54 protein-coding genes and 2 tRNA genes (2 of these 56 only partly in view) are annotated in these 56,950 nt (G+C 59.1%); 22 read left to right on the top strand and 34 right to left on the bottom strand.

Going from position 1 to position 56,950, the window contains the following annotated elements:
- The 3 genes from F3J36_RS12565 to F3J36_RS12555 form a co-directional block, all read left to right on the top strand.
- Nucleotides 1–789 carry the 3' portion of a peptidase U32 family protein gene (locus F3J36_RS12565; protein ID WP_058759571.1) on the top strand. It extends 207 nt beyond the left edge of the window, so only the last 789 of its 996 coding nucleotides appear in the window; the start codon falls outside the window, past its left edge; its stop codon occupies nt 787–789.
- Between the two features lie 9 nt (nt 790–798).
- Entirely contained in the window at nt 799–1,683 is an 885-nt protein-coding gene (locus tag F3J36_RS12560) for a U32 family peptidase (RefSeq protein ID WP_166719804.1), read from the top strand.
- Nucleotides 1,684–1,799: 116 nt separating this feature from the next.
- The gene (locus F3J36_RS12555) at nt 1,800–2,810 is read left to right on the top strand and encodes an LLM class flavin-dependent oxidoreductase (protein ID WP_021507693.1); all 1,011 of its coding nucleotides are present in this window, start codon (nt 1,800–1,802) and stop codon (nt 2,808–2,810) included.
- A 3-nt stretch (nt 2,811–2,813) separates the two neighbouring features.
- Here F3J36_RS12555 and F3J36_RS12550 read toward each other — a convergent pair whose 3' ends face one another.
- Entirely contained in the window at nt 2,814–3,728 is a 915-nt protein-coding gene (locus tag F3J36_RS12550; protein ID WP_059009545.1) for an AraC family transcriptional regulator, read from the bottom strand.
- A 181-nt stretch (nt 3,729–3,909) separates the two neighbouring features.
- Here F3J36_RS12550 and F3J36_RS12545 point away from each other — a divergent pair, with 181 nt between their 5' ends.
- Entirely contained in the window at nt 3,910–4,656 is a 747-nt protein-coding gene (locus tag F3J36_RS12545) for an SDR family NAD(P)-dependent oxidoreductase (RefSeq protein ID WP_021507695.1), read from the top strand.
- A 65-nt stretch (nt 4,657–4,721) separates the two neighbouring features.
- On the opposite strand, the gene F3J36_RS12540 is transcribed toward F3J36_RS12545, so the two are convergent.
- The 17 genes from F3J36_RS12540 to rlmE form a co-directional block, all read right to left on the bottom strand.
- The gene (locus F3J36_RS12540) at nt 4,722–6,617 is read right to left on the bottom strand and encodes a DEAD/DEAH family ATP-dependent RNA helicase (RefSeq protein ID WP_058759574.1); all 1,896 of its coding nucleotides are present in this window, start codon (nt 6,615–6,617) and stop codon (nt 4,722–4,724) included.
- A gap of 16 nt (nt 6,618–6,633) precedes the next feature.
- Complete coding sequence (yrbN, locus tag F3J36_RS24370) at nt 6,634–6,690, bottom strand: protein YrbN (protein ID WP_098053093.1); 57 nt, start codon at nt 6,688–6,690, stop codon at nt 6,634–6,636.
- A 105-nt stretch (nt 6,691–6,795) separates the two neighbouring features.
- Nucleotides 6,796–7,680: a lipoprotein NlpI gene (gene nlpI / locus F3J36_RS12530; RefSeq protein WP_021507697.1), complete on the bottom strand. Its 885-nt coding sequence runs from the start codon at nt 7,678–7,680 to the stop codon at nt 6,796–6,798.
- Nucleotides 7,681–7,872: 192 nt separating this feature from the next.
- The gene (gene pnp, locus F3J36_RS12525; RefSeq protein ID WP_058770684.1) at nt 7,873–10,005 is read right to left on the bottom strand and encodes a polyribonucleotide nucleotidyltransferase; all 2,133 of its coding nucleotides are present in this window, start codon (nt 10,003–10,005) and stop codon (nt 7,873–7,875) included.
- Nucleotides 10,006–10,313: 308 nt separating this feature from the next.
- Nucleotides 10,314–10,583 carry a 30S ribosomal protein S15 gene (gene rpsO, locus F3J36_RS12520; protein WP_010615981.1) on the bottom strand — a complete coding sequence of 90 codons (270 nt, stop codon included), beginning with the start codon at nt 10,581–10,583 and terminating at the stop codon, nt 10,314–10,316.
- 132 nt (nt 10,584–10,715) lie between these two features.
- A complete protein-coding gene (truB, locus tag F3J36_RS12515) occupies nt 10,716–11,660 on the bottom strand; it encodes a tRNA pseudouridine(55) synthase TruB (RefSeq protein WP_166719803.1) in 945 nt (314 codons plus the stop codon).
- Nucleotides 11,660–12,067, bottom strand: a complete 408-nt coding sequence (rbfA, locus tag F3J36_RS12510; RefSeq protein ID WP_021507701.1) for a 30S ribosome-binding factor RbfA — start codon at nt 12,065–12,067, stop codon at nt 11,660–11,662. The genes truB and rbfA overlap by 1 nt, the downstream gene beginning before the upstream one ends.
- 64 nt (nt 12,068–12,131) lie before the next feature.
- The gene (gene infB / locus F3J36_RS12505) at nt 12,132–14,822 is read right to left on the bottom strand and encodes a translation initiation factor IF-2 (protein WP_021507702.1); all 2,691 of its coding nucleotides are present in this window, start codon (nt 14,820–14,822) and stop codon (nt 12,132–12,134) included.
- A 17-nt stretch (nt 14,823–14,839) separates the two neighbouring features.
- Nucleotides 14,840–16,327 carry a transcription termination factor NusA gene (gene nusA / locus F3J36_RS12500; RefSeq protein ID WP_021507703.1) on the bottom strand — a complete coding sequence of 496 codons (1,488 nt, stop codon included), beginning with the start codon at nt 16,325–16,327 and terminating at the stop codon, nt 14,840–14,842.
- Nucleotides 16,328–16,351: 24 nt separating this feature from the next.
- On the bottom strand, nt 16,352–16,804 hold the full coding sequence (gene rimP / locus F3J36_RS12495; RefSeq protein ID WP_031279732.1) for a ribosome maturation factor RimP: 453 nt from the start codon (nt 16,802–16,804) through the stop codon (nt 16,352–16,354).
- Nucleotides 16,805–17,016: 212 nt separating this feature from the next.
- Nucleotides 17,017–17,093, bottom strand: a tRNA-Met gene (locus tag F3J36_RS12490).
- A 59-nt stretch (nt 17,094–17,152) separates the two neighbouring features.
- A tRNA-Leu gene (locus F3J36_RS12485) sits at nt 17,153–17,239 on the bottom strand.
- A gap of 46 nt (nt 17,240–17,285) precedes the next feature.
- Nucleotides 17,286–17,621 (bottom strand): preprotein translocase subunit SecG, encoded by a 336-nt coding sequence (secG, locus tag F3J36_RS12480; RefSeq protein ID WP_010617340.1) that lies wholly within the window; start codon nt 17,619–17,621, stop codon nt 17,286–17,288.
- Nucleotides 17,622–17,838: 217 nt separating this feature from the next.
- Nucleotides 17,839–19,173: a phosphoglucosamine mutase gene (gene glmM / locus F3J36_RS12475; protein WP_166719802.1), complete on the bottom strand. Its 1,335-nt coding sequence runs from the start codon at nt 19,171–19,173 to the stop codon at nt 17,839–17,841.
- A 4-nt stretch (nt 19,174–19,177) separates the two neighbouring features.
- Complete coding sequence (gene folP / locus F3J36_RS12470; protein WP_088516028.1) at nt 19,178–20,011, bottom strand: dihydropteroate synthase; 834 nt, start codon at nt 20,009–20,011, stop codon at nt 19,178–19,180.
- 85 nt (nt 20,012–20,096) lie between these two features.
- Nucleotides 20,097–22,025 (bottom strand): ATP-dependent zinc metalloprotease FtsH, encoded by a 1,929-nt coding sequence (gene ftsH / locus F3J36_RS12465; RefSeq protein WP_021507707.1) that lies wholly within the window; start codon nt 22,023–22,025, stop codon nt 20,097–20,099.
- A 174-nt stretch (nt 22,026–22,199) separates the two neighbouring features.
- Complete coding sequence (rlmE, locus tag F3J36_RS12460) at nt 22,200–22,829, bottom strand: 23S rRNA (uridine(2552)-2'-O)-methyltransferase RlmE (RefSeq protein ID WP_021507708.1); 630 nt, start codon at nt 22,827–22,829, stop codon at nt 22,200–22,202.
- Nucleotides 22,830–22,955: 126 nt separating this feature from the next.
- Here rlmE and yhbY point away from each other — a divergent pair, with 126 nt between their 5' ends.
- Complete coding sequence (yhbY, locus tag F3J36_RS12455; RefSeq protein WP_010617345.1) at nt 22,956–23,249, top strand: ribosome assembly RNA-binding protein YhbY; 294 nt, start codon at nt 22,956–22,958, stop codon at nt 23,247–23,249.
- 128 nt (nt 23,250–23,377) lie between these two features.
- On the opposite strand, the gene greA is transcribed toward yhbY, so the two are convergent.
- Nucleotides 23,378–23,854, bottom strand: a complete 477-nt coding sequence (gene greA, locus F3J36_RS12450; RefSeq protein WP_021507709.1) for a transcription elongation factor GreA — start codon at nt 23,852–23,854, stop codon at nt 23,378–23,380.
- Nucleotides 23,855–24,102: 248 nt separating this feature from the next.
- On the opposite strand from greA, the gene dacB reads away from it, so the two are divergent.
- From dacB to pmrB, 3 genes are read left to right on the top strand one after another with little or no spacing between them, the layout of a single operon-like run.
- The gene (gene dacB / locus F3J36_RS12445) at nt 24,103–25,536 is read left to right on the top strand and encodes a serine-type D-Ala-D-Ala carboxypeptidase (protein ID WP_031279733.1); all 1,434 of its coding nucleotides are present in this window, start codon (nt 24,103–24,105) and stop codon (nt 25,534–25,536) included.
- On the top strand, nt 25,536–26,198 hold the full coding sequence (gene pmrA / locus F3J36_RS12440; RefSeq protein ID WP_088516027.1) for a two-component system response regulator PmrA: 663 nt from the start codon (nt 25,536–25,538) through the stop codon (nt 26,196–26,198). Before dacB ends, pmrA begins: the two co-directional genes overlap by 1 nt.
- The gene (gene pmrB, locus F3J36_RS12435) at nt 26,195–27,256 is read left to right on the top strand and encodes a two-component system sensor histidine kinase PmrB (protein WP_021507712.1); all 1,062 of its coding nucleotides are present in this window, start codon (nt 26,195–26,197) and stop codon (nt 27,254–27,256) included. Before pmrA ends, pmrB begins: the two co-directional genes overlap by 4 nt.
- A 6-nt stretch (nt 27,257–27,262) precedes the next feature.
- Here the strand turns inward: pmrB and F3J36_RS12430 are convergent, their stop codons facing one another.
- Nucleotides 27,263–29,539, bottom strand: a complete 2,277-nt coding sequence (locus F3J36_RS12430) for a TonB-dependent siderophore receptor (RefSeq protein ID WP_058770686.1) — start codon at nt 29,537–29,539, stop codon at nt 27,263–27,265.
- Between the two features lie 261 nt (nt 29,540–29,800).
- On the opposite strand from F3J36_RS12430, the gene fes reads away from it, so the two are divergent.
- Both fes and F3J36_RS12420 read left to right on the top strand, forming a co-directional pair.
- Nucleotides 29,801–31,075, top strand: a complete 1,275-nt coding sequence (gene fes, locus F3J36_RS12425) for an enterochelin esterase (protein ID WP_166719801.1) — start codon at nt 29,801–29,803, stop codon at nt 31,073–31,075.
- The gene (locus F3J36_RS12420; protein WP_247653177.1) at nt 31,068–34,952 is read left to right on the top strand and encodes an enterobactin synthase subunit F; all 3,885 of its coding nucleotides are present in this window, start codon (nt 31,068–31,070) and stop codon (nt 34,950–34,952) included. The genes fes and F3J36_RS12420 overlap by 8 nt, the downstream gene beginning before the upstream one ends.
- Before the next feature lie 79 nt (nt 34,953–35,031).
- Here F3J36_RS12420 and F3J36_RS12415 read toward each other — a convergent pair whose 3' ends face one another.
- From F3J36_RS12415 to fepD, 3 genes are read right to left on the bottom strand one after another with little or no spacing between them, the layout of a single operon-like run.
- Complete coding sequence (locus F3J36_RS12415; RefSeq protein ID WP_058780378.1) at nt 35,032–35,829, bottom strand: ATP-binding cassette domain-containing protein; 798 nt, start codon at nt 35,827–35,829, stop codon at nt 35,032–35,034.
- Complete coding sequence (gene fepG, locus F3J36_RS12410) at nt 35,826–36,809, bottom strand: iron-enterobactin ABC transporter permease (protein WP_058759584.1); 984 nt, start codon at nt 36,807–36,809, stop codon at nt 35,826–35,828. Before fepG ends, F3J36_RS12415 begins: the two co-directional genes overlap by 4 nt.
- A complete protein-coding gene (fepD, locus tag F3J36_RS12405) occupies nt 36,806–37,795 on the bottom strand; it encodes a Fe(3+)-siderophore ABC transporter permease (protein WP_058759585.1) in 990 nt (329 codons plus the stop codon). Before fepD ends, fepG begins: the two co-directional genes overlap by 4 nt.
- Nucleotides 37,796–37,941: 146 nt before the next feature.
- On the opposite strand from fepD, the gene entS reads away from it, so the two are divergent.
- Nucleotides 37,942–39,192, top strand: coding sequence for an enterobactin transporter EntS (gene entS / locus F3J36_RS12400; RefSeq protein WP_088516022.1), 1,251 nt, complete (start codon nt 37,942–37,944; stop codon nt 39,190–39,192).
- On the opposite strand, the gene fepB is transcribed toward entS, so the two are convergent.
- The gene (fepB, locus tag F3J36_RS12395; RefSeq protein ID WP_166719799.1) at nt 39,187–40,152 is read right to left on the bottom strand and encodes a Fe2+-enterobactin ABC transporter substrate-binding protein; all 966 of its coding nucleotides are present in this window, start codon (nt 40,150–40,152) and stop codon (nt 39,187–39,189) included. The genes entS and fepB overlap by 6 nt on opposite strands.
- A gap of 179 nt (nt 40,153–40,331) precedes the next feature.
- On the opposite strand from fepB, the gene F3J36_RS12390 reads away from it, so the two are divergent.
- Genes F3J36_RS12390 through F3J36_RS12370 form a run of 5 tightly spaced genes read left to right on the top strand, consistent with a single transcriptional unit; the run spans nt 40,332 to nt 45,182 of the window.
- Complete coding sequence (locus F3J36_RS12390; protein WP_370515556.1) at nt 40,332–41,510, top strand: isochorismate synthase; 1,179 nt, start codon at nt 40,332–40,334, stop codon at nt 41,508–41,510.
- Between the two features lie 10 nt (nt 41,511–41,520).
- A complete protein-coding gene (locus F3J36_RS12385) occupies nt 41,521–43,134 on the top strand; it encodes a (2,3-dihydroxybenzoyl)adenylate synthase (RefSeq protein ID WP_166719798.1) in 1,614 nt (537 codons plus the stop codon).
- 18 nt (nt 43,135–43,152) lie between these two features.
- A complete protein-coding gene (locus tag F3J36_RS12380; RefSeq protein WP_088516019.1) occupies nt 43,153–44,004 on the top strand; it encodes an isochorismatase family protein in 852 nt (283 codons plus the stop codon).
- The gene (dhbA, locus tag F3J36_RS12375; protein ID WP_088516018.1) at nt 44,004–44,762 is read left to right on the top strand and encodes a 2,3-dihydro-2,3-dihydroxybenzoate dehydrogenase; all 759 of its coding nucleotides are present in this window, start codon (nt 44,004–44,006) and stop codon (nt 44,760–44,762) included. The genes F3J36_RS12380 and dhbA overlap by 1 nt, the downstream gene beginning before the upstream one ends.
- A gap of 3 nt (nt 44,763–44,765) precedes the next feature.
- Nucleotides 44,766–45,182, top strand: a complete 417-nt coding sequence (locus tag F3J36_RS12370) for a hotdog fold thioesterase (protein WP_088516017.1) — start codon at nt 44,766–44,768, stop codon at nt 45,180–45,182.
- A gap of 132 nt (nt 45,183–45,314) precedes the next feature.
- Here the strand turns inward: F3J36_RS12370 and cgtA are convergent, their stop codons facing one another.
- The 3 genes from cgtA to rplU all read right to left on the bottom strand — a co-directional run bounded on the left by cgtA (nt 45,315) and on the right by rplU (nt 47,324).
- Nucleotides 45,315–46,490 (bottom strand): Obg family GTPase CgtA, encoded by a 1,176-nt coding sequence (gene cgtA / locus F3J36_RS12365; RefSeq protein WP_058759590.1) that lies wholly within the window; start codon nt 46,488–46,490, stop codon nt 45,315–45,317.
- 249 nt (nt 46,491–46,739) lie between these two features.
- Complete coding sequence (gene rpmA, locus F3J36_RS12360) at nt 46,740–46,997, bottom strand: 50S ribosomal protein L27 (RefSeq protein WP_006121751.1); 258 nt, start codon at nt 46,995–46,997, stop codon at nt 46,740–46,742.
- Between the two features lie 15 nt (nt 46,998–47,012).
- Entirely contained in the window at nt 47,013–47,324 is a 312-nt protein-coding gene (rplU, locus tag F3J36_RS12355; protein WP_021507728.1) for a 50S ribosomal protein L21, read from the bottom strand.
- A gap of 254 nt (nt 47,325–47,578) precedes the next feature.
- Here rplU and ispB point away from each other — a divergent pair, with 254 nt between their 5' ends.
- Both ispB and F3J36_RS12345 read left to right on the top strand, forming a co-directional pair.
- A complete protein-coding gene (ispB, locus tag F3J36_RS12350; protein WP_021507729.1) occupies nt 47,579–48,550 on the top strand; it encodes an octaprenyl diphosphate synthase in 972 nt (323 codons plus the stop codon).
- A 238-nt stretch (nt 48,551–48,788) separates the two neighbouring features.
- A complete protein-coding gene (locus tag F3J36_RS12345; protein ID WP_021507730.1) occupies nt 48,789–49,082 on the top strand; it encodes a helix-turn-helix transcriptional regulator in 294 nt (97 codons plus the stop codon).
- 63 nt (nt 49,083–49,145) lie between these two features.
- On the opposite strand, the gene murA is transcribed toward F3J36_RS12345, so the two are convergent.
- The 7 genes from murA to mlaF form a co-directional block, all read right to left on the bottom strand.
- Nucleotides 49,146–50,405, bottom strand: a complete 1,260-nt coding sequence (gene murA / locus F3J36_RS12340; RefSeq protein ID WP_021507731.1) for a UDP-N-acetylglucosamine 1-carboxyvinyltransferase — start codon at nt 50,403–50,405, stop codon at nt 49,146–49,148.
- A gap of 46 nt (nt 50,406–50,451) precedes the next feature.
- Nucleotides 50,452–50,709: a BolA family iron metabolism protein IbaG gene (ibaG, locus tag F3J36_RS12335; RefSeq protein ID WP_007886637.1), complete on the bottom strand. Its 258-nt coding sequence runs from the start codon at nt 50,707–50,709 to the stop codon at nt 50,452–50,454.
- 114 nt (nt 50,710–50,823) lie between these two features.
- Nucleotides 50,824–51,129, bottom strand: a complete 306-nt coding sequence (mlaB, locus tag F3J36_RS12330) for a lipid asymmetry maintenance protein MlaB (RefSeq protein WP_021507732.1) — start codon at nt 51,127–51,129, stop codon at nt 50,824–50,826.
- Nucleotides 51,129–51,767, bottom strand: coding sequence for a phospholipid-binding protein MlaC (gene mlaC, locus F3J36_RS12325; RefSeq protein ID WP_021507733.1), 639 nt, complete (start codon nt 51,765–51,767; stop codon nt 51,129–51,131). Before mlaC ends, mlaB begins: the two co-directional genes overlap by 1 nt.
- Nucleotides 51,768–51,786: 19 nt before the next feature.
- Nucleotides 51,787–52,329, bottom strand: a complete 543-nt coding sequence (gene mlaD / locus F3J36_RS12320; protein WP_021507734.1) for an outer membrane lipid asymmetry maintenance protein MlaD — start codon at nt 52,327–52,329, stop codon at nt 51,787–51,789.
- 4 nt (nt 52,330–52,333) lie between these two features.
- Entirely contained in the window at nt 52,334–53,116 is a 783-nt protein-coding gene (gene mlaE, locus F3J36_RS12315) for a lipid asymmetry maintenance ABC transporter permease subunit MlaE (RefSeq protein ID WP_021507735.1), read from the bottom strand.
- A 4-nt stretch (nt 53,117–53,120) separates the two neighbouring features.
- Entirely contained in the window at nt 53,121–53,936 is an 816-nt protein-coding gene (mlaF, locus tag F3J36_RS12310) for a phospholipid ABC transporter ATP-binding protein MlaF (RefSeq protein WP_021507736.1), read from the bottom strand.
- Between the two features lie 227 nt (nt 53,937–54,163).
- Between mlaF and F3J36_RS12305 the strand changes: the two genes are divergently transcribed.
- The 4 genes in view from F3J36_RS12305 to lptC are tightly spaced (at most 13 nt apart) and all read left to right on the top strand, a layout consistent with a single transcriptional unit that may run on beyond the window.
- Nucleotides 54,164–55,147: a calcium/sodium antiporter gene (locus F3J36_RS12305; RefSeq protein WP_166719797.1), complete on the top strand. Its 984-nt coding sequence runs from the start codon at nt 54,164–54,166 to the stop codon at nt 55,145–55,147.
- A 12-nt stretch (nt 55,148–55,159) separates the two neighbouring features.
- Nucleotides 55,160–56,140, top strand: a complete 981-nt coding sequence (gene kdsD / locus F3J36_RS12300; protein WP_021507738.1) for an arabinose-5-phosphate isomerase KdsD — start codon at nt 55,160–55,162, stop codon at nt 56,138–56,140.
- A gap of 13 nt (nt 56,141–56,153) precedes the next feature.
- Entirely contained in the window at nt 56,154–56,720 is a 567-nt protein-coding gene (gene kdsC, locus F3J36_RS12295) for a 3-deoxy-manno-octulosonate-8-phosphatase KdsC (RefSeq protein WP_021507739.1), read from the top strand.
- Nucleotides 56,717–56,950, top strand: the 5' portion of a protein-coding gene (lptC, locus tag F3J36_RS12290) for an LPS export ABC transporter periplasmic protein LptC (protein WP_021507740.1). Its footprint extends 339 nt past the window's final position; 234 of the gene's 573 nt are visible here — the first part of the coding sequence; the start codon lies at nt 56,717–56,719; its stop codon lies beyond the right edge, outside the window. The genes kdsC and lptC overlap by 4 nt, the downstream gene beginning before the upstream one ends.

Genomic DNA, 56,950 nt, shown 5'->3' with positions numbered 1-56,950 from the left:
CATCCCGACGGCCTTAACCGCTGGCAAAGCGCCATTGACGTCGCCGCACAGAACGGTGCCGATGCGCTGATTCTGGCCGATATCGCCACGCTGGAGTACGCCGCCAGCCGCTATCCGCAGGTTGAACGTCACCTGTCAGTGCAGGCGTCCGCTACCAATCTGCAGGCCATTCAGTTTTATCACCGCCACTTTGCGCTGAGCCGCGTGGTGCTGCCGCGCGTGCTGTCGATGCACCAGGTGAAGCAGCTGGCACGCGAAACGCCGGTGCCGCTCGAAGTATTCGCCTTTGGCAGCCTGTGCATCATGGCCGAAGGCCGCTGCTATCTCTCGTCGTGGCTGACCGGCGAGTCGCCGAACAGCGCGGGTGCCTGTTCACCGGCCAAATTTGTGCGCTGGCAACAGACGGCCCAGGGCATGGAGTCGCGCCTGAACGAAGTGCTGATTGACCGTTACGCCGCCGATGAGAGTGCGGGCTATCCGACGCTGTGTAAAGGGCGCTATGAGGTGGATAACCAGCGCTATCACGTGCTGGAAGAGCCCACCAGCCTCAATACCCTGGCGCTGCTGCCGGAGCTGCTGCGCGCCAATATCGCCTCGGTGAAAATTGAAGGACGCCAGCGCAGCCCGGCCTATGTGGCACAGGTGGCGAAAGTGTGGCGTCAGGCGATCGATCGCTGCATGGCCGATCCGCAGCAGTTCACGGTGCAGGCGCCGTGGATGCGCGCGCTCGGTGAACTTTCCGAAGGCAGCCAGACCACGCTTGGCGCCTATCACCGCGACTGGCAATAAGGAGACCGTATGAAATACGCCATCGGCCCGGTGCTGTGGTACTGGCCTACCGATACGCTGGAGCAGTTTTACCAGCGCGCCGCAGAGAGCAGCGCAGAGATTGTCTACCTCGGCGAAGCGGTGTGCAGCAAACGCCGCGCCACTGCGTTCAGTCAGTGGATGGAGATGGGCCGCACGCTGGCGGCCAGCGGCAAACAGGTGGTGCTGAGCACGCTGGCGCTGCTGCAATCCCCTTCAGAAGTCAAAGAGCTGCGCCGCTATGTTGAAAACGGTGAGTTCTTACTGGAAGCCAACGATATTGGCACCGTGAACATGGCGGCAGAGCGCAAACTGCCGTTTGTCGCCGGTCCCACCCTGAATGTGTATAACGCGCAGACGCTCCAGCTGCTGCTACAGGAGGGCATGACGCGCTGGTGCATGCCGGTGGAGATGTCACGCGACTGGCTGATTCAGCTGTTGCAGCAGTGCCATGACGCTGGCCTGCGCGATCGGTTTGAGGTTGAAGTGCTCGGCTATGGCCATCTGCCGCTGGCGCTGTCGGCGCGCTGCTTTACCGCGCGGTCTGAAAACCGCGCCAAAGATGATTGCCAGACCTGCTGTATTGATTATCCCACCGGGCGCCGCGTGCTGTCGCAGGAGGGCCAGCAGGTATTTGTCCTGAACGGCATTCAGACCATGAGCGGCTACTGTTACAACCTTGGCAACGATCTCGCCGGTATGCATGGCTGGATCGATATTGTGCGCCTGTCGCCGCAGGATGAGCGCACGCTGGCACAGGTTGATCGCTTCCGCGCTAACGAAGCGGGTGAAGCGCCGCTGATGATGGCGCGCGGCAGCGACAGCAACGGTTACTGGCGCCGCCTGGCCGGAATGGCGCTGGATAGCGGCGGTTAAAGGCACATTCCGGCTATATTCCTGCCGTTATTAGCAGTTTTAATATGGGTAATGATGCGTAATACTGACTGGTGCAGGTTTACTTATCACCTGCGCCATCCTTTGCTGGAGTACCCATGTCTGAGAAGAAAACTGTTCGCCTGTCCGTGCTGGATCTGGCCCCCATTCCGCAAGGCTCGTCTGCGCGCGATGCCTTCCATAATTCGCTGGCGCTGGCGCGTCAGGCTGAAGCCCTTGGCTTTCATCGCTACTGGCTGGCCGAACACCACAACATGACCGGCATCGCCAGCGCCGCAACGTCGGTGCTGATTGGCTATCTCGCCGCTAACACCGAAACGCTGCGCCTCGGCTCCGGCGGGATCATGCTGCCCAACCACGCACCGCTGGTGATTGCCGAACAGTTTGGCACCCTGGAATCCCTCTACCCTGGCCGTATCGATCTCGGACTGGGCCGCGCGCCCGGCTCCGATCAGCGCACCATGCTGGCGCTGCGCCGTCATCTTTCGAGCGCCCAGGCCGACAGCTTCCCGGAAGATGTGGCCGATCTGATCCGCTGGTTCGATGCCGAAGAGGGCGAGCATCCGCCGGTGCAGCCGGTGCCTGGCCTCGGGCTGAAAATTCCGGTGTGGCTGCTGGGTTCCAGCCTGTATAGCGCGCAGCTGGCGGCGCAGCTTGGTCTGCCGTTTGCCTTTGCTTCGCACTTCGCGCCAGACCTGCTGTTGCAGGCGCTGCACCTGTATCGCGAAAAATTCCAGCCCTCTGCGCGTCTGGCAAAACCTTACGCTATGGTGTGTGTCAACGTGGTGGCGGCAGACAGCGATCGTGATGCGCGCTTCCTGTTCACCTCGATGCAGCAGCAGTTCATTAATCTGCGTCGCGGCAAGCCCGGCCCGCTGCCGGCGCCGGTGGAGAACATGGATAACCTGTGGTCGCCGTCCGAACAGTATGGCGTGCAGCAGGCGCTGAGCATGTCGGTGGTGGGCGATAAAGATAAAGTACGCCACGGCCTTGCCGCGCTGCTGCGCGAAACCCAGGCGGATGAGATCATGGTCAACGGCCAGATTTACGATCCGCAGGCGCGCCTGCGTTCGTTCGCGCTGGCGATGGAAGCCGCACGCACGCTGTAAGCCTTACTGCGGTGGGGAGAGTCCTTCCGGCCCCACCGCCATCTTGCGCACATCGCGCGCCGGTGACTGGCCGTAAAAACGGCTGTACTCCCGGCTGAACTGCGACGCACTCTGATAGCCCACCCGATAGCCCGCCGTCCCGGCATCCAGCTTCTCAATCATCATCAGCCGGCGCGCTTCATTGAGCCGCAGCTGCTTCTGATACTGCATCGGCGTCATCGCCGTAACCGCTTTAAAGTGATGATGCAGCGATGAAATGCTCATGCCAACGCTGCTGGCCAGCTGATCCACCTTCAGCGGTTGATGAAAGTTTTCGCGCAGCCAGCGCGCCGCGCGCGCCACTTTGTTGCCCGGGCGCTCGGTCAGCGCCATATTCAGAATGCGCGGCCCTTCCGGCCCGGTCAGCAGGCGATAGAAAATCTCCTGCTCAATCAGCGGTGCCAGCGCGGCGATATCCTGTGGCTGATCCAGCAGCGCCACCAGCCGCATCACCGCATCCACCAGCGGTGGCGCGACTTTGTGCACGGTAATGCTGCGTTCGGGGGCGGCGCTGCCAATCTGCTGCGGCGGGAAATGCTCCAGATAGCGCAGCAGGCGCGCTTCGTTGATGGTGATGCCGACGCCAAGACAGGGTTTCTCTGGTGTCGCCAGCACCACGCAGGACTGCACCGGCATGTCCATGGTGACCAACAGCAGATCGCCCGGCCCGTAATGCATCACATCATCGCCCATGCGCAGTGCTTTCTGGCCCTGGGCCATCAGCGCAAACCCCGCCCAGCTGGCAATGTGCGCCAGGCTTGAGGGGTGCGAGCTGCGGCCAAAAGAGAGAAAATCAATCGCGCTGGCGGTACGCCCATCCTGCTGCGCGTGACGGGCAATCATCGCCACCAGCTGCTGCCACTGTTCCTGATGAATCATGCGTTATGCACTCCGCGATGAAAAATCACTGAATCCCCATTCTTACCTGCCGATGCGGTTGCGCCTAGTCCCTGCGCCACAGATTTGCAGGATCGTGCAAAAAGCTTGCAGGATTGCGCTACCGCACAAAGCGGCAACAGCGCATGCTTTACTCACCCGAAATCTCAGGTGGAGAGACACAATGCAAGCACTTGAAGGCAAAATTGCGCTGGTGACGGGCGCGTCGAAAGGCATTGGCGCCGCCATCGCCATGACTTTCGCCGCGGCCGGCGCCCGGGTGGTGGTGAATTATCGTCAGGATGAAGCGGGCGCGGCGGATGTGGTGACCGATATCTGCGCGCTGGGAAGCGACGCCATCGCCGTACAGGCCGATATATCCCGTGAAGCTGACGTGCAGCGCCTGTTCGCCAGCAGTATTGCGCAGTTTGGCGCGCCAGACATCGTGGTCAACAACGCCGGCATGTTTCACCATGGCGACTTCGCCAGCCTCAGCGTCAGCGACATGCAGCAGCAGCTCAACGTCAATCTGCTCGGTACGCTGCTGGTGTGCCAGCAGGCGGCGCAGCATTTTCCGGCGCGCGGCGGCTGCATCATCAACCTCAGCGCGCTGAACAGCCAGCGCAGCCTGCCTGGCTCGGTACTGTGGTCAGCGACCAAAGGCGCAATCGATACCTTAACGCAGGGGCTGGCACGTGAGCTGGGCCCGCGTAATATTCGCGTCAACGCGCTGGCACCGGGGATCATTCTGACCGAAGGGCTGCTGGCAGCGAAAAAAATGAATGCGGAATTTAAAGCGCAGCTGATCGCGGCCACGCCGCTGGGACGCTTTGGCCTGCCGGAGGATGTGGCGCAGGTGGCGCTGTTTCTGGCGTCGGAAGAGTCGGCTTATGTTACCGGTGAGCGGGTGCTGATTGCCGGCGGCGTGTAAAGCCCGCGTTACAGACATAAAAAAAGGACGCTTGCGCGTCCTTTTTATTTTTAAGCGATTAACGCTTATGCATCACGGCGACGTGGTGCAGCTGCACCTTCGTCGCGACGTGGGCCACGGCCACCTTCACGGCTGAAACGTCCGCCTTCACGACCGCCTTCGCGACGCTCAGAGAAACGACGCGGTGCGCCACCTTCACGGTTGCCACCCTCGCGGTTACCACGACGCTCACCACCGAAGTCACGACCGCCGCTACGACGCTCGGTGCGCTCGTGTGGCTGTGCATCGCCCAGCAGCTGCATATTCATCGGCTTGTTGAGAATACGCGTACGCGTGAAGTGCTGCAGGACTTCACCCGGCATGCCTTTTGGCAGCTCGATAGTGGAGTGAGTACCAAACAGCTTGATGTTACCGATGTAACGGCTGCTGATGTCGCCTTCGTTAGCAATCGCGCCCACGATATGACGCACTTCAACACCGTCGTCACGGCCCACTTCAATGCGGTACAGCTGCATTTCGCCAACGTCACGACGTTCGCGACGTGGACGATCGCCACCTTCGCGACTGTCACGGCTGTCACGACGTGGACGGTCGCCGCCACGCTCATCGCGATCGCGGAATTCACGACGCTGTGGACGTGGTGCATCCGGTGGCAGAATCAGTGGACGTTCGCCCTGTGCCATTTTCAGCAGTGCAGCGGCCAGCGTTTCCATATCCAGCTCTTCTTCTGGCTGCATTTTAGCCAGCAGCGCACGGTACTGATCCAGATCGCTGCTTTCCAGCTGCTGCTGAACTTTGGCAGCGAACTGCGCCAGACGGCGCTGACTCAGCAGCTCAGCGTTAGGCAGTTCAACTTCCGGAATAGTCAGCTTCATGGTGCGTTCGATGTTGCGCAGCAGACGACGCTCGCGGTTCTCAACGAACAGCAGCGCACGGCCAGCACGACCCGCACGACCGGTACGGCCGATACGGTGTACATACGATTCGGCATCCATCGGGATGTCGTAGTTAACCACCAGGCTAATACGCTCAACGTCCAGACCACGGGCCGCAACGTCAGTCGCGATCAGGATATCCAGACGACCGTCTTTCAGGCGCTCCAGCGTCTGCTCACGCAGCGCCTGGTTCATGTCACCGTTCAGCGCGGCGCTGTTGTAGCCGTTACGCTCCAGCGTTTCTGCGACTTCCAGCGTGGCATTTTTGGTGCGCACGAAGATGATAGCAGCATCGAAGTCTTCCGCTTCGAGGAAGCGCACCAGCGCGTCAGACTTACGACCGTAAGCGGTCCAGTAAGACTGAGAAATGTCCGGGCGTGTAGTGATGCTGGACTGGATGCGCACTTCCTGCGGATCCTTCATGAAACGCTTAGTGATACGGCGAATCGCTTCCGGCATGGTTGCAGAGAACAGTGCGGTCTGATGACCTTCCGGGATCTGCGCCATGATGGTTTCAACGTCTTCGATGAAGCCCATACGCAGCATTTCATCGGCTTCGTCCAGTACCAGACCACGCAGGCTGGACAGGTCCAGGGTACCGCGTTTCAGGTGATCCAGCAGACGGCCCGGGGTACCAACCACGATCTGTGGACCCTGGCGCAGTGCGCGCAGCTGCACGTCATAACGCTGGCCACCATACAGGGCCACGACGTTAATACCGCGCATGTGTTTAGAGAATTCTGTCATCGCTTCAGCCACCTGAACCGCCAGTTCGCGGGTCGGCGCCAGCACCAGGATTTGCGGTGCGCGGACAGAAGGATCAACGTTGTTCAGCAGCGGCAGCGAGAACGCTGCTGTTTTACCACTACCGGTCTGCGCCATACCCAGCACATCACGGCCCGCCAGCAGGTGAGGAATACACTCAGCCTGGATTGGCGATGGCTTAACGTAGCCCATACCGTTCAGTGATTCGAGGATGTCGGCGTTCAGGCCCAGATCAGCAAAAGTGGTTTGAATATCAGTCATGTAGTACACGTGCCTCTTAGATTGCGGCGGCCAGTCTACATAACTCGTCGTGAAAACTTTCAGTCATTTTCATCAAAAAGTGTGAACCGGCTCAAATTAGAAGTTTTGACGAACAGAAAAGCCCTCACCTGTTCAGGCGATGACTTTACGGGTAAATCAGGCAATAAAAGTTCGTCAGCTATTGCTGGTCAGATTCTGATAAATCGTCTTGTGTCTGGCCGAGTTGCGCCAGTTCCAACAATGCGTATCGGTGTTCAACAAAGTTATTGACGTTGTTGGCCACCGCCAGTTTGAACAACGCTTTCGCGTCGTCCTTCTCCCCCAGACTTAGGTAGTACTTACCTAAATAGAAGTTGGTTTCACTGAGATGTTCAGCGAGCGAGGTGTTATCCGTTGCGTCCGCCTTGAGACGTTCCATCAATGTTTTTTCACTGATGTCGCCCAGGTAGAACTCGACAATATTCCATCCCCATTGGTCCTTAGCCGCCTTGTCGTAACGCTGTTGGAGCGTCACTTTTGCCTTGTCGGCATCCATCTCGCGTTCAACGAGGTAGAGCCACAGGCTGCGGAACGGATCGTTAGGATCGTCTTGATAAAACGCCAGCAGATCATCTTGCGCTAACTTGTATCGACCGCCGTAATAGAGGGCGATACCACGGTTTAAATGCGCATAGTTGTAAGTTGGATCAAGCTCAAGTACAGAATCAAACGCTTCATAGGCAGCATCAAAATTGCCTGCCTGCGTTAAGTAAATGCCGAGATAGTTAAACACTTCCGGCATATCCGGTCTGATAGACAGCGCTTGCGAGAAATCGTTCCGCGCTAGTGCCCTCAGACCCAAACTATCATACAACACTCCGCGCTCATATAACAGCTGTGCGCGTTCATCATCGGTCAGGGCCCGACTGGCAAGAATTTGTTCCATTCGCGCCAGAATAACCTCTTGCTGCAGTGTGGGCTGCAAAGGTACTGCCAGAACTTCGTTCTTACGCCAATTGGAGTTGCTGCATCCTGCCAGCGTGATAGCTGTCGCAACAAAACACCAGCGCAAAAAAGGCTTCATTTCCCACTCCCGAATACAAACATTGGGATAACCATCCTGTCATCCGCCTGCTATGCACAAGGGTTCCCGCCCTCGCGATGATACCCATCCTGCTTCAGCTGCACTGACACGCTGACCAGCGCGCCACGCATTCCGGGTATACAAACACCGCTCCCCGCCAGCAGGCAGGGAGCGGCTGATCAGGAAAAACGCTTACTCGGCGTCAGGCGTCGTCACCGCAGCGGTTTCTTCTGCTGGCTTCTGCTCTGTCGCTTCTTTGATGCTGAGACGAACGCGGCCCTGACGATCCACTTCCATCACTTTAACTGGCACTTCCTGACCCATCTGCAGGTAATCGGTCACTTTCTCTACGCGCTTGTCGGCGATCTGAGAAATGTGTACCAGACCTTCTTTACCGCCGCCGATCGCCACGAAGGCACCGAAATCAACGATACGGGTCACTTTACCGGCGTAGATACGGCCCACTTCGATCTCAGCGGTGATCTCTTCGATGCGACGAATCGCTTCTTTGGCTTTCAGGCCGTCGGTCGCTGCGATCTTCACGGTGCCATCATCTTCGATTTCGATGGTGGTGCCGGTCTCTTCGGTCAGCGCACGGATAACTGAACCGCCTTTACCGATGACGTCTTTGATCTTGTCTGAGTTGATCTTGATGGTGTAGATGCGCGGCGCGAACTCGGAGATCTCCTGACGCGGCGTGCTGATCGCCTGTTCCATCACGCTCAGAATGTGCAGACGCGCACCCTTGGCCTGGTTCAGTGCCACCTGCATGATTTCGCGGGTGATACCTTCAATTTTGATGTCCATCTGCAGCGCGGTGATACCTTCACGGCTACCGGCTACTTTGAAGTCCATATCGCCGAGGTGATCTTCGTCGCCGAGGATGTCAGACAGCACCACGAACTTCTCGTCTTCTTTCACCAGACCCATCGCGATACCGGCAACGGCCGCTTTGATCGGTACGCCAGCGTCCATCAGTGCCAGCGATGCACCGCACACGGAAGCCATAGAAGAAGAACCGTTCGATTCGGTGATTTCAGACACGACGCGCACGGTGTACGGGAACGCATCCTGTTTAGGCATTACTGCCAGCACGCCACGCTTCGCCAGGCGGCCGTGACCAATTTCACGACGCTTCGGTGAGCCAACCATACCGGTTTCGCCCACGGAGTACGGAGGGAAGTTGTAGTGGAACAGGAAGCTGTCAGTACGCTCGCCCATCAGCTCATCGAGATTCTGTGCGTCACGCGCAGTACCGAGGGTGGCAGCGACCAGCGCCTGCGTTTCACCACGGGTAAACAGCGCAGAACCGTGGGTACGCGGCAGTACGCCAGTGCGCACGTCCAGACCACGGATCATATCTTTTTCGCGGCCATCGATACGCGGTTCGCCGTTCAGGATACGGGTACGCACCACGTTCTTTTCCAGGCTGTGTACGATGTCACCGATTTCGGCATCATCCAGCGTTTCGTCTTCAGCCAGCAGTGCGGCGATGGTTTCGTCTTTGATGACGCCAACCTGCGCATAGCGCTCCTGCTTGTCAGTGATGCGGTACGCATCGCTGATGCGCGCTTCGGCCAGGGCAGCAACGCGTGCGATCAGCGCATCGTTCGCCGGCTCTGGCTGCCAGTCCCAGCGTGGTTTGCCGGCTTCGGCCACCAGCGCATTGATGTTTTCAATCACAACCTGCTGCTGGTCGTGGCCGAACACCACCGCACCCAGCATCTGATCTTCGGTCAGGATGTCCGCTTCAGATTCCACCATCAGCACTGCATTCTGCGTACCGGCAACCACCAGATCCAGACGAGACTGTTTGATCTCATCCGCGGTTGGGTTCAGCACGTACTGATCGTTGATGTAACCAACGCGTGCCGCACCGATTGGGCCGTTGAACGGAATGCCAGACAGTGACAGCGCAGCAGAAGCACCGATCATCGCAACGATGTCCGGGTTAACCTGCGGGTTCACGGATACCACAGTCGCGATAACCTGTACTTCGTTAACAAAACCTTCCGGGAACAGCGGACGCACCGGGCGGTCAATCAGACGCGCAATCAGGGTTTCGCCTTCGCTTGGACGGCCTTCACGACGGAAGAAGCTGCCCGGAATACGGCCAGCGGCGTAAGTACGCTCCTGGTAGTTCACCGTCAGAGGGAAGAAGTCCTGACCGGCTTTGGCTTTTTTCTGGCCCACGACGGTAACGAATACCGCGGTGTCGTCCATGCTTACCATTACTGCTGCGGTGGCCTGGCGCGCCATCATGCCGGTTTCCAGCGTGACGGTATGCTGACCATATTGGAATTTGCGTACGATCGGGTTCAGCAAAATTTAAGTCCTTAAATTCGTGGCAAAGCCTGCTCGGCCCGCCGGGGATTACCGATCTTTAGTTGCATCCTCGCGACTAATGACAACCCTTAACCGCCCCTGCGGTAAAGCCTCTCATTAGCCGCGCGAACCTCTGCAAGCAAAGATCACTCTCAGCAACAATACATGAGTTTGGTCCGGATTGCTGCGGATTGCTCGAAAAAAGGGGCCATAAAGGCCCCCTTTTCGCGAAACTCGCACAAATCTGATCGCCAGATGCGGTTTTTTGCATACTGCATGCGCTACATCGTTGATCAGATTCTTCAGACTTAGCGACGCAGACCCAGGCTTTCGATCAGGCTGGTGTAACGTGCAACGTCTTTACGCTTCAGGTAGTCCAGCAGCTTACGACGCTGGGATACCATGCGCAGCAGACCGCGACGGCTGTGGTGGTCTTTCTTGTGCTCAGAGAAGTGACCCTGCAGGTGGTTAATCTGAGCAGTCAGCAGAGCAACCTGAACTTCAGTTGAACCGCTGTCGTTAGCGCCACGACCGTATTTAGCAACGATCTCTGCTTTAGCTTCTACGCTTAGAGACATAATAAACTCCAGTAAAAAATGAATGTATGGGTGCCGATCTCTAATTCAGCAGCCCGCTTTTAAAGCCGCGCTATTCTACTCTTCGCCCGGTAGCAACGCAAATGCGCTGTAACGCCCAGCGGTAATACGCGGTCAGTCGGCAAACTCCACTACCAGACGACGCGGAGCCACGCGACCATCGTGGGCGATTTCCGCCATGCCGATAAATTTCTGCTGCTCGCCCTCGGTCACCCGCACCAGCCCGCTGGCCGGCGCGTTTTCCGCCTGGACCGGCATGCCCTGTTTGAACCAGGCCGCGATCGGCGTGGGCAGATTGACCGCTGGAAAATCTTCCGCCGGGCTGTCCATCGGCAACAGCAACGCGTCCAGCGGTGCGTAATCCGGCGTTTCCGCCGCATTAACCTGCGCCGCCAGCGCCTGCAGCTGTTCCAGCGTCATCATGCGCGCAATCGGGTAGCGCGCCACCTGCAGACGGCGCAGCATGATCACGTGTGCACCGCAGCCGAGCTTCTCACCTAAATCGTCAATGATGGTGCGAATGTAGGTGCCTTTGGAAACATGGATTTCCAGTTCCAGCTCGTCGCCCTGCCAGCGAATAAACTGCAGTTCAAACACGGTAATCGGTCGCGCTTCACGCGGCACGGTGATGCCTTCGCGCGCATATTCGTACAGCTTGCGGCCCTGATACTTGAGCGCCGAGAACATGGTGGGCACCTGCAGCGTCTCGCCGCGAAAGCTCTCCAGCGCGGCATCCAGCTCAGCCTGGCTGAAGGTCACCGGCCGCGTTTCAACGATATTGCCGTCCGCATCGGAGGTATCGGTGCGCTGGCCCAGACGGGCAATCACGCGGTAACGCTTGTCCGAATCCAGCAGATAGCGGGAAAACTTGGTGGCTTCGCCGAGACAAATCGGCAGCATACCGGTGGCCAGCGGATCGAGCGCGCCGGTATGGCCCGCCTTGTTAGCATTAAACAGGCGTTTTACTTTTTGCAGCACATCGTTGGAGGATGCGCCCTGGTGTTTATCCAGCAGGAAAACACCGTGGACATCACGACCACGGCGACGAGGACGACTCATCAGTCCTCCTTGTCGTCTTCCGCCGGGCTTTCACCCCGTCGCTCAGCATCGTTTCTGATCACGTTAGACACCAGATTCGACATGCGCATCCCTTCAATCAGCGAGTTATCGTAGAAGAAGGTCAGCTCCGGCACGATGCGCAGACGCATCGCTTTACCGAGCAGAATACGGATGTAGCCAGACGCTTCTTTCAGCGCTTTGAGGCCGTTTTTCACCGCTTCTTCATCCTGGTCGTTCAGGAAGGTCACGAACACTTTGGCATACGCCAGATCGCGTGACACCTCAACGCCAGACACGGTGACCATCATACCCAGACGCGGGTCTTTGATTTCGCGCTGCAGGATGATCGCAATCTCTTTCTGCAATTCCTGCGCCACGCGCTGTGGGCGACCAAACTCTTTCGCCATACTATTTCTCCCAAATAATTCGGGAGGCCAGAGGCCTCCCAAATTGCATCACATCGACCAGCAATTACTCGATGGTGCGTTTAACTTCAATCACTTCGAACACTTCGATCATGTCGCCAACGCGAACGTCGTTGTAGTTCTTCACGCCGATACCACACTCCATGCCGTTACGCACTTCGTTGACGTCATCTTTGAAGCGACGCAGAGATTCCAGCTCGCCTTCATAGATAACCACGTTGTCGCGCAGTACGCGGATCGGATTGTGACGTTTGATGTTGCCTTCGGTGACCATACAGCCGGCAATCGCGCCAAATTTCGGTGACTTGAACACGTCACGGACTTCGGCCAGACCGATAATCTGCTGTTTGAACTCTGGTGCCAGCATGCCGCTCATGGCAGCTTTCACTTCGTCAATCAGGTTATAGATGACGGAGTAGTAGCGCAGGTCAACGTTTTCAGCGTCAATCACGCGACGCGCAGAGGCATCAGCACGCACGTTGAAGCCGAGGATGATCGCGTTGGACGCAGCGGCCAGGGTGGCGTCGGTTTCGGTGATACCGCCCACGCCAGAACCGATAATCTTCACCTTCACTTCGTCGGTGGAGAGTTTCAGCAGCGAGTCGGAGATCGCTTCCACAGAACCCTGTACGTCGGACTTCAGGACGATGTTCAGCTCGGACACTTCGCCTTCGGTCATGTTGGCAAACATGTTTTCCAGCTTGGACTTCTGCTGACGCGCCAGTTTGACTTCGCGGAATTTGCCCTGACGATACAGCGCCACTTCACGCGCTTTCTTCTCGTCACGCACCACGGTCGCTTCGTCACCCGCTGCCGGCACACCGGACAGACCGAGGATTTCCACCGGAATCGATGGACCCGCTTCCAGCACTTCGCGACCCAGTTCGTCACGCATCGCACGCACACGGCCGTATTCGAAGCCGCACAGCACGATATCGCCCTTGTTCAGCGTACCTTCACGCACCAGCACGGTTGCTACCGGACCACGACCTTTGTCGAGGAACGATTCGATCACCACGCCGCTCGCCATACCCTGACGAATCGCAGTCAGCTCCAGTACTTCCGCCTGCAGCAGAATCGCGTTCAACAGGTCGTCGATGCCGGTACCGGCTTTCGCCGAGACGTTAACGAACATGTTCTCGCCGCCCCACTCTTCCGGAATGATACCGTACTGGGTCAGCTCGTTCTTGACGCGATCCGGATCGGCTTCTGGCTTATCGATCTTGTTCACGGCCACGACCACCGGCACACCGGCCGCTTTCGCGTGCTGGATAGCTTCGACGGTTTGTGGCATCACGCCATCGTCCGCCGCCACCACCAGGATAACGATATCCGTGGCCTGCGCACCACGTGCACGCATTGCGGTAAACGCGGCGTGGCCCGGGGTGTCGAGGAAGGTGATCATGCCGTTATCAGTTTCAACGTGATACGCACCGATGTGCTGGGTAATCCCGCCCGCTTCGCCGGAGGCGACTTTGGTGGAGCGGATGTAGTCCAGCAGCGAGGTTTTACCGTGGTCAACGTGACCCATGATGGTCACGACCGGCGCACGGCTTTCCTGCGCAGCATCGGTATCACGATCGTCCATTACCGCTTCTTCCAGCTCGTTCTCGCGGCGCAGGATCACTTTGTGACCCATCTCTTCGGCCACCAGCTGGGCGGTTTCCTGGTCGATAACCTGGTTGATGGTCGCCATGGCACCCATCTTCATCATCGCTTTAATAACCAGCGAGCCTTTCACCGCCATTTTGTTGGCCAGCTCGGCAACGGTGATGGTTTCGCCAATGATGACGTCACGGTTCACCGCCTGAGCAGGTTTGTTGAAGCCCTGCTGCAGCGTGCTTGGTTTACGATGTTTGCCACCTTTACCGCCGCGTACCTGAGCACGCGCTTCTTCACGGTCAGTTTTGGCTTCAGAGTGCTTGTTGCCTTTTTTGGCCGGACGCGCTGCCTTGGTGGTGCGGGTGCGACCACGACCGCCTTCGACTTCGCGATCGTTTTCGTCTTCTGCCTGACGGGCATGAGTTGAAGTGGTGACGTGATAGTCGCCCTTATCTTCTTCCTCTGGTTTTTCCCATTCAGCGGCTTTCTCTTCGGCCAGACGACGGGCTTCTTCCGCCGCGCGGCGCGCATTCTCTTCCAGCTTACGGCGCGCTTCTTCTTCAGCTTTACGCTTCAGTTCGGCGGCTTCAGCTTCACGACGGGCTTTGTCAGATTGCGCAGCCTTGGTCATTTCGTCGGTAGGTTGATTAGTCACTTTCTCATTTTCCGCTGCTTCACGCTTAGCCTTGTCAGCGGCTTCGCGCTTGGCTTTCTCTTCGGCTTCACGTTGCGCTTTTTGTTCAGCTTCGCGACGGGCTTGTTCTTCAGCCTCGCGACGCGCCTGCTCTTCCGCTTCACGCTGCGCCTCGGCTTCTGCTTCCGCCTGAGCTTGCTCAGCGTCGGCATCACCTTTCACGTATGTGCGCTTTTTGCGGACTTCGATTTGCACCGACTTACTTTTACCCCCGGTGCCTGGAATATTCAAGGTGCTGCGCGTTTTGCGCTGCAACGTCAGTTTGCCTGAACCGGTCTGACCGTGCTCACGATTCAGGTGGGACAGTAAGGTCTCTTTCTCTTGCTGGGATACGGCGTCGTTTTCAGACTTACGGATCCCTGCATCAGCAAATTGCTGTACCAGGCGATCGACCGGAGTCTGAATTTCGGCGGCCAGCGATTTTACGGTTACATCTGTCATGCTGTTCCTTCCTGTTATTACGCGTCATCGCCGAACCAGCAGATATTACGTGCAGCCATAATCAGCGCACCGGCTTTCTCATCATCCAGCCCTTCAATATCTGTCAGATCGTCAACACCTTGCTCAGCGAGATCTTCCAGCGTGCAAACGCCTTTTGACGCCAGGCGATACGCCAGCGCACGATCCAGGCCTTCAAGATTCAGCAGGTCCTCAGCAGGTTCCTGATTACCAAGGCTCTCTTCTTTCGCTAATGCCAGGGTGGTTAACGCATTTTTTGCTCGTTCACGCAGGGCTTCAATGGTCTCTTCGTCGAGGCCGTCGATTTCCAGCAGCTCGTTGATTGGCACGTAAGCCAATTCTTCCAGCGAAGAGAAGCCCTCTTCCACCAGAACGGTGGCGAACTCTTCGTCGATGTCGAGATGTTTAGTGAACATATCGATCGCTGCATGGGCTTCGGCCTGATGCTTCGCCTGCAGATCATCGACGGTCATCACGTTCAGCTCCCAGCCGCTCAGCTGGGATGCCAGACGCACGTTTTGGCCATTACGGCCAATCGCCTGAGCCAGATTGCCGGCTTCAACAGCGATATCCATGGTGTGATTGTCTTCATCCACCACAATTGACGCCACATCGGCAGGTGCCATGGCGTTAATCACGAACTGTGCCGGGTTGTCGTCCCACAGCACGATATCAATACGCTCGCCGCCCAGCTCGCTGGACACCGCCTGCACGCGCGCACCGCGCATACCGACGCAGGCACCGACCGGATCGATACGTTTGTCGTTAGTTTTTACCGCAATTTTGGCGCGTGAACCCGGATCGCGCGCTGCCGCTTTGATCTCGATAACTTCTTCGCCAATCTCCGGCACTTCAATGCGGAACAGTTCGATCAGCATCTCCGGTTTGGAGCGGGTAACGAACAGTTGCGCACCACGCGCTTCCGGACGCACGGCATACAGCACGCCGCGAATACGGTCACCCGGGCGGAAGTTTTCACGCGGCAGCATGTCTTCACGCACAATCACCGCTTCGGCGTTGTTGCCGAGATCCAGTGAAATGTTGTCGCGATTCACTTTCTTCACCACGCCGGTGATGATTTCGCCTTCCTGCTCGCGGAACTGATCGACCACCATCGCGCGCTCGGCTTCACGCACTTTCTGGACGATAACCTGTTTCGCGGTCTGCGTGGTGATACGGTCGAAGGTGACAGATTCGATCTGATCTTCAACATAATCGCCCAGATTGAAGGCTTCATCTTCAAAGCGTGCTGCTTCCAGCGTGATCTCGCGCGTTGGCTGCGTGACTTCTTCTACAACCACCCAGCGACGGAAGGTGTCGAAATCGCCGCTGCGACGGTCAATGCTGACGCGCACGTCGATTTCCTGCTCATACTTCTTCTTGGTCGCAGTGGCCAAAGCGCTCTCCAGCGCTTCGAAGATTTTCTCACGCGGCAGGGCTTTTTCGTTAGAAACGGCTTCTACTACAGCTAAGATCTCTTTGTTCATCCTGGTTAGCCTCAATCCGGACTTTTAAAAGTGGGGGACCAGGTTCGCTTTCTGAATGTTGCTCAGCGCGAACACTTCATCGTTACCCTCAACGGTTACCGTGATCATCTCGCCTTCGACAGACTTAATGATGCCCTGCCATTTACGGCGGTTCTGCACGGCCATACGCAGTACCAGGCTCACCTCTTCGCCAGCGAAACGCGCATAGTGCTCCGCGGTGAACAGAGGGCGATCGAGACCCGGTGAGGAAACTTCAAGGTTGTAAGCCACCGTAATAGGATCTTCCACATCCATTACAGCGCTGACCTGGTGGCTAACATCGGCGCAATCATCAACATTGATACCCTCTTCACTATCAATATAGATGCGCAAGGTTGATGTGCGACCACGAATGAACTCGATACCGACCAATTCGTAGCCAAGCGCTTCTACCGGAGCAGAGATCAACTCTGTCAACTTTTGCTCTAATGTGGACAAGCCCACCCCCAAGACATAAAAAAAGGGCCTAAAGCCCAGTGTTACGATTTCCTGATAACAAAAAACCCCGAAAATTCGGGGCTTTTTGTGACTGGACCCTGTATGCCGCGATGCGGCTTCGGCACACCATCCAGCAGAATTTTTTTCAAAACTGACTGCGGATGCGTCCGTCGATGCATACAGTATATTTGAAAAAGAACTCTAAGGGAAAGTGGTTGCGGGGGCCGGATTTGAACCGACGACCTTCGGGTTATGAGCCCGACGAGCTACCAGGCTGCTCCACCCCGCGTCCGAAAACGTGGCGAATATTACGCCGATCTTGCGAAAAATGCAAGTTATACTGAGATTTGGTACCGAGGACGGGACTTGAACCCGTAAGCCCAATCGGGCACTACCACCTCAAGGTAGCGTGTCTACCAATTCCACCACCTCGGCACTTCACTGACTGCGACGATACGATGTCGCTTTAGCGCTGACGATCTTACTGCGGGATATCATTGCCCGGCGTGGCCGGTTTAGCTGGCTGAGTCTGCTGTTGAGACTGAGCCGGCGCGCTGAGGTTTTCCCACTCGCTTCCTTTGGAAGTCTTGTTACTGTTCAGGTTGCCCAGAATCAGACTGATAATGAAGAACAGCGTAGCCAGTACCGCAGTCATGCGAGTCATGAAGTTACCAGACCCGGTTGAACCGAACAGCGTACCAGAAGCGCCTGCACCGAATGAGGCTCCCATATCAGCGCCTTTGCCTTGCTGCAGCATGATCAGACCAACGAGGCCAATCGCTACAATAAGGAAAACAACCAACAGAGCTTCGTACATAATCAACCTGTTTCCTTGCGCGTTATCCGCACAGTTAAAGCTTCAACCAATATTGACGGGGAGTCTCGTCATCACCCATCAGAAGCGGGTGTGAATACTAACCAAAGGCGCATACCTCTGCAAGCGCAATTTACACGAAGTTTTGCGATTGCGGAAAAAAGCGCCATCCCGGTGATTTTACAGGCGGAAAGCAGCAAACTGACCGCCCGTAACGCGGCTAAACCGCTTTTACCGCATCGGCAATTTTGTGCGCCAGCTCGGTCACCTGCGCCTCATCCTCGCCTTCCACCATCACGCGAATCAGCGGCTCGGTGCCGGATTTACGCAACAGCACGCGCCCGCGTCCGGCCAGCGTTTTTTCCACCTCTGCGGCAGCCGCTTTGACGCTGTCGCTCTCCAGCGGATCGTGGCTGCCGCTGAAACGCACATTCACCAGCACCTGTGGCAGCATCTTCATGCCGCTGCACAGATCGTGCAGACTCATGTGGTTGCGCACAATCGCAGTGAGTACTTGCAAACTTGCTACAATGCCGTCACCGGTGCTGATTTTATCCAGCAGAATCACGTGGCCGGAGTTCTCCGCGCCCATGCGCCAGCCCTTCTCCTGCATTTTTTCCAGCACGTAGCGGTCACCCACTTTGGCGCGGGTAAATGGAATCCCCAGCTGTTTCAGCGCCAGCTCCAGCCCCATGTTGCTCATCAGCGTGCCGACCACGCCGCCACGCAGCTGGCCCTGACGCAGCGCTTCACGCGCAATGATGTAGAGAATCTGGTCGCCATCCACCTTCTGTCCAAGGTGATCCACCATCATGATGCGGTCGCCGTCACCGTCATAGGCCAGGCCGAGATCGGCTTTTTCATCCAGCACGCGCTGCTGCAGCTGACGCAAATCGGTAGCGCCGCACTCTTTGTTGATGTTCATGCCGTCCGGCTGCACGCCAATCGCAATCACCTTCGCACCCAGTTCACGCAGCACATTCGGCGCGATGTGATAGGTCGCGCCGTTGGCACAGTCCACCACGATCTTCAGCCCGTTCAGGCTTAGCTCGCTGGGAAAAGTGCCTTTGCAGAACTCAATGTAGCGCCCGGCGGCATCGACGATGCGGCTGGCACGGCCCAGCTCAGCGGATTCGACGCAGGTCAGCGGCTTCTCCAGCTCCAGCTCAATGGCGGCTTCAACGTCGTCCGGCAGTTTGGTGCCTTCGGCAGAGAAGAATTTGATGCCGTTGTCGTCAAACGGGTTGTGCGACGCGGAGATCACGATGCCCGCCTCGGCGCGGAAGGTGCGCGTCAGGTAGGCAATGGCCGGCGTGGGCATCGGGCCGGTGAAAGCCGCAGACAGACCGGCAGCCGCCAGACCGGCTTCCAGCGCCGATTCCAGCATGTAGCCGGAAATCCGTGTATCTTTGCCAATCAATACCTTGCGCGAGCCGGAACGGGCCAGCACTTTGCCGGCAGCAAAACCCAGCTTCAACACAAAGTCCGGGGTAATGGGCGCTTCACCCACTTTGCCGCGAATCCCATCCGTACCGAAATATTTACGTTCGCTCATGCCTTTATCCTTTTGCTCTCCGTGTCGCCTCGACGATGCGCATCGCTTCGACAGTTTCTTTAACGTCATGCACGCGAATAATCTGCGCGCCCTGCATGGCGGCGATCACCGCACAGCTCAGGCTGCCGGTCAGGCGCTGTGCCGGGCCGACGTTTAACAGCTGGCCAATCATCGACTTACGCGACATGCCCACCAGCAGCGGCAGACCGTGATGGTGAAAATCACTGAGATGCGCCAGCAGCTCATAATTGTGGCTGAGATTCTTACCGAAACCGAAGCCCGGGTCGAGCAGCAGACGCTCTTTTTTAATGCCGGCCGCTTCACAGCGGGCAATCTGCGCAGCGAAGTAAGCGTCCACTTCGCTTACGATGTGCTGATATTCCGGTGCCTGCTGCATGGTGCGCGGTTCGCCCTGCATGTGCATCAGGCATACCGGCAAACCGGTCTCTGCGGCGGCCTGTAACGCGCCCGGCTCGGACAGCGAGCGGATATCGTTAATGATGTGAGCGCCCACTCGCGCGGCTTCGCGGATCACTTCTGCTTTTGAGGTATCCACCGAAATCCACACTTCAAAGCGCTGCGCAATGGCTTCCACCACCGGAATCACCCGCGCCAGTTCCTCTTCCACCGGGACTTCATCAGCACCGGGACGCGTTGATTCGCCGCCCACATCGATAATCGTGGCACCGGCATTCACCATCTCGTTGGTGTGCGTGAGCGCGTCGACCAGCGTGTTGTGCGTTCCGCCATCAGAAAAGGAGTCCGGCGTGACATTTAAAATTCCCATCACATGGGGAAACGACAGATCGAGATGGGTATCACGGGCGTACAACTTCATGGCGAAAATCTCCCTGAGGAATCACTGGATTGTGGAATGTAAAAAACCCCGGACCAGCCGGGGTTTTTGCTTAGGAACAGGCCTGTTACTTGTCGAACTGTTCTGACATGGTGTTGCCTGGGTTTGGCGTACGCGGTTCATCAACCGGACGTGGCGCCTTTGGCGTACCGTTGCTGTCAGAGTTGTTGCTGCCTGGATCTTCCCAGCCTGCTGGCGGACGCACTTCGCGGCGCGCCATCAGGTCGTCGATCTGCGGTGCGTCGATGGTTTCATACTTCATCAGCGCGTCTTTCATCGCGTGAAGGATGTCCATGTTCTCACCCAGAATACGGCGTGCACGCTGGTAGTTGCTGTCGATCAGGTGTTTAACTTCCTGGTCGATGATGCGTGCCGTTTCGTCCGACATGTGTTTGGCTTTTGCCACTGAACGGCCGAGGAACACTTCACCGTCCTCTTCCGCATACAGCAGCGGACCGAGTTTTTCCGAGAAGCCCCACTGCGTCACCATGTTGCGCGCCAGGTTGGTCGCCACTTTGATGTCGTTTGAAGCACCGGTAGAAACGTGTTCCGCCCCGTAGATGATCTCTTCTGCCAGACGGCCGCCGTACAGCGTTGAAATCTGGCTCTCCAGCTTCTGACGGCTGGCGCTGATCGCGTCGCCTTCAGGCAGGAAGAAGGTCACACCCAGCGCACGGCCGCGCGGGATAATCGTCACTTTATGCACCGGATCGTGTTCCGGCACCAGGCGACCAATAATCGCATGGCCCGCTTCGTGATACGCGGTGGATTCTTTCTGCGCTTCCGTCATCACCATGGAGCGACGTTCCGCACCCATCATGATTTTGTCTTTCGCTTTCTCGAACTCGACCATCGACACTACGCGCTTGTTGCCACGCGCAGCGAACAGCGCCGCTTCGTTGACCAGGTTCGCCAGGTCCGCACCGGAGAAGCCCGGCGTACCACGTGCGATAATCGCGGCATCAATGTCGGTTGCCAGCGGCACGCGACGCATATGCACTTTCAGAATCTGTTCACGGCCGCGCACGTCTGGCAGACCTACCACCACCTGGCGGTCAAAACGGCCTGGACGCAGCAGCGCCGGGTCCAGTACGTCCGGACGGTTAGTCGCGGCGATGACGATGATGCCTTCATTGCCTTCGAAGCCATCCATCTCAACCAGCATCTGGTTCAGCGTCTGCTCACGTTCGTCGTGACCACCGCCTAAACCGGCACCACGCTGACGACCCACCGCATCGATCTCATCGATAAAGATGATGCACGGTGCCGCTTTCTTCGCCTGCTCGAACATGTCGCGCACACGAGATGCACCGACACCGACGAACATTTCTACGAAGTCAGAACCGGAAATCGTGAAGAACGGTACTTTCGCTTCGCCGGCAATCGCTTTCGCCAGCAGCGTTTTACCGGTACCCGGAGGGCCCACCATCAGCACGCCTTTCGGGATTTTACCGCCCAGCTTCTGGAAGCGGCTCGGCTCACGCAGGTATTCCACCAGCTCACCCACCTCTTCTTTTGCTTCGTCGCAACCCGCAACGTCAGCAAAGGTGGTTTTGATCTGGTCTTCGGTCAGCATACGGGCTTTGCTCTTGCCGAAGGACATCGCGCCCTTGCCGCCGCCGCCCTGCATCTGCCGCATAAAGAAGATCCACACGCCAATCAGTAGCAGCATCGGGAACCAGGAGATGAAGATGGAAGCCAGCAGGCTCGGCTCTTCCGGTGGTTCACCCACAACTTTGACGTTTTTGGTCAACAGGTTATCGAGTAACTTGGGATCGTTGACAGGAATGTAGGTCGTGTATTTATTACTGTCTTTTTTGGTTACGTTGATCTCACGCCCGTTAATACGTGCCTCGCGGACCTGATCCTGGTTCACTTCCGACAGGAAGGTTGAATAATCAACCCTACGGCCATTCGACTCGCTGGGCCCAAAGCTCTGGAATACTGACATCAGCACGACCGCGATGACTAACCAGAGAATCAGGTTTTTCGCCATGTCACTCAAGGGATTAACCTCATATTACAACGGTGTTAACAGACAGCGTAGGGTACTATATATCCTTCATACCTGGAATCGCGGCGCTGATGATTTTGCCTGTTTAGCCTGAAACTCAGAATTACGCATCAGAATAAACGCCGTTTCGCCTTGCTTTGATTCCGGTATGGAGGGCTACAGTTTGCGCCCTGTCGCCACAATGTACACTTCGCGCGAACGTGATCGCGAAGCGTCCGGCTTACGAATTTTCACTTTCGTAAACAGGGAGCGAATTTCCCGCAGGTATTCATCGAAGCCATCTCCCTGAAACACTTTCACTACAAAACTGCCGCCAGGTGCCAGTACATCCCGACACATTTCTAACGCCAGTTCAACTAAATACATGGAACGCGGGATATCGACCGCAGGCGTACCGCTCATGTTCGGCGCCATGTCCGACATCACCACCTGCACTTTCTGGTCGCCCACGCGCTCCAGTAACGCTTTCAACACCGCTTCGTCGCGAAAATCGCCCTGCAGGAAGTCAACGCCAACGATGGGATCCATCGGCAGCAGATCGCAGGCAATAATACGGCCACCCGAACCAATCTGTTGTACCACATATTGCGACCAGCCGCCGGGCGCAGCGCCCAGGTCAACCACGGTCATACCGGGTTTGAACAGCTTGTCACCCTGCTGAATTTCATCCAGTTTAAACCAGGCGCGCGAGCGCAACCCTTTTTTCTGTGCCTGTTGCACATATTTATCGCTAAAGTGTTCCTGAAGCCAGCGACTGGAACTGGCCGAACGCTTTTTACCCGTCATAATATTTCCAGTTAAATCGTCATCGTAGCGATAAATCAGCACGCAATGGGTCGCGTTGATTTGGCGATATACCCGAGATGGCGGTAGAATGAACCGTTTTCAATCCCTGAGTAAGCAAAAAATACGATGAATCTGAGTACCAAACAAAAACAGCACCTGAAAGGCCTTGCCCATCCACTGAAGCCAGTGGTCATGCTGGGCGGCAATGGCCTGACTGAAGGCGTGCTCGCCGAGATCGAACAGGCGCTCGAACATCACGAATTGATCAAGGTAAAAATTGCCTCGGAAGATCGTGAAACCAAGCAGCTGATCGTGGACGCTATCGTGCGTGAAACTAAGGCAAACAACGTTCAGGTCATCGGCAACGTGCTGGTGCTGTATCGCCCTGCCAAAGAGCGCAAAATTACTCTGCCACGTTAAGCGTACCGTTACGGCTCGTCCGACGGGCAGAGAAAGTGCCATGCTCCTGCATGGGATAAAAGGCCGCAGCGCGGCCTTTTTCCTTTCTTTACAATATGCAGCTGCGCATTTCAAAGCGTAGCAATATCTTAGATGTATTCCACTTTCAGCACTTCATATTCCACATCGCCGCCTGGGGTTTTAACAATAGCCACGTCATCGGCCTCTTTGCCCACCAGACCGCGCGCCATCGGCGAATTCACGGAAATCAGGTTCTGTTTAAAGTCCGCTTCGTCGTCACCGACAATCCGGTAAGTAAACTCTTCATCGGTATCGACATTCAGCACGGTGACGGTGGCGCCAAAAATCACGCGGCCGGTTTTCGGCATGGCGGTCACGTCAATCACCTGTGCATTGGAGAGCTTGGCTTCGATCTCCTGAATACGCCCTTCGCAGAACCCCTGTTCTTCGCGCGCGGCGTGGTATTCGGCATTCTCTTTCAGATCGCCGTGCTCACGGGCTTCGGCGATAGAGGCGATGATGCGCGGACGCTTAACGGTTTTCAGTTCGTTCAGCTCTTCACGCAGCTTCTCAGCGCCTTTCAACGTCATCGGAATCTGATTCATTTTGGCTCCTCGTCATCTATCCTGGTTAACGGCGTCATCCTGACCGGTGACAGCAGAAGATCGGCTTCTGCGGCGCGTAACCTCTTTTCACAAGCAAAAGAATCCTGACCCGGAAAGCTTTCCGGGTCAGGTATCGGTTTTGCATTTTGATACGTATTTTACCCCAGAGTTCCCTGTGGGTCATTGTTTACTTTGCACCGTCCGGGGACATAGTATTGACGCCTTCACCCGTCAGTTACCGCGAGATTATGCGATTTTCACGACTTGTTACCGGATTAACCTGTGCGTTTATGCTGCAGGCACAAGCAGCACCCGTTGAAGAATACATGCAGTATTTGCCAGACGGCGCAAACCTGGCGCTGATGGTACAAAAAGTGGGCGCATCCACCCCGATAATCGACTATCACGGCAAACAGATGGCGTTGCCGGCCAGTACCATGAAAGTGATCACCGCGCTGGCGGCACTGCTGGAGCTGGGCCCGGACTTCCGTTTTCAGACCACGCTGGAGACCAAAGGCGCGGTCAGCGATGGCACCTTAAATGGCGACCTGGTAGCGCGCTTTGCCGGCGATCCGACGCTCAGCCGCCAGGATCTGCGCAATATGGTGGCGGCGCTGAAAAAGCAGGGCATCAACCATATCAAAGGCAATCTGGTGATCGACACCTCGGTGTTCGCCAGTCACGATATGGCGCCAGGCTGGCCGTGGAACGATCTGACACAGTGCTTCAGCGCCCCGCCAGGTGCGGCGATTGTTGATAAAAACTGCTTTTCGGTTTCGCTCTACAGTGCCAATACGCCCGGCGAAAACGCCTTTGTGCGCATCGCCTCTTACTATCCGGCGCACATGTTCAGCCAGGTGCGCACGATCGGACGCAACAGCGGTGACGGGCAGTATTGCGAGCTCGACGTGGTGCCCGGCGAGCTCAATCGCTACACGCTGACCGGCTGTATGCGCCAGCGTGCGGAACCGCTGCCCCTGGCGTTTGCCGTGCAGGATGGCGCCGCGTGGGCCGGCGAGATCCTTAAAGCGCAGCTGCGCGACGCCGATATTGATTACAGCGGCCATTTAGTGCGCCAGACGCAGGTGACGTCACCGGGCACGGTGCTGGCCTCGACGCAGTCCGCACCGCTGCACAACCTGCTGCACACCATGCTGAAAAAGTCAGACAACATGATCGCTGATACCGTGTTCCGCACCATCGGCCATCACTACTTTAACGTGCCGGGCACCTTCCGCGCCGGTTCGGATGCGGTCAGGCGTGTGCTGCGCGAAAAAGCCGGCGTCGACCTCGGCAACAGTATTCAGGTGGATGGTTCCGGCCTGTCGCGTCACGACCTGATCGCGCCGGATACCATGATGCAGGTGCTGCAGTTCATCGCCAAAAATGACGCCACGCTGAATTATATTTCGATGCTGCCGCTGGCAGGTTATGACGGCACGCTGCAGTATCGCGGCGGTCTGCACGAAGCGGGGCTGGATGGCAAAGTGTCGGCAAAAACCGGTTCGCTGCAGGGCGTCTATAATCTGGCTGGGTTCATCACCACGTCGAGCGGTGCGCGCGTGGCCTTTGTCCAGTTCCTCTCTGGCTATGCGGTACCGCCGGAAGACCAGAAAACGCGGCGGATTCCGCTGGTGCGCTTTGAGAGCCGCCTCTATACCGACATTAACAAGAACAACTAATGAAACTGTTGATCGTTGAAGATGATGCGTTATTACAATCGGGCCTGGCGCAGGCGCTGAGCAGCGAGGGCTACGCCGTGGATTGCGCTGGCAGCGCGGCGGAAAGCAACGCCCTGCTGCGCAGCAGCCAGTACAGCCTGATCGTGCTGGATCTCGGTCTGCCGGATCGCGATGGCGCCACGCTGCTGCGCCAGTGGCGGCGCGGCGGCATCGCGGTGCCGGTGCTGATCCTGACCGCGCGCGATGCGCTGGAGGATCGCGTCGACGGGCTGGACGCCGGTGCCGATGATTACCTGGTCAAGCCGTTTGCGCTTGCAGAACTGCAGGCGCGGGTGCGCGCGCTGATCCGCCGCTATCAGGGGCACAGCGACAACCTGCTGCAGCAGGGCGATCTGACGCTCAATCTCAGCTCGCAGCAGGTGCTGCTGGAGAATCTGCCGCTGGAGATCACCCCCAAAGAATTCGCCCTGCTCACCCGCCTGCTGATGCGCGTGGGGCAGAATGTGCATCGCGAAACGCTGCAGCAGGATCTCTACAGCTGGAACGACGATCCCGGCTCCAACACTTTAGAAGTTCACATTCATAATCTGCGCCGCAAGCTGGGGAAAGATCGCATCAAAACCGTGCGCGGCGTTGGCTACCGGCTGGAACTACGCGAATGAACAGCATGCGTCAGCGGTTACTGATCATGCTGGCGCTGATTCTCCTCACCTGCCAGGTGATGAGCGCTATCTGGCTGTGGCACGAAAGCCGCGAACAGATCAGTTTCCTCGTCAACGAAACCCTGTCGGCCCAGGCGCGTAACGATCGCGTGGAGAATGAGATCCGTGAGGCCATCGCTTCGCTGTTGCTGCCTTCGCTGGTGATGGTAAGCCTGACGCTGCTGCTGTCGTTCTGGGCCATCAACTGGATTATCCGTCCGCTCAAATCGCTACAGGACAGCCTTGCCCACCGCTCTGCCGACAACCTGACGCCGCTGCCGATTTACTCCGAGATGGATGAGATCGTTGCGGTCACCTCCTCCATCAACCAGCTGTTTTCCCGTCTCGACCACACGCTGCAGCAGGAGCGATTATTCACCGCCGACGCCGCGCACGAGCTGCGTACGCCGCTGGCCGGGCTGCGCCTGCATCTTGAGCTTCTGCATCAGCAGCAGGTGCCGCAAAGCGCCATGCTGATTGAGCGTATCGACCAGCTGATGCACACCGTCGAACAGCTGCTGATGCTGTCGCGCGCCGGTCAGGCGCTGGCGGGCGGCCACTATCAGCAGCTGCAGTGGCAGCGTGACATCATGCAGCCGCTGATGCCGGAGATGGCTGAACTGTATGCCCAGCGTCAGCAGACGCTGCACTGGCCAGACGGCGACGATGTGCCGCAGCAGGGTGAAGCGGTGCTGCTGCGCCTGATGCTGCGCAATTTGCTGGAGAACGCATCGCGCTACAGTCCGGAAGGCAGCAGCGTGCAGGTGAAGCTGCGTCAGGTACAACAGCAGGTCTGGGTTGAAGTGTGGGATCAGGGGCCGGGTATTGATGCCGATGCGGCAGAAGAGCTGACGCAGGCGTTCCGGCGGCGCGATCAACGCTATGGCGGCAGCGGCCTGGGCCTGAACATTGTGCTGCGTATTGTGCAGATGCATCGCGGCAGGCTGGAACTGGTGAACCGCGAAGACAGCAGCGGACTGGTCGCCCGCTGCTGTTTGCCAACACAACTGATTGGCTGAACGCCGTCAGAAGTGGGTGTTGAGGCTCATATAGTAAGTACGGCCTGATTCGTTATAGGTATTGGCACCGGCACCGTAAAGATAAGCGCCGGTGGTGGCGTTACCGGTGGTTTGCGCATTGCCCTCACGGAAGTGGCGCTTATCGAACAGGTTATCGATACCCAGCGTCACGCTGGCATACTTATTGATATCGTAAGTACCGCTCAGGCCGACAATCGAGTACGGGCTCACTTTGTCGGTGGCGCTGCCGGTCACCGGCTGTCCTTTGTAGTCGTACTTCTTCGGCGTCTGGGTGCCGTACCACGTCAGGGTAGTTTGCAGCGACAGATCCTGCGTTGCCTGCCAGCTTAGCGTCGAGTTCAGCGTATACTCCGGAATGATCGACAGACGATCGCCGGTCTCCTTGTTCTTGCTCTGCAGCATGTAGGTGAAGTTGTTATTCCACATCACGCTGTCAGAGAAAGGAACATTGACCGTGCCTTCCAATCCTTCCACCACTGCTTTCGGCACGTTCTCCCAGCGATAGATATCCGTGGTGCCGTTAGAGGCTTTACCTGAAGGCGCATAGCCGGCTTCAATCTTGTTGCGGTAATCGTTACGGAACCAGGTCAGACCGGCCTGATAACCTTCATGCTTCCACTCCAGCCCAACTTCTTTATTGATGCTGTTTTCCGCTTTCAGATTCGGATTACCCTGCAGATAGCAGGCGCCGGTGCTGGCGGCGCAGCCCTGGCCGTTGCTGTACAGCAGGTAGTTCGGGTTCGTCTGGTACAGACTCGGCGCTTTGTAGGCCCGGCCAATCCCCATCTTCAGCGTGAAGTCATCGCCCAGCCCCTGTGACAGGTTAAGCGACGGGCTCCAGTTGTTGCCAACGATGGAGTGATGATCGAAGCGCAGCGCCGGCGTCAGCATGGTGCTGTCGGTCAGCTCCATGTTGTCTTCGGCAAACAGGGAGAAAATCTCCGCCTGGGCATAAGGACTGCGGCCGGTGCTGGCGATGCCTGGCACGGCACCGTTGCTGGCGGCCTGGGTGGTCGACGAAGGATCTTTCATGCGCTGCTGGTTCCACTCGGTGCCCAGCGTTGCGGTCTGATTGACGCCCAGCTCAAATGGCAGGCTGATTTCACTGTGCAGCAGCACATCGTCCAGCTGAATGGTATTGAACCCGCTGTTGGAGAAAATCCCTTCCGTGCCGCCCGCCAGACCTTCATTGATGCGCGTATTGCGGGTTTTTTCGTAGCGCGCCCAGCTGCTGGTGCTGATGCCGTTGTCCCACGCGCCGGTCCATTTCAGTGAAATATTCTGGCGATACAGACGGTTGGTTTCATCGCCGTACAGGCTCTTTACCAGTGCGTTAGTGTTGGTGTTCTGCGTATCGCCCGCGTACAGGTTGCCCTGACGACTGTAACCGGCCTGCAGCTCCAGCGTCTGCATAGGGGCAAACGCCCAGCTCAGCAACGCATTGATATCTTTGTTAACCGAGCCTTCGCGGCCTGCCGGGTAGCTGCCCGCATAGCTGCCGGTGCGCGCTGCCGCGTGCCCTTCATTGATGTCGTACGCGTCGGCCTGGGTTTTGGCTAAGCCGCCATACAGCCGGAAGTTGAAGTCGTCGCCCAGCGGCCCTTCAAGGCTGAAGTTGGTGCGTTTGGTCGCCCCTTCCGATTTGTGTTCCGGCGCGTTGAAGTAGGTATTCCACGAACCGTGCCACTGCTGATCGCTGTACTTTTTGGTGATGATGTTCACCACACCGCCCGCCGCGCCGTTACCGTAGCGCACCGCGGCCGGCCCGCGAATCACGTCGATGTGATCAATCATCTCCGGCGGCACCCAGTTGGTATCGCCGCGCGTATCACGCTCACCGCGCCAGCCGAGACGCACTGAGTTACGGCTGGTGATCGGCATGCCGTCCACCATGATCAGGGTATTTTCCGGTCCCATGCCGCGAATATCGATCTGACGGTTGTTGCCGCGCTGGCCGCTGGTCGAGTTACCGGTCAGGTTAACCCCCGGCATGGTACGGATAATTTCTGAAACATCGCGCGCCGGCGGATGCTTTTTGATCTCATCGGCGGTGATGGTGGAAACCCCCGGTGCCTGCAGCGTCTGCTGCTGGGCCGTCACCATTAAGGTGCCACCGTCCATCGCGCTGGCGTCGGGAGAAGAGGCGTTGCTGGAAGTCGTCTTGCTGGAAGTCTCTGCTGCCCAGGCGCTGCCGGAAAGCAGTGAGGCGCTGAGCCCCAGTTCGATCAAAATAGCGAAAGTTAACCGCGAGTAATGCTTCATTTTTTTCATTCCTGGAAGGCCAGTTCTGCGCCACAGCGGAGTGACTGGCGAGCCGGTGAGAAGATCCCTGTCTTTATCGCGCAGCCGTTCACACCTGGCAGGGCCATCCTTTGCTGAATCCCATGACTTAGCGGGTGCCAGACGGAACGTGCGTGCTCATTTTGAGCGCAGTCACCCTATTGCAAATGCAAATAATTATCAATAGTATTATTTATCAATCCTATGTAAACCTCCCCGTACAGACGGCGACTGGCAGCCCCTATGACCTGGCGAAATGATGGAATTGGTAGCGAAGCCTGGTGGCAGGAGCAACAGACTCAGGGCATTCCGCGCATTGAGCCGCAGCAGGATGGCACCTGTCTGGTGACCTTCTTCTGGCGCGATCCGCAAGGCAGTGAAACCACCTCCCACACCCAGCGCGTGTGGATCAACATCACCGGCGTGACCGATCACCACCAGCATCGCCCGCCGCAATCGCTGATGCGCGTCGCCAGTAGCGATGTCTGGTACTGGCAAACTGTGCTGCCGTCACACTGGCGCGGCAGCTACTGCCTGATGCCGGATCGGCAGGCCAGCGATTTCAGCGGCGAGCCTGACATGCATGCGCTGCGCCACTGGTGGCGCGAAAAATTCCCTGCCGCGCAGGCCGATGCGCTCAATCCGCTGCGCAGCTGGTCCGGCGGACGCGGCATGGGCGTGTCACCGCTGCACCTGCCTGACGCGCCCGACCAGCAGGTGTGGCGTGCGGTGGATGAGGGCCGCGCCCCGGCGCTGACGCTGCAGGTGCAGCAGTGGGACAGCGCGCTGCTCGGCAATCGTCGCCGGGTGTGGCTGTACGCCACAGGCGAGGCGCAGCACGGCCCGCGTCCGCTGGCGATACTGCTCGATGGTCAGTTCTGGGCGCAGCAGATGCCGATCGCCGGACCGCTGCAGCAGCTGACCGCCGCGGGCAAGCTGCCGCCGGCGGTCTACCTGTTTATCGACATCATCGATCGCGAACACCGCAGCCGCGAGCTGCCATGCAATCCGCAATTCTGGCAGGCGGTGCAGCAGGAGCTGCTGCCGCAGGTGGCACGCTGGATGCCGTACGATGCGCAGCCGGCGCGCACGCTGGTCGCCGGACAAAGTTTTGGCGGTCTGGCCGCGGTGTTTGCCGCACTGCACTTTCCCCACACCTTTGGTAATGCGCTCAGCCTGTCCGGCTCCTTCTGGTGGCCGGAGCGCGGTAACCCGCATGGCTGGCTGCTGCAGGCGCTGGACCATGGCCTGGCACCTCGCCAGCAGCTGCGTTTCTGGCTGGAGGCAGGCCAGCGTGAAGGCCTGATTCTGCAAGCCAATCAACAATTACAACAACAACTTACCGCTGCCGGCTATCAGGTGTATTACCAGCCGGTAGAGGGCGGCCATGACGCGCTGTGCTGGCGCGGTGGTCTGCTCGACGGTCTGCAAGCTTTGTGGCGCAATCCAAATTCATTCATCACGCCAGACGTGAACCGGAGCGACAGTAAATTCTCTGATGAACGACACTATGATTGACCAACAAACTCTGCCGCTGGTGGCGGCGCAGCCAGGCATCTGGATCGCCGACCAGCTCAGCCGCCATCACAACGCCTTCGCGGTCGCGCACTTTGTCGAACTGCGCGGCGACATCAACAGCGCGCTGCTGGCGCAGGCCATCGTCGACGGCATGCAGGAAGCCGATACCCTGAATATGGCGTTCGGCGAAATCGACGGCGAGCCACTGCAGTGGCCGCAGCCGCAGACCTTCAGCCTGCCAGACATCGTTGATCTGCGCGGCGAAGCGGATGCCGCTGCCGCCGCGCGCGCCCTGATGCGTGCCGATATGCGGGGTGACCTGCGTGTGCTGAGTGGCGCACCGCTGTGGCACCATCGTCTGTTCCGCCTCGGCGAGCAGCACTGGTTCTGGTATCAGCGCTATCACCATCTGGTGGTGGATGGCTTCAGCTTTACCGCGCTGACGCGCCGCATCGCCAATCTGTACAGCGCCGCCGTACAGCAGCAGCCGCCTGAGCCGACACCGTTTATTCCGTTCAGCGCCGTGGTTGACGAGTATCAGCGCTATCAGCAATCGGCGTCTTACACCCGTGACGGCGAATTCTGGCGCGAAAAAGGCCGCGCCCTGCCCGCGCCCGCCTCGCTGTCGCCGCTGCCGCTGGCCGGTCAGAGCGCCAGCACCAATCTGCTACGCCACAGCGTTACGCTGGATCGTCACCGCTTCCAGACGCTGACCAGCCAGCATCCACAGCACAGCGCCGCCGATCTGGCCTTTGCGCTGGTAGCGCTGTGGCTGGCTCGCCTCAGCGGACAAAATGATTTTGCTGCCGGCTTCATCTTCATGCGCCGCATCGGCTCCGCCGCGCTGTGCGCCACCGGTCCGGTGATCAACGTGCTGCCGATGGCGGTGCACTATCAGCCGGGACAAACGCTCGGCGATCTCGCCGCTCAGCTGGCCGCGGAAGTGAAAAAAATGCGCCGTCATCAGCGCTACGATGCTGAACAGGTGCAGCGCGATCTCGGCCGCCTCGGTGATAGCGATCCGCTGTATGGTCCGGTGATCAACCTGAAGATGTTTGACTACCAGCTCGATTTCGCCGGCATTGAAGGCATCACGCATCAGCTGGCCTCCGGCCCGGTGCGCGATCTGGAAATCGCGATTTACCTCAGCGAGCACGGCGATCTGACGCTGGAGCTGCTCGCGAACGCGCAGCGCTATGCTGCGGAGACGCTGCAGCGCCATGCCAGCCGCTTTGCCCTACTGCTCAGCCAGCTGGCCGCGCAGCCGCAGCGCGCGCTGGGCGAGCTCGATCTGCTGACGCCAGCGGAGCAGCAGCAGATTGCGGCCATCAATCAGACCGCCCATCCGCTGCCGGCGGAAACCCTGGCGTCGCTGCTGGCGCAGCAGGCGCAGCGCACCCCGGACGCACCGGCGCTGGCCGATGCGCAGCACCAGCTGAACTATCGCCAGATGCAGCAGCAGGTATTCGCGCTGGCGGCCGATCTCAGCGCGGCTGGCGTGCAGCGGGGTGATATCGTCGCCGTGGCGCTGCCGCGTTCGGTGCAGCTGTCGCTGGCGCTGCAGGCTATTGTGACGCTCGGGGCCGCTTATCTGCCGCTGGATACCGGCTATCCGGACGAGCGGCTCCAGCTGATGCTGGAAGACGCCGCGCCCAAAACGCTGATTACCGCGGCCGCGCTCAGTGCCCGCTTCCGCGCCATCGCGCCGGTCAGTCAGCTGCACTTTGACACCCTGTACAATGCCGAACATGCACCGGCACCGGTCAGCGCGCCGACGCCGCAGGATGGCGCGTACATCATCTATACCTCTGGCTCTACCGGCCGGCCGAAAGGCGTGCTGGTCGGCCATCAGGCGATCGTTAATCGCCTGCTGTGGATGCAGGATCGTTATCCGCTGCAGGCGGATGACGTGGTGCTGCAGAAAACGCCGAGCAGCTTTGATGTCTCGGTGTGGGAGTTCTTCTGGCCGCTGCTGGTCGGCGCGCAGCTGGTGATGGCGCCGCCGGATGCACACCGCGATCCGGAAGCCTTACAGCAACTGTTTGCCCGCTACAAAGTCACCACCACGCATTTCGTACCCTCGATGCTGGCGGCCTTTGTCGCGGCGCTCGACCACCCGGCCGCGATAGCGTGCTGCGCCAGCCTGCGCAACGTGTTCTGCAGCGGTGAAGCATTGCCCACCGATCTGTCGCGCAGCTGGGAAACATTGACCCGCGTGCCGCTGCACAATCTGTATGGGCCGACCGAAGCGGCCGTTGATGTCAGCTGGTATCCGGCGTATGGCGCGGCGCTGGCGGCCGTCGATGGCCCGAGCGTACCGATCGGCTTCCCGGTGTGGAACACCGGCCTGCGCATTCTTGATGCGCAAATGCAGCCGGTGCCGCCGGGCGTGGCCGGCGATCTCTATCTTACCGGCATTCAGCTGGCGCATGGCTATCTCAACCGGCCGGAGCTGACCGCCAGCCGCTTTATCGCCGACCCGTACGCCGCTGGCGAGCGCATGTACCTGACCGGCGACGTAGCGCGCTGGCTGGACAACGGTGCGGTGGAGTATCTCGGGCGCAGCGATGACCAGCTGAAGATCCGCGGTCAGCGTATTGAGCTGAACGAAATCGATCATGCGCTGTGCGCCCAGCCCGGCATTGAGCAGGCGGTGACGCATGCGGTGGTGCTGGGCAGTGCGGCGGCACAGGGCGATGCGCGTCAGCTGGTGGGCTACGTGGTTGCGCCTCAGCCGGTGGATGGCGACGCGCTGCGTCACGTGCTGGCACAGCAGCTACCGGCACACATGGTGCCGGTGGCCATCGTCCAGCTGGAGGCGCTGCCGCTCAGCAGCAACGGCAAACTGGATCGCAAAGCGCTGCCGCTGCCGCAGAGCACCACGCAGCGCCAGGGGCGCGCGCCATTGCCCGGTTTAGAGAGCACGCTGGCCGCAGCGTTCTGCCGCCTGCTGGCCTGTGACACGATCGGTGCGCAGGATGATTTCTTTGCGCTCGGTGGCCATTCGCTGCTGGCGATGCGCCTGGCTGCGCAGTTGCGCCGCGAGCTCCAGCTGCCGGTCTCGGTCGGGCAGATCATGATTGCCCCGACGGTTGAAAAACTGGCGACGCTGCTGAGCGATGGACAATCCCATCAGCAGGCGGGCTTTGAAGCGGTGCTGCCGCTGCGTAAAGGCAGCGGACCGACGCTGTTCTGCTTCCACCCGGCGTCCGGCTTCGCCTGGCAGTTCAGCGTGCTGCAGCGTTACCTTGACCCACGCTGGTCACTGGTCGGCATTCAGTCGCCTGACACGCAGGGACCGCTGAATCAGAGCGCGCATCTCGATGAGGTCTGTGAAGCGCATTTGCGCACGCTGCGCGAGGTACAACCGCACGGGCCCTACTATTTCCTCGGCTACTCGCTGGGCGGTACGCTGGCGCAGGGCATTGCTGCCCGGCTGGAAGCAGCGGGTGAAGAGGTCGCCTTCCTTGGCCTGCTCGACACCTGGCCGCCGGAAACGCAGAACTGGGATGAGAAGCGCGGCGAGAATGTGCTGGATCCGGCGGTGCTGGAGGAGGTGAATCGCGAGCGCGAACAGTTTATCGCCGCGCAGCGCCATCAGGCCGGTGAAGAGATGCAGGCCATGTTCGATACCATCGAAGCCAACTACGCCAGCTCGGTGCGTCTGCTGGCCACGGCGCGCAGCGCACGCTTCGGCGGCCGCGCTACGCTGTTCCTCGCCGAACAGACGCAGCAGCCAGGCCAGGATGCGCGCCGCGCCTGGGCGCCCTATGTCGGTGAGCTGACGGTGTGGCCGATGGATTGTGCCCACGTCGAGATTATCTCGCCTCGCATGTTTGAGCAGATCGGGCCGCTGTTGCAGCAGTTGCTAGCGTAGCGGTTTTGCCCTCACCCTCTCCCGGCGGGAGAGGGAACCGCATGGCAGAAAACGTTTACACCACAGCCCCTTCTCCGCCTTAGCGCCCGCGCCCCAGCGGCACAATCATTGGCGTATGCGCCACCGGATCCTCAACAATCACACAGCGTAATCCGTACACCTGCTCAATGAGCGCCGGCGTCACAATCTCGCCAGGCTTGCCCTCGGCAATGATCTTCCCGTGACGCATGGCGATCAGATGGGTGGCGTAGCGGCAGGCGTGATTAAGGTCGTGCAGCACCACCACCAGCGTGCGGCCATGCTGCTGATTGAGCGTCTGCATCAGCTCAAGCAGCTCAATCTGGTGGGTAATATCCAGCCAGGTGGTGGGCTCATCCAGCAGCAGCAGCGGCGTCTGCTGCGCCAGTACCATGGCGATCCACACGCGCTGACGCTGCCCGCCGGACAGGGTATCGACCGCCTGTTGCGCCAGGTCCGCCACGCCAGTGGCCAGCATCGCCTGCTGCACCGCCGCTTCATCCTCCGCGCGCCAGCGGCCAAACAGTGACTGATGCGGATAACGTCCGCGCGCCACCAGCTCGCTCACGCTGATGCCCGCCGGTGCGTTTGAACTCTGCGGCAGCAGGCCAAGACGGCGCGCCACCTCTTTGGTGGGATAACGTGCAATCGCCTCGCCGTCCAGCAGTACGTCACCTTTCAACGGTGCCTGCAGGCGGCTGAGGGTACGCAGCAGGGTGGATTTACCGCAGGCGTTAGGGCCGATAATCACGGTCAGCTCCCCTTGCGGAATCGCCACCGAGAGATTTTCCGCCACCACTTTTTTGTCATAACCCAGCGTCAGGCCTTCGCCATACAGCCGTGAAGGAATATCGATCATTGGCGTCGCGCCTCCCGCACCAGTAACGCAATCAGATAGAGTCCGCCCAGGCTGACGGTAATCACGCCAACCGGCAGTTGATAAGGCAGGAACAGATGCTGCGCGGCATAATCGGCGGCGCACAACAGCAGCGCGCCGCACAGCGCCGCCAGCCATAATGCGCCTTTTTCCCCGCCGCTCAGCCGGCGCGCAATCTGCGGCGCCAGCAGTGCCACGAACGAGATCGGCCCCGCCAGCGCGGTGGACGCCGCGGTCAGCAGCACGCCCAGCAGCATCAGCCACAGGCGGCTGCGCTCCACCGGCACGCCGAGCGCGCAGGCGGTGTCGTCGCCCATCTCCAGCAGACGCATGCGGCGCGTTAACAGCGCCACCAGCAGCAGCGACAGCAGCAGCACCGTCACCACCGGCGGCGTTTTCGCCCAGGTGATGCCGTTGAGCGAGCCGGCGCTCCACAGCCCGGCGCTGAGCGCCGACTCCAGCGAAGCGCTGATAATCAGCCAGGCATTGAGCGCCATCAGCAGCGCGCGCACGCTGATGCCCACGATGATTAACCGAAACGTTTCCACCCCGTTGCGCCAGGCAAACAGATACACCAGCGCAGCCGTCGCGATACCGCCGATCAGCGCGGCCCCGGTCATCGCGGTAATACTTTGATTGAACAGCACCAGCGCCACCAGCACACCGCTATAAGCGCCGGTATTGAAGCCGAGAATATCCGGGCTGCCGAGCGGGTTGCGCAGCAGCGACTGAAAAATTGCCCCGCTGACACCCAGCGCCGCACCGATCAGCAGCGCCATCAGCACGCGCGGCAGCCGCCACTCCACCACAATCAGCTGCACATTAGCCGCTCCCTGCCCGCGCAGCGCCTGCCACACCTGCTCCGCCGTAATCGGCAGCGCACCGCGCGTCAGCGCCAGCCACGTCAGCAGCGCACACGCTAATAGCAGCCAGCCGCCATGCAACCAGGCACGCCGCGTCATAGTCCACCTCGCCCGCGCTGGCGCCGTACCAGCAAAATCAGCATCGGCGCGCCAAGGATGGCGGTCACTATTGAGACGCGCAGTTCGCCTGCCACCATCATCCGCCCCAGAATATCCGCCGCCAGCAGCAGCGCCGGGGTGATCAGCGCCGTCGCCGGCAGCAGCCAGCGGTGATCGTTGCCCACCAGCCAGCGGGCAAAATGCGGCGTCATCAGGCCGATAAAAGCGATCGGTCCGACGGCGGCGGTCGCCGCGCCGCTCAGTAAGGCAATCGCCAGCAGGCCCAGCAGTTGGGTGCGCACCACGCGCGTGCCCAGCGCCGCCGCCATATCGCCGCCCATGCTCAGGCTGTTCAGCGATTGCGCCAGCCCCAGCGCCAGCGCCGCACCGGCCAGCACCGCCGGGCTCAGGGTGCGCAACACGCTGAAATCGCGGATATCCAGCGAGCCGCTTTGCCAGAAGCGCAGGTGATCGTAAATGTCCGGATTGAGCAGCGACAGGCCGGAGGTTAAGCCCTCCAGCACCGCAGCCAGCGCCACGCCCGCCAGCGTCAGACGCACCGGATTGACGCGCCCGCCGCCCATCGCGCCAATCACCGTCATCAGCAGCGCCGCCAGCAGCGCGCCGCTGAAGGCCAGCGTCAGCCACTGCAGCGGGGAGTCTGCTCCCAGCAGCGCGATGCCGAGCACGATGGCAAAACCGGCACCGGCGTTCACGCCCAGAATGCCCGGCTCGGCCAGCGGATTACGCGTCAGGCTCTGCATCAGCGCGCCCGCCAGCCCCAGCGCCACACCCGCCAGCAGACCGGCCAGCGTGCGCGGCAGGCGCGCATCGCGCACGATGATGCACTCCGCGCTGGAGCAGGAGGCGGTGAGAGCGTGATACACATCGGAAAGCGGTATTGATTTGGCACCCAGCATCAGACTGAGCGCCATGAGGAGCAAAAGCAGAATCCCTGAGCCTGCTAATGCACGGATCTGGCGCATAGCGTTCTAAACCTTCACTGTTCGACGTCGTTGCGGTGCAACGTAATGTGATAATGATATTTGTTATCGTTATTACTCGCGTTTGCCTATGTTACCATGAGTCGCCTCGCGGATGATGAGGAAAATTGGTGCAAAAAGGCGAAACAATGAACAAACCCTCTCACTTTATCGATCTCTCACTGCTGAAAACCCACGCGGCGTTTCGCGCGGTGTTTATTGCGCGTTTTATCTCGATTGTGGCGCTCGGCATGCTGGCCGTTGCCGTGCCGGTGCAGATTCAGCAGATGACCCATTCACCACTGCTGGTGGGCCTCGCCGTCACACTGTCCGCTGCCGGCATGTTTACTGGCCTGCTGACCGGCGGCGTGCTCGCCGATCGCTATGAGCGTAAGAAGTTGATCCTGTTTGCCCGCACCACCTGCGGGCTGGGCTTTGTTGCGCTGGCGATAAATGCCGCGCTGCCCGCGCCTTCGCTGCTGGCGGTCTATCTGCTGGGCTTGTGGGACGGCTTTTTTGGCGCGATTGGCGTCACGGCGCTGCTGGCCGCTACGCCGGCGCTGGTGGGGCGCGAAAACATTATGCAGGCCGGCGCGATCACCATGCTGACGGTGCGCTTCGGCTCGATTTTATCGCCGGCGATTGCTGGTGTGGTAATCGCGCACGGCGGCGTGCTGTGGAATTACGGACTGACCGCCTTCGGCACGCTGCTGACGGTGCTGACGCTGCTGAAGCTGCCTGCGCTGCCCCCGCCTCCGCAGCCGCGCGAGCATCCGCTGCGGGCGCTGGCAACCGGCGTGCAGTTCCTGTTCGCCAGCCCGCTGGTCGGCATGGTGGCGCTGACCGGTGCGCTGGTGACGCTGGCCAGCGCCATCCGCGTGCTGTACCCGGCGCTGGCACCGCACTGGTCAGTCAGCGCCGACCAGCTCGGTATGCTGTACGCTGCCGTGCCGCTCGGTGCCGCCGTGGGTGCATTTACCAGCGGCAGGCTGAAACAGGCGGCGCGCCCGGGGCGGCTGGTGCTGGGCAGTGCCGTGGCCGGTTTCGTCGCCCTGGGCCTGTTCAGCCTGATGCCGACGCTGTGGCTGGCGCTGCTGTGTCTGGCGGGCTTCGGCTATTTCAGTGCTATCAACAGCCTGGTGCAATACGCGATGATTCAGCTGCTGACGCCGAATCATCTGCTGGGCCGCATCAACAGCCTGTGGACGGCGCAGAACGTGTGCGGCGATGCCCTCGGCGCCGCGCTGATTGGTGCCCTCGGTTCGTGGCTGTTACCGGCGCAGGCTGCCGCGGCGTTTGGCTGTGCCGCGACACTGCTTGGCGTCATGATGTGGCTGATGATGAAAGGATTGCGGCGCTATCAGGCGCCCGCGCCGGTGCTGGCGCAGCAAACATCATGATTTGACGAACAGCTGATGCAGACGCGTCAGCAGATTGCTGGCGCTGTAGTAATCCAGGCGGAAGGTGTCGATGCCCAGCGCATAGACCTGCTTATCGCGCACCGCCGCGTTTTGTGCCAGGAACGGGTTGCTCAGCACTGACTGCGCGGTTTTGTCATCGCCGGCAAACAGCAGGAAGCTGTGACCGGTCAGGCTGGCGGCGAGATTCTCGCCCGAGAGCTGAATAATGTCTTTGCGCTGGCCCATGCTGTGCCCCTGTTGCGTGCCGGCCGGCGGCTGCGCCAGGGTAAAACCGAGCTGCTGCAGCAGTTTGCCCTGCGCCGATGCGGCGGTCCACAGATTCACCGCCCGGCCATCACCGTTCCATACCATCGCGGAGACCGGCTGCGGCGGCAGCGTAATGGCCTGCTTCAGCGCCGCTTCGCGATCGTCGAACTCTTTTACGCGCTGCGCCGCCTGTGCTTCATGGCCGGTGGCCTGCCCCAGCAGCGTAACCACATCCTGCCAGCTCTTATCGTCGTAGTTGACCACCAGCGTGGGGGCAATGGCGGGCAGCTGACTGACCAGCTTCAGGGCAGAGTCATTACCGGTGGCGCTGACGATGATCAGATCCGGGGCTTGCGCCGCAATCGCCTCGGCGCTCGGCTCACCAATGTACAGCCGCTTAACGTGGCGCTGCTTTGCCACCTCGCCCCACTGACGGAAGAAGCCCTGATCGTCGGCCAGGCGGCTTTTCGGTGCGGTCGCGCCTGAGGCGATGACCGGCGCGTCAATCGCCAGCAGCGAGCCAGTCAGCGTGACGCTGGTGGAGACAATGCGCTGTGGTGCCTGGTTAAGCGTGACCGTTCCGGTCGCGCCCTGTACGCTGCGCGGCCAGCCCTGGTCGGCCCGCGCTGTCCCTGACAGCGACTGGAAAATGAACAACAGGACAGCCATGCCCCATAAACCGCATTTATTCATAAGTTTTGATCTACCTTTTAGCTTAATGCCTGGCCCGGCGTCAGCCGCCGCTTACGTCTGACAGCACGGTAAATCCCGCGAATGGATTGACTCTTTGCCCCTTTCGACGTAGGTTACAGAGCCATAATAAAAATGATAATCATTCTTAATAATCTTATCATTTATAGGTGAAAATTATGGTGGAAAGCTCCACGTTTGAAAATGCCTGGCTGAAGGATTTTTCCGCGCTGTGCCGCGGTTTCCTTTTCACCTCGCCATGGCGCAGCCTGGCCACCCAGGGCTGCTATACCACGATCAACACGCCGGTGGGCGATGCCGCGCTGCTGCAGGGCGACTTTCAACAGCAGCTGCGCCAGCACTTTGCCGCGGCGAAAAAGCAGGGGATCGCCAATCCGCTGCTGGTGGGCGCGATTCCGTTTGACGTCAGCCAGCCAGCGTCGCTGTTCATACCCGAATCCTGGCAGAGCTTTAATCGCGCCGACCTGCAGCAGGCGCTGCCGGCGCAGCAGAGCGATCTGCCGGCAGTGCGGCGGCGGACGGCAGTACCGGATCACGCGGTGTTTACCCGCATGGTGGCCGACGCCGTTGCCACCATCCAGCGCGGCGATCCGGACAAAGTGGTGCTGTCGCGCCTGATGGATATCGTCACGGAGCAGCCGGTGGATACCGCTGCGCTGATGCAGCGCGTGATCGCGCAAAATCCCAATAGCTACCATTTCCATCTGCCGCTGGCGGAAGGAGGCGCGCTGGTGGGCGCCAGCCCGGAACTGATGCTGCGCAAACAGGGGCGCGATTTCTCCTCCTGCCCGCTGGCCGGCTCGGCGCGCCGCCATCATGACGACGTCAGCGCCGATCGCGCGGCAGGTAACACCCTGATGGCGTCAGCCAAAGACCGCCACGAACATCAGCTGGTGACCGACGCGATGCGCAGCACGCTGCAGCCGCGTAGCCGTCTGCTGTCAGTGCCTACCGTGCCGTCGCTGATCACCACCGCCACGCTGTGGCATCTGGCGACGCAAATCGATGGTGAAGTGCAGGATGAGCGCGAAAACGCGCTGTCGCTGGCGGCGCTGCTGCACCCAACCCCGGCCCTGAGCGGCTTCCCGCACGCCCGCGCGCAGCAGCTGATTCAGCAGCTCGAACCCTTTGATCGCCAGCTGTTTGGCGGCATCGTCGGCTGGTGCGACAGCGAAGGCAACGGCGAATGGGTGGTGACCATTCGCTGCGGGACGGTAAACGGCACGCGCGTGCGGCTGTTTGCCGGCGCGGGCATCGTCGCCGACTCACAACCGGAATCAGAATGGCGTGAAACGGGTGTGAAGCTGGACACCATGTTGCGCGCTTTTGGACTGCAATAAAGGAACAAGCATGAGCATTCCCTTCAGCCGCTGGCCGGCACATCTGGCCGCGCACTATCGCGAGAAAGGCTACTGGATCGATGTGCCGCTGACCGACATCATCGACCGCCATCGCGAAAACGACGCTATCGCCGTGATCGACGGCCCTGTGCAGCTCAGCTACCGCCAGCTGGCGCAGCGCAGTGATAATCTGGCGGCGGCGCTGCAGCGGCGCGGTTTACAGCGCGGTGACACGGCGCTGGTGCAGCTCGGCAACGTGGCGGACTTTTACGTTACGCTGTTTGCCCTGTTTAAGCTGGGCGTGGTCCCGGTGTACGCGCTGTTCAGCCATCAGCGCACTGAACTGCTGGCCTATGCGCAGCAGATTGCACCGAAACTGCTGATCGCCGATCGCCAGCACGCGCTGTTTGCCAGCGACGACTTCATCGCCACGCTGTGCGAGGCGCAGCCCACGCTGCAGCAGGTGATCCTGCGTAACGACGCGCAGGCGGAAAATACGCTGGCTTCGCTGCAGGATGAAGCGGCTGGCGATTTTGTCGCGACACCGACGGCCGCCGATGAAGTGGCGTTTTTCCAGCTCTCCGGCGGCAGCACCGGCACGCCGAAGCTGATTCCGCGCACCCACAACGACTATTACTACAGCATCCGCGCCAGCGACGAGATTTGCCATATCAACGCCGACACGCGCTATCTGATCGCCCTGCCCGCGCCGCATAACTTCGCCATGAGTTCCCCCGGTTCGCTCGGGGTGTTCTATGCCGGTGGCCAGGTGATTCTCGCCGCGGATCCCAGCGCCACGCTCTGCTTCCCGCTGATTGAGCAGCACCAGGTGACCGATACCGGACTGGTGCCGCCGGCGGTCAGCCTGTGGTTGCAGGCGATTCAGGAGTGGGGCAGCAATACAGCGCTGGCCTCGCTGCAGCGCATTCAGGTGGGCGGAGCCAAACTGGGCGAAACGCTGGCCGCACGCATTCAGCGTGAAATCGGCTGCCAGCTGCAGCAGGTGTTTGGCATGGCGGAAGGGCTGGTTAACTACACGCGCTTCGGCGATGACGAGCAAACCATTCTGACTACCCAGGGGCGCCCGATTTCGGAAGATGACGAAGTGTGGGTGGCCGACGAGAACGGTAATCCACTGCCGCCGGGCCAGGTGGGTCGCCTGATGACGCGCGGCCCTTACACCTTCCGGGGCTACTACAACAGCCCGGAGCACAATGCCGCCAGCTTCGACGCCAACGGTTTTTACTGCTCAGGCGATCTGATTGAGATCAACGCTCAGGGTTACATCACCGTACAGGGACGCGAAAAGGATCAGATCAACCGCGGCGGCGAGAAGATCGCGGCCGAAGAGATCGAAAACCTGCTGCTGCGCCATCCGGATGTGATCCACGCCGCGCTGGTGTCCATGCACGATGAGCTGATGGGTGAAAAGAGCTGTGCCTTCATTGTGGCACGCCAGCCGGTAAAACCGGTCGCGCTGCGCCGCCATCTGCGCGAGCTGGGCATTGCCGAATTCAAACTTCCCGACCGCATTACCTGCGTCGACGCCCTGCCGCTGACTCCGGTGGGCAAAGTGGATAAAAAACGTTTACGCCAACAGCTTGCTGAGCAGACGCAAGCCTGATTTTTTCCGGAGATTGTAATGGCTATTCCAAAACTGACGTCTTATGCGCTGCCCGCCGCCACTGAGCTGCCGGCTAACAAAGTACAATGGGCGCTGGAGCCGCAGCGCGCGGCGCTGCTGATTCACGATATGCAGGCCTATTTCCTCAACTTCTGGGGCGAAGACAGCCCGCTGGTGAATCAGGTGGTGGAGAACATTGCCCGCCTGCGCGCTTACTGCAAAGCGCAGGGCATTCCGGTGTTCTATACCGCCCAGCCCAACCAGCAAAGCGATGAGGATCGCGCGCTGCTGAATGATATGTGGGGACCGGGGCTGAACAAACATCCGGATCAGCAGAAGATCGTCGACGCGCTGGCGCCGGATCAGGACGATCAGGTGCTGACTAAATGGCGCTACAGCGCGTTCGTGCGCTCGCCGCTGGAGTCTATCCTGCAGGAGATGGGCCGCGATCAGCTGATCATTACTGGCGTGTATGCTCACATCGGCTGCCTGACCACCGCTACCGACGCCTTCATGCGTAACATCCAGCCGTTTATGGTGGCCGATGCGCTGGCCGACTTCTCGCGCGACGAGCATATGATGGCGCTGACCTACACCGCAGGCCGCAGTGGCAAAGTGGTGATGACCGCCGACCTGATGCCGCTGCCACAGAGCAAGGACGCGCTGCGCGCGCTGATTCTGCCGCTGCTGGAAGATGATGACGTGCCGGAAGATGATGAAAACCTGATCGACTATGGGCTGGATTCGGTGCGCGTGATGGCGCTGGCGGCGCGCTGGCGTCAGGTGCACAGCGATATCGACTTCATCAGCCTGGCGAAAAACCCCAGCATTGATGGCTGGTGGGCGCTGCTGTCACGGGTGCCAGCATAATGAGCGCCTGTTTTGATTTCAGCGGAAAAATTGTCTGGGTGACCGGTGCCGGCAAAGGCATCGGCTACCACACCGCGCTGGCGTTCCATCAGGCCGGTGCGCAGGTGACCGGTTTTGATTTGCACTTTGGCCAGGATGACTATCCGTTTGCCACCTGCCAGCTGGATGTCGCCGACAGCGCTGCGGTGCGCGATTGCTGTCAGTCACTGCTGGCCAGCCAGCCGCGGCTGGATATCCTGGTGAACGGCGCGGGCATTCTGCGCATCGGCAGCACCGATGCGCTGTCGTTTACTGACTGGCAGGCGTGTCTCGCCGTCAACGCCGGCGGCGCGTTTAACCTGTTCCAGCAGACGCTGCCGGTCTTCCGCCAGCAGCGCGCTGGCGCGATTGTCACCATCGCCTCTAACGCCGCGCACGCCCCGCGCCTCGGCATGTCAGCCTATGGCGCGTCCAAAGCAGCGCTGCGCAGCCTGTGCCAGACGGTTGGGCTGGAGATGGCACCGTATGGCGTGCGCTGCAACATTGTCTCACCGGGATCAACCGATACCGATATGCAGCGCAGCCTGTGGCATACGCCGGAAGCCGAGCAGGAGATGATCAACGGTTTCCCGGATCAGTACAAGCTGGGGATCCCGCTGCGTAAGATCGCCCAGCCGCAGGAGATCGTGAACAATATCCTGTTCCTGGCCTCGGATCTTGCCAGCCACGTGGTGCTGCAGGATATTGTGGTGGATGGTGGCGCAACGCTGGGAGCCTGAGGCATGGCAATCTGGAAACGTACGGTGGATATCGCCACGCTGAATCAGCTGGGCGATAACTCGCTGGTGGCGCATCTGGGCATCGTGTTTACCGCCATCGGTGACGATTATCTGGAGGCCACCATGCCGGTAGACAGCCGCACGCAGCAGCCGTTTGGCCTGCTGCACGGCGGCGCGTCGGTGGTGCTGGCGGAGTCGATGGGCTCCATTGCCGGTTACCTGAGCGTGGAAGAAGGTAAAAGCGTGGTGGGCATTGAGGTGAGCGCCAGCCATCATAGGGCGGTGAGCAGCGGCGAGGTGCGCGGTGTTTGTCGTCCGCTGCATCTGGGGGCGCGCAATCAGAGCTGGCAGATTGAGATACGTAATGGTCGCGATCAGCTGTGTTGCAGTTCGCGGCTGACGGTGGCGGTGCTGGGGTAGGTTTGGTTCCGCTGCGGCCTGATGCCCTCACCCTGCCCTCTCCCACGGGGAGAGGGAATGATGGTGCGAGCTGGTGCTCTACGCTAAACAGCAATAAAAAAAGCGGCCATCTGGCCGCTTTTTTCGCTGACATCAACGCTGATAAATGATCTCGACGCCTTCGTCGTCGTCTTCATCCCAGTCGTCATCCCAGTCTTCGTCTTCTTCCACTTCCTGAGCATTTTCCAGCGCTTCACGGTGGTAATCATCCCACATGAAGGCCACTTTCTCTGGCTGCTTCGCTTCTTCTTCCGCTTCTTTTGGATTCGCGATGATAAAGCTCATCACATCCCAGCACAGCTCATTGACACCGTCACGGCTGGCGGCGGAGATCAGATAATATTTCTCATCCCAGCCCAGCGCTTCGGCAATCGCTTTAGCGCGGCTTTCCGCCTCTTCACGGCTCAGCAGGTCAGTTTTATTGAACACCAGCCAGCGCGGTTTCTGGTACAGCTTGTCGCTGTATTTCTCCAGCTCGCCGAGAATGATGCGGGCGTTCTCTACCGGATCGGATTCGTCGATTGGCGCGATGTCGATAAGGTGCAGTAGCACACGGCAGCGCTCCAGATGCTTGAGGAAGCGAATTCCGAGGCCCGCGCCTTCCGCTGCGCCTTCAATCAGGCCGGGAATGTCGGCGACCACGAAGCTCTTTTCGCTGTCCATACGCACCACGCCGAGGCTTGGCACTAAGGTAGTGAACGGGTAATCCGCCACTTTTGGCTTCGCCGCTGATACCGCGCGGATAAAGGTCGATTTACCGGCGTTAGGCAGCCCCAGCATCCCCACGTCTGCCAGCAGCATCAGCTCCAGCTGCAGGTCGCGCTTCTCGCCCGGCGTGCCCATGGTTTTCTGACGCGGCGTACGGTTCACTGACGATTTGAAGCGGGTGTTGCCCAGACCGTGCCAGCCACCTTTCGCCACCATCAGCTTCTGCTCATGGCGCGTCATGTCGCCCAGCGTTTCGCCCGTGCCCTGATCGATAACGCGCGTACCCACCGGCACTTTAACAATAATGTCTTTACCGCGTTTACCGGTACAGTCACGGCTCTGGCCATTCTGGCCGCGTTCGGCGCGGAAAGATTTTTCGAAACGATAATCGATCAGGGTGTTGAGGTTTTCATCCGCCAGCAGGTAAACATCACCGCCGTCACCGCCGTCACCGCCGTCCGGTCCCCCTTTGGGAATGTACTTCTCGCGGCGGAAGCTGACGCAACCGTTGCCACCATCACCCGCGACCACCAGGATCGTCGCTTCATCAACAAACTTCATTTTTTATCTCCGTCACACTGTCGTTTGCGCCACGCTGCGGGCGACAAACGGGTCCGCCAGGGTCTTCTGCGCTGACCGGCGGCGGATAATACAGGATTGGCAAAGCCATGTGTACATAAAGTGTACAGCAAACTGAGGCGCAAGGTCAGCGTGATTGCCGTAACCTGCGGCAGAATGTAAAAAGCCCCGCAAAGCTGCGGGGCCTTCCATTCGTGTGTTCAGACGTTAATCGTCTGCGGCACAACAACCTTACTCAGCAACGATGCTGATGTATTTACGGTTGTTAGGACCTTTAACTTCGAATTTAACTTTGCCGTCTGCGGTAGCAAACAGAGTGTGGTCACGACCACAACCTACGTTGTTACCGGCGTGGAATTTGGTACCACGCTGACGAACGATGATGCTACCTGCCAGAACAGATTCACCACCGAAACGCTTAACACCCAGACGTTTTGCATTGGAGTCGCGACCGTTACGAGTCGAGCCACCAGCCTTTTTATGTGCCATTTGTCAGATCTCCTCTTACGCGCTGATCACAGTGATTTTCACATCAGTGAACCACTGACGGTGACCAGCTTGCTTACGGTAGTGTTTACGACGACGAAACTTAACGATTTTAATTTTCTCGCCACGACCGTGAGCAACAACTTCTGCCTTGATCACACCGCCTGAAACCAGTGGCGCGCCGATTTTCACGTCTTCGCCATTTGCAATCATCAGAACCTGGTCGAACTCGATGGTTTCACCGGTTGCGATGTCCAGCTTTTCCAGGCGAACGGTCTGACCTTCGCTTACTCGGTGTTGTTTACCACCACTTTGGAAAACCGCGTACATATAAAACTCCGCTTCTGCGCATGCCTTTCTGTTCATCAGGCGGCGCGATAAATATTCACAATAGGGCGCGAATTCTACGCAAAACTCCAGCAGAAGACAAGTGCACTTTGCACTCTCTTGCAGAAAAAAAGCGCAGGACGAATGCAAACGTTTCTCAACCCGATTTTTCAAGTACAATCAGTAACAGATTACCTGAACTCACGCTGGGTAAAAGCGCTTACCATGCAGAAAACGAGTCAAAGCTGAACAGACGAATGAACTTAGAACAGATTAACGAATTAACCGCGCAGGACATGGCGGCCGTCAACCAGACCATCCTCGACCAGCTGAATTCAGATGTCTCACTGATTAACCAGTTGGGCTATTACATCATCAGCGGGGGAGGCAAACGCATCCGTCCGATGATCGCGGTGCTGTCAGCACGCGCGCTGAATTATCAGGGATCGCTGCATGTGACCAATGCGGCGCTGATCGAATTTATCCACACGGCGACGCTGCTGCACGATGATGTGGTGGATGAATCCGATATGCGCCGTGGCAAAGCCACCGCTAATGCCGCGTTCGGCAATGCGGCGAGCGTGCTGGTCGGGGATTTTATCTATACCCGCGCCTTCCAGATGATGACCAGCATGGGATCGCTGAAGATCCTTGCACTGATGTCCGAAGCGGTGAACGTGATCGCCGAAGGGGAAGTGCTGCAGCTGATGAACTGCAACGATCCGGATATCACCGAAGAGAGCTACATGCGGGTGATCTACAGCAAAACCGCCCGCCTGTTTGAAGCCGCTTCGCAGGCTTCGGCGATCCTCGCGGAGGCCACGCCAGCGCAGGAGAAAGCGCTGCAGGATTATGGCCGCTATCTCGGTACGGCGTTTCAGCTGATCGACGATCTGCTGGATTACAGCGCCGACGGCGAGACGCTGGGCAAAAATACCGGTGACGATCTGAGCGAAGGTAAGCCGACGCTGCCGCTGCTGCACGCCATGCACAACGGCACGCCCGAGCAGGCGCAGATGATCCGCAAGGCCATCGAGGAAGGTAATGGCCGTCATCTGCTGGAGCCGGTGCTGGCGGCAATGCAGCAAACCGGTTCGCTGGAATGGACGCGCAAACGCGCCGAAGAAGAGGCGGATAAAGCCATCGCCGCGCTACAGGCACTGCCAGAAACGCCGTGGCGCAGCGCGCTGGAAGCGCTGGCGCATATGTCGGTGCAGCGCGATTTCTGATCTGCTACGGGGCCGTCCGGCCCCGTTTTTATTTCTCCCCCCTGCTCTGCCGGTCTGATTACATTCCCTTGCAGCATTTTTGCGAAAAACTGCGCAGTTTCGTGCACAGGCAAAACAATTACTGGAAACATATGGAAATTATTTGCTATAAAAATCCGGATTTTTCCAGTTATCTCTGCGCAGGAGAGCCACAGCGCTGCAGAGATGGAGCACTAACACGGACACGGAGAAGAGAGTTATGCATGCAAGGAGAGAAGACTGGCATCCGGCAGATATCATTGCGGCCCTGCGCAAGCGCGGTACGTCACTGGCCGCCCTGTCACGTCAATCTGGCCTCAGTTCATCGACGCTGGCCAATGCGCTGTCACGCCCCTGGCCTAAAGGTGAATGGCTGATCGCCACGGCGCTGAAGGTCCATCCTTCCGAGATCTGGCCCAGCCGCTATTTTGATCCAGTCACACAGCGTCTGCTGGATCGTAAAAAACGCATTCGATCGCCCCAGGATCTGAAAAAGATCGTCTCACGCGGATAAAGCAAAAAAAAACCAGCCACGCTGTCGTGACTGGTTTTCATGCCTGGCAATCAGCACAAAGGATTACTCGCCGCTAACGCGCTCAATGTTGGCGCCTAACGCTTTCAGCTTGTCTTCAATGTGCTCGTAGCCACGATCGATGTGGTAGATACGATCCACCAGCGTCGCACCTTCTGCAATGCAGCCTGCCAGTACCAGACTGGCTGACGCACGCAGATCGGTCGCCATCACCTGCGCGCCGGACAAGGTTTCAACACCGTGACAGATAGCGGTGTTGCTTTCGATTTCGGCGTGCGCACCCATACGAATCAGCTCCGGGATGTGCATGAAGCGGTTTTCGAAGATGGTCTCGGTAATCACGCCGGTGCCTTCAGCCACCAGGTTGAGCAGCGTAAACTGCGCCTGCATGTCGGTCGGGAAACCCGGGTGCGGTGCGGTACGGATATTAACCGCTTTCGGACGCTTGCCGTGCATATCCAGGCTCACCCAGTCTTCGCCAACTTCAATCTCCGCACCCGCGTCACGCAGTTTCGCCAGCACGGCATCCAGCGTGTCTGGCTGCGCATTGCGGCACACCACTTTGCCGCGCGAGATAGCGCCGGCCACGAGGAAGGTGCCGGTTTCGATACGGTCCGGCAGCACGCGATAGACGCCGCCGCCGAGGCGCTCAACGCCCTCAATGGTGATTTTGTCGGTGCCGGCACCGCTGATTTTCGCGCCCAGCGTGTTAAGGAAGTTTGCCGTGTCGACAATCTCCGGCTCACGCGCCGCGTTTTCAATGATGGTGGTGCCCGTCGCCAGCGTTGCGGCGCTCATGATGGTCACGGTCGCGCCCACGCTGACCTTATCCATCACAATGTGCGCGCCCTTCAGGCGGCCATCCACAGAGGCTTTAACATAGCCCTCTTCCAGTTTGATCTCGGCACCCAGCTGCTCCAGGCCGGTAATGTGCAGATCGACCGGACGCGCACCAATCGCACAGCCGCCCGGCAGAGAAACCTGGCCCTGGCCAAAACGCGCCACCAGCGGCCCCAGCGCCCAGATGGAGGCGCGCATGGTTTTCACCAGATCGTACGGCGCACTGAAGACATTAACTTCGCGCGCATCAACGTGGACCGAACCATTGCGTTCCACGCGCGCACCGAGCAGGCTCAGCAGCTTCATGGTGGTATCGATGTCACGCAGCTTCGGCACGTTCTGAATCTCTACCGGCTCTTCAGCCAGCAGCGCAGCAAACAGAATCGGCAGCGCAGCATTCTTCGCCCCGGAAATGGTCACTTCACCGCTTAAACGGGTGGGGCCTTGCACACGAAATTTGTCCATTAACACGGCTCTCAATTATCTATCAACAAAACAGCCAGAGTGACGCTTAGAAACCGTTGAGTTTACGGTCGCGCGCCCACTCGGCTGGGGTATAAGTCTTGATGGACACCGCATGAATACGGTTATCCGCAATGTATTCCATCAGCGGCGCGTACACAGCCTGCTGTTTCTTTACGCGGCTCAGCTCGCCAAACATTTCGCCCACGGCAATGACCTGGAAATGGCTGCCATCGTTGCTGAGAACATGTACTTCTTCTAACGGCAGCGCCTGCATTAGCACGGCCTGAACTTCACTATTTTCCATCGCTCATTGCTTCACTTGATAATAATAAGGCGGATATCTTAGAGGAAAGCGCCTGACTCTTAAATACGCAAAAGCCCCTGAAAAAATCAGGGGCTTTGTCAGCAGCGCCGTTAATCAGGCGATTTGTTCCGCAGAAACAATAATCTGCTGCAGGTTGTACAGCTTGATTAACGAGTCGAGCTTATCGGTGATACCACTGAAAAGCGGCGTCGTGCCCTGCGCCCGCGCGATTTCACGCAGATGCACCAGCAGTGCCAGCCCGGCAGAATCAACCCGATCCAGCGCCGCCACGTCAATCGTGGTGATACCAGCCATGGCGCTGTCACGCGCCTGCCACAGCGCCAGCAGCGTATCGCGGTCCAGTTTGCCGCTCAGGGCCAGCGTGCTGGCAGTGCGCTGCCAGCGTAACGGTTCGCTCATTATTGCTGCTTGTCCAGGGTGATAGGCTGCGCGGCATAGGTTTTCAGCTGCGCAGTCAGGCCGTCGATGCCTTTGGTGCGCAGCAGATCGCTCCACTCATTCTGTTTGGTGGTGATCATGCTGATGCCTTCGGCAATCATGTCATAAGCCTGCCAGTTGCCGGTCTGGCTGTTCTTGCGCCACTGGAAATCAAGGCGCACCGGCGGACGACCGTTGGGATCGATGATGGTGACGCGAATCGCCACGATATTGGCATCGCCAATCGGCTGCTCAGGCTGAATCTGGTAAGTCTGGCCGTGATACAACGCCAGCGCCTGACCATAAGCCTGCGCCAGATAATCCCCGAACGCGGCAAAGTAGGCGTCGCGCTGTGCCGGCGTGGCTTCGCGGTAGTAACGGCCCAGTACCAGCGCCCCTGCGTATTTAATCTGCACGTACGGCAGCAGCTCCTGGCGCACGATTTCGCGCAGGTAATTCGGATCCTGCTTAATCTTCGGCTGTTCGTTCTTCAGGCGGGTAAAGGTTTTCTCCGCCGCTTCGTTCATCATCTTGTACGGATTGCTCTGGTTGGCGTCCGCTGCGTTTGCCGCCAGCGGCGCGATGGCCAGCAGGGCCACCATCAGAAAACGTTTTAACATCGTGTTGTACCTCTCTGGGTTATTCCGTTGTAGCAGGTGCTGCCGGGGCGCTCGCGCTGGCGGCGCCCGACGATTTCTCATTGTCCTTGTTGTCGCCGCTCTTGTAGAGGAACTGGCCGATCAGGTCTTCCAGCACCAGCGCCGATTTGGTATCCCGCAGCGTGCCGCCATCTTTCAGCATCGCCGAGCCAAGCTCCGGATCGTCAAAACCTAAGTTGAGCGCGAGGAACTGCTCACCCAGCAAACCCTGGGTGCGAATCGCCAGCGAGCTGGTGTCAGGAATTTTATTGGCATACTGCTCGCTGATGTCCATGGTGACGCGCGGCGACAGCGTTTTGTCATCCAGTGAAATGTCGGTGACGCGGCCAATCACCACGCCGCCAATTTTCACCGGCGAGCTGACTTTCAGGCCGCCGATATTATCGAAGGTGGCGTACAGCTTCCACGTTGGCTCAGTACCCAGCGATTTAAGATCGGCGACGCGCAGGCTGAGGAACAGCAGCGCCAGCAGCGCAGCCAGCATAAACACGCCAACCCAGATTTCGTTTTTTTTGCTTTGCATTGCATTAATTCCCAAACATCAGTGCCGTCAGCACAAAATCCAGTCCAAGCACCGCCAGCGAAGCATGGACTACGGTACGCGTCGTCGCGCGACTGATCCCTTCCGAAGTCGGGATGGCGTCATACCCATTGAACAGCGCGATCCAGGTCACCGTAATGGCAAACACCGCGCTCTTAATCAGGCAGTTGATCACATCGGTACGAAAATCCACCGCGTTCTGCATCGCCGACCAGAAAAAGCCCGGGTCGATGCCTTTCCAGGCCACCCCGACCAGCGCGCCACCGGCAATGCCCACCGCAGTAAAGATCAGCGCCAGCAGCGGCATACTGATAAAGCCGGCCCAGAAGCGCGGCGACACCACGCGGCGCAGCGGATCGACCGCCATCATCTCCATGCTGGAGAGCTGCTCGGTGGCTTTCATCAGGCCAATTTCCGCAGTGAGCGCCGAACCGGCGCGCCCGGCAAACAGCAGCGCGGTGACCACCGGCCCCAGTTCGCGCAGCAGCGACAGCGCCACCAGCATACCCAGGCTGGTTTCCGCGCTGTAAGTGGTGAGTACCAGATAGCCCTGCAGCCCCAGCACCATGCCAATGAACAGGCCGGAGACCACAATGATCAGCAATGACAGCACGCCCACGCTGTACAGCTGCTTCACCAGCAGCGGCGCATGCTTACGAAACGCCGGTTTACCCACCAGCGCATGGAAGAGCATTAAGCCCGCCCGGCCAAAGGCCGCACAGGTGTTAATTCCCTGACGCCCAAATGACGCCAGTGCCTGTAACCACATCAGTTTAGCTTCTCCCTGTGCGGGTCAGATCGCTGAGGTAATCCCCGGCAGCGAAGCGGAACGGCACCGGACCATCCGCATGACCCTCAATAAACTGGCGCACGCGCGGATCGGGATTCTCCCTCAGCTGCGGCGCACTACCCTGAGCAATAATCTTTTGCCCGGCAACAATATAGGCATGATCGGCAATGCTCAAGACCTCCGGCACATCGTGTGAAACCACAATGCAGGTGACGCCCAGCGAATGGTTGAGCTCATCGATCAGCTTGACCAGCACGCCCATGGTAATGGGATCCTGGCCGACAAAGGGTTCGTCGAACATGATCAGCTCCGGCTCCAGCGCAATTGCCCGCGCCAGCGCCGCCCGGCGCGCCATGCCGCCAGAGAGTTCGGCTGGCATCAGTTGCGCTGCGCCGCGCAGTCCCACGGCTTCCAGCTTCATCATCACCGTGCTGTGCAGCAATTCCGCTGGCAGCCGGGTGTGTTCGCGCAGCGGCCAGGCAACGTTTTCATAGACGTTAAGGTCGGTGAACAGCGCACCGGACTGGAACAGCATGCTCATTTTTTTACGCACGTCATACAGCTTACGGCGCGACAGCGTCGGAATGTTCTGGTCACGAAACCAGATCTCACCTTTGTCCGGCTGCAGCTGCCCGCCAATCAGGCGCAGCAGGGTGGTTTTACCGATGCCGGAAGGGCCCATAATCGCCGTGACTTTGCCCGCCGGAACGGTCAGCGAAATGTCGTCGAAGATGGTGCGATTGCCGCGCGTAAAACTGACGCCACGAACCTCAACCAGATTCGTTTGCTGCTGGATCATCATTACCTCTTTAAACGGATCGGGCGTAATTAACGTGGTGGATGGTAGCCTGGTAAACCACAATGCACGATAGTTTTACAGAAACTTACCCGTCCGGTGTGGCGAAAACGGCCTTAAAATTTACTTTTGCCTCTCAGACAGTCAAAATCAGCGCCTGATTCCGCACGCGCACTGCTTTTACCTGTCGGACAAGGTTTGCCGGCACCGTTATCCATCAAGGATTTTTCATGTTCGTAGCCACTGCCCTGCTGTTTATCGGATTGATTTTACTGGCTTACGGAGCTGACCGCCTGGTGTTCAGCGCCGCGATCCTGTGTCGATCCCTTGGCATTCCACCGTTGATCATTGGCATGACGGTGGTGAGCATTGGCACTTCACTGCCGGAACTGATCGTCTCGTTCTCTGCCGCACAGCATGGTCAGATGGATTTGGCCGTGGGTACCGCGCTGGGCTCGAACATCACCAATATTCTGCTGATCCTGGGTGGCGCTGCGCTGATGCACCCTTTAACCGTACACTCCAATCTGATTCGCCGCGAACTCCCTCTGCTGCTGCTGGTCTCACTGCTCAGCGGCATCATGCTGTTTGATAACCAGCTCAGCCGGCTGGATGGCGTGGCACTGCTGCTGCTGGCGCTGGGTTATCTGCTGGTGGCGATCCGCATCGCCCGGCGGGCCGAGCGCGATAATAATGACACCCTGACGCGTGAACAACTGGCGGAGCTGCCGCGCGACGAAAGCGGCAATACGGTGGCGTTTCTCTGGCTGGCGGTGGCGCTGATTATTCTGCCGATGTCGACGCGCATGGTGATCGACAACGCCACGGTGTTTGCGGATTACTTCGGCGTTAGCGAACTGGTGATGGGACTGACGCTGATTGCTGTCGGTACCAGCCTGCCGGAACTGGCCACGGTGCTGGCCGGCGCGTTGAAAGGCGAAGACGATATCGCCATCGGCAACCTGATTGGCGCCAATATCTTCAATCTGGCGATTGTGCTGGGCCTGCCGGCGCTGGTGCATCCCGGCGCGATCGATGCGCATGCCTTTGCGCGGGATTACTGGATTATGCTGGGCGTCAGCGTGCTGTTCGCCCTGCTGTGCCTGCTGCGCAAGCGCCGCATCGGCCGCGTTGCGGGCACGCTGCTGTTAGGTGGATTTATCGTGTGGGTGCTGTGGCTGTGGCTCAGCCCCACGCTTATCGCAAGCTATTAAGGATGACTGACCATGTCACATCAGCAACCGGATTTCGACTTCCAGCAGGCAGGTAAAGCGGTACTGCGCATTGAACGCGAAGGGCTGGAACAGCTCGATCAGTATATTAACGCCGACTTCAGCCGCGCCTGCGAAATGATCTTTGCCTGCCGTGGCAAAGTGGTGGTGATGGGCATGGGCAAATCCGGCCATATCGGCAAGAAGATGGCCGCCACCTTCGCCAGCACCGGCACGCCGGCGTTCTTCGTCCACCCCGGCGAAGCCAGCCACGGCGATCTCGGCATGGTCAGCACCAACGATGTGGTGATCGCTATCTCGAACAGCGGCGAGTCAGGCGAAATCCTCGCGCTGATCCCGGTGCTCAAACGGCAGAAAGTGCAGCTGATTTGCCTGACCAGCCGTCCGGAGAGCGCCATGGGCCGGGCTGCCGATGTGCATTTATGCGTGAAGGTGCCGCAGGAAGCCTGTCCGCTCGGGCTGGCACCGACCTCCAGCACCACCGCCACGCTGGTGATGGGCGATGCGCTGGCGGTGGCGCTGCTGGAAGCGCGCGGCTTCACCCAGGAAGATTTCGCGCTGTCGCATCCGGGCGGCGCACTGGGGCGCAAACTGCTGCTGCACGTCAGCGACATTATGCACAGCGGCGATGAAATTCCCCACGTCACCCGCGACGCCTCGTTGCGCGACGCGCTGCTGGAAATCACGCGCAAAAACCTCGGCCTGACAGTGATTGTCGACGACCTGATGAAAATCGAAGGAATTTTCACGGACGGTGACCTGCGCCGCATCTTCGATATGGGCATCGATTTCCAGTCGGCCCGCATCCAGGATGTGATGACGCGCGGCGGGATTCGCGTGCGCCCTAACCTGCTGGCGGTGGACGCGCTTAATCTGATGCAAAACAAAAACATCACTGCGCTGCTGGTGGCCGATGACGATCGCCTGCTCGGTGTGGTACATATGCATGACATGCTGCGCGCTGGCGTAGTCTGAACGGGAAACAACAATGAGTGCTGAAACCACGATGGTCGACACCTGCTACGGTCCGGTGAGCGCCGACGTGATGGCGCGGGCGGCCAACATCCGCCTGCTGATTTGCGATGTCGACGGCGTGATGTCCGACGGCCTGATTTACATGGGCAACAGCGGTGAAGAGCTAAAGGCCTTTAACGTGCGCGACGGTTACGGCGTGCGCTGCCTGCTGACCTCGGACATCGAAGTGGCTATTATTACCGGCCGCCGCGCTAAACTGCTGGAAGATCGCTGTAAAACGCTCGGTATTACGCATCTTTACCAGGGACAGTCGGATAAGCTTTTGGCCTGGCGCGAACTCCTGGATAAACTGTCACTATCGGCAGACCAGGTCGCGTATATTGGTGACGACCTGATCGACTGGCCGGTAATGGCACAGGCGGGTCTGAGCGTGGCCGTCGCCGATGCGCATCCGGTGTTACTGCCGCGCGCGCATTATGTGACGCGCATTGCTGGCGGTCGCGGTGCGGTACGTGAGCTATGCGACCTGATTTTGCTGGCGCAGAACAAATTTGAGGATGCCAAAGGGCAATCAGTATGAGTAAAAGCAGGCGTTGGATAACGCTGATTCTGGCGCTGATCGCCCTGGTGCTGATCGGCTGGAATCTTACCAACCAGGACGACAGCGCCACGCCGGTGGCGACCAACGATCAGGCGCCGACCTACACCAGCGCCAACTCCAGCACCGTGGTGTATAACCCGACGGGTGCGCTGGCCTATAAGCTGGTCTCGGATAAAGTGACCTACTTTTCGGCCGAAGAAGTGAGCTGG

It is taken from the genome of Pantoea sp. Cy-640 (assembly GCF_011752635.1).
Lineage (GTDB): Bacteria > Pseudomonadota > Gammaproteobacteria > Enterobacterales > Enterobacteriaceae > Pantoea > Pantoea dispersa.
Note: the sequence above shows the minus strand (reverse complement) of the source record. Positions and strands in the feature narration are given on the sequence as shown.

Coding starts and splice junctions, on each gene's coding strand:
- F3J36_RS12560 (WP_166719804.1), top strand. CDS start 799: ATGAAATACGCCATCGGCCCGGTGCTGTGGTACTGGCCTACCGATACG.
- F3J36_RS12555 (WP_021507693.1), top strand. CDS start 1,800: ATGTCTGAGAAGAAAACTGTTCGCCTGTCCGTGCTGGATCTGGCCCCC.
- F3J36_RS12550 (WP_059009545.1), bottom strand. CDS start 3,728: ATGATTCATCAGGAACAGTGGCAGCAGCTGGTGGCGATGATTGCCCGT.
- F3J36_RS12545 (WP_021507695.1), top strand. CDS start 3,910: ATGCAAGCACTTGAAGGCAAAATTGCGCTGGTGACGGGCGCGTCGAAA.
- F3J36_RS12540 (WP_058759574.1), bottom strand. CDS start 6,617: ATGACTGATATTCAAACCACTTTTGCTGATCTGGGCCTGAACGCCGAC.
- nlpI (WP_021507697.1), bottom strand. CDS start 7,680: ATGAAGCCTTTTTTGCGCTGGTGTTTTGTTGCGACAGCTATCACGCTG.
- rpsO (WP_010615981.1), bottom strand. CDS start 10,583: ATGTCTCTAAGCGTAGAAGCTAAAGCAGAGATCGTTGCTAAATACGGT.
- truB (WP_166719803.1), bottom strand. CDS start 11,660: ATGAGTCGTCCTCGTCGCCGTGGTCGTGATGTCCACGGTGTTTTCCTG.
- rbfA (WP_021507701.1), bottom strand. CDS start 12,067: ATGGCGAAAGAGTTTGGTCGCCCACAGCGCGTGGCGCAGGAATTGCAG.
- infB (WP_021507702.1), bottom strand. CDS start 14,822: ATGACAGATGTAACCGTAAAATCGCTGGCCGCCGAAATTCAGACTCCG.
- nusA (WP_021507703.1), bottom strand. CDS start 16,327: ATGAACAAAGAGATCTTAGCTGTAGTAGAAGCCGTTTCTAACGAAAAA.
- secG (WP_010617340.1), bottom strand. CDS start 17,621: ATGTACGAAGCTCTGTTGGTTGTTTTCCTTATTGTAGCGATTGGCCTC.
- glmM (WP_166719802.1), bottom strand. CDS start 19,173: ATGAGCGAACGTAAATATTTCGGTACGGATGGGATTCGCGGCAAAGTG.
- folP (WP_088516028.1), bottom strand. CDS start 20,011: ATGAAGTTGTACGCCCGTGATACCCATCTCGATCTGTCGTTTCCCCAT.
- ftsH (WP_021507707.1), bottom strand. CDS start 22,025: ATGGCGAAAAACCTGATTCTCTGGTTAGTCATCGCGGTCGTGCTGATG.
- rlmE (WP_021507708.1), bottom strand. CDS start 22,829: ATGACGGGTAAAAAGCGTTCGGCCAGTTCCAGTCGCTGGCTTCAGGAA.
- yhbY (WP_010617345.1), top strand. CDS start 22,956: ATGAATCTGAGTACCAAACAAAAACAGCACCTGAAAGGCCTTGCCCAT.
- greA (WP_021507709.1), bottom strand. CDS start 23,854: ATGAATCAGATTCCGATGACGTTGAAAGGCGCTGAGAAGCTGCGTGAA.
- dacB (WP_031279733.1), top strand. CDS start 24,103: ATGCGATTTTCACGACTTGTTACCGGATTAACCTGTGCGTTTATGCTG.
- pmrA (WP_088516027.1), top strand. CDS start 25,536: ATGAAACTGTTGATCGTTGAAGATGATGCGTTATTACAATCGGGCCTG.
- pmrB (WP_021507712.1), top strand. CDS start 26,195: ATGAACAGCATGCGTCAGCGGTTACTGATCATGCTGGCGCTGATTCTC.
- F3J36_RS12430 (WP_058770686.1), bottom strand. CDS start 29,539: ATGAAGCATTACTCGCGGTTAACTTTCGCTATTTTGATCGAACTGGGG.
- fes (WP_166719801.1), top strand. CDS start 29,801: ATGACCTGGCGAAATGATGGAATTGGTAGCGAAGCCTGGTGGCAGGAG.
- F3J36_RS12420 (WP_247653177.1), top strand. CDS start 31,068: ATGATTGACCAACAAACTCTGCCGCTGGTGGCGGCGCAGCCAGGCATC.
- F3J36_RS12415 (WP_058780378.1), bottom strand. CDS start 35,829: ATGATCGATATTCCTTCACGGCTGTATGGCGAAGGCCTGACGCTGGGT.
- fepG (WP_058759584.1), bottom strand. CDS start 36,809: ATGACGCGGCGTGCCTGGTTGCATGGCGGCTGGCTGCTATTAGCGTGT.
- fepD (WP_058759585.1), bottom strand. CDS start 37,795: ATGCGCCAGATCCGTGCATTAGCAGGCTCAGGGATTCTGCTTTTGCTC.
- entS (WP_088516022.1), top strand. CDS start 37,942: ATGAACAAACCCTCTCACTTTATCGATCTCTCACTGCTGAAAACCCAC.
- fepB (WP_166719799.1), bottom strand. CDS start 40,152: ATGAATAAATGCGGTTTATGGGGCATGGCTGTCCTGTTGTTCATTTTC.
- F3J36_RS12385 (WP_166719798.1), top strand. CDS start 41,521: ATGAGCATTCCCTTCAGCCGCTGGCCGGCACATCTGGCCGCGCACTAT.
- F3J36_RS12380 (WP_088516019.1), top strand. CDS start 43,153: ATGGCTATTCCAAAACTGACGTCTTATGCGCTGCCCGCCGCCACTGAG.
- dhbA (WP_088516018.1), top strand. CDS start 44,004: ATGAGCGCCTGTTTTGATTTCAGCGGAAAAATTGTCTGGGTGACCGGT.
- F3J36_RS12370 (WP_088516017.1), top strand. CDS start 44,766: ATGGCAATCTGGAAACGTACGGTGGATATCGCCACGCTGAATCAGCTG.
- cgtA (WP_058759590.1), bottom strand. CDS start 46,490: ATGAAGTTTGTTGATGAAGCGACGATCCTGGTGGTCGCGGGTGATGGT.
- rpmA (WP_006121751.1), bottom strand. CDS start 46,997: ATGGCACATAAAAAGGCTGGTGGCTCGACTCGTAACGGTCGCGACTCC.
- rplU (WP_021507728.1), bottom strand. CDS start 47,324: ATGTACGCGGTTTTCCAAAGTGGTGGTAAACAACACCGAGTAAGCGAA.
- ispB (WP_021507729.1), top strand. CDS start 47,579: ATGAACTTAGAACAGATTAACGAATTAACCGCGCAGGACATGGCGGCC.
- F3J36_RS12345 (WP_021507730.1), top strand. CDS start 48,789: ATGCATGCAAGGAGAGAAGACTGGCATCCGGCAGATATCATTGCGGCC.
- murA (WP_021507731.1), bottom strand. CDS start 50,405: ATGGACAAATTTCGTGTGCAAGGCCCCACCCGTTTAAGCGGTGAAGTG.
- ibaG (WP_007886637.1), bottom strand. CDS start 50,709: ATGGAAAATAGTGAAGTTCAGGCCGTGCTAATGCAGGCGCTGCCGTTA.
- mlaB (WP_021507732.1), bottom strand. CDS start 51,129: ATGAGCGAACCGTTACGCTGGCAGCGCACTGCCAGCACGCTGGCCCTG.
- mlaC (WP_021507733.1), bottom strand. CDS start 51,767: ATGTTAAAACGTTTTCTGATGGTGGCCCTGCTGGCCATCGCGCCGCTG.
- mlaD (WP_021507734.1), bottom strand. CDS start 52,329: ATGCAAAGCAAAAAAAACGAAATCTGGGTTGGCGTGTTTATGCTGGCT.
- mlaE (WP_021507735.1), bottom strand. CDS start 53,116: ATGTGGTTACAGGCACTGGCGTCATTTGGGCGTCAGGGAATTAACACC.
- mlaF (WP_021507736.1), bottom strand. CDS start 53,936: ATGATCCAGCAGCAAACGAATCTGGTTGAGGTTCGTGGCGTCAGTTTT.
- F3J36_RS12305 (WP_166719797.1), top strand. CDS start 54,164: ATGTTCGTAGCCACTGCCCTGCTGTTTATCGGATTGATTTTACTGGCT.
- kdsD (WP_021507738.1), top strand. CDS start 55,160: ATGTCACATCAGCAACCGGATTTCGACTTCCAGCAGGCAGGTAAAGCG.
- kdsC (WP_021507739.1), top strand. CDS start 56,154: ATGAGTGCTGAAACCACGATGGTCGACACCTGCTACGGTCCGGTGAGC.